This window comes from Thermocoleostomius sinensis A174, assembly GCF_026802175.1.
Taxonomy (GTDB): domain Bacteria; phylum Cyanobacteriota; class Cyanobacteriia; order Elainellales; family Elainellaceae; genus Thermocoleostomius; species Thermocoleostomius sinensis.
The window spans coordinates 460,274-517,944 of the sequence record NZ_CP113797.1; the positions used below are offsets into that span (position 1 = coordinate 460,274).

The 57,671-nt window shown below is 49.5% G+C and carries 57 protein-coding genes, 1 tRNA gene and 1 pseudogene; 30 read left to right on the forward strand and 29 right to left on the reverse strand.

Annotated features, from left to right (window positions below; all coding sequences use genetic code 11):
- Positions 1-390: 390 nt before the first annotated feature.
- Both OXH18_RS01925 and OXH18_RS01930 read left to right on the forward strand, forming a co-directional pair.
- On the forward strand, positions 391-648 hold the full coding sequence (locus OXH18_RS01925) for a hypothetical protein (RefSeq protein ID WP_268610737.1): 258 nt from the start codon (positions 391-393) through the stop codon (positions 646-648).
- A 90-nt stretch (positions 649-738) separates the two neighbouring features.
- Positions 739-921: pseudogene (locus OXH18_RS01930) on the forward strand (ATP-binding protein); the annotation flags it as partial.
- A gap of 776 nt (positions 922-1,697) precedes the next feature.
- Here OXH18_RS01930 and OXH18_RS01940 read toward each other — a convergent pair.
- A tRNA-Val gene (locus OXH18_RS01940) sits at positions 1,698-1,769 on the reverse strand.
- Between the two features lie 318 nt (positions 1,770-2,087).
- On the opposite strand from OXH18_RS01940, the gene OXH18_RS01945 reads away from it, so the two are divergent.
- Positions 2,088-2,477, forward strand: coding sequence for a hypothetical protein (locus OXH18_RS01945; RefSeq protein WP_268610738.1), 390 nt, complete (start codon positions 2,088-2,090; stop codon positions 2,475-2,477).
- Positions 2,478-2,633: 156 nt separating this feature from the next.
- Positions 2,634-3,323, forward strand: a complete 690-nt coding sequence (gene ispD, locus OXH18_RS01950; RefSeq protein ID WP_268610739.1) for a 2-C-methyl-D-erythritol 4-phosphate cytidylyltransferase — start codon at positions 2,634-2,636, stop codon at positions 3,321-3,323.
- Between the two features lie 26 nt (positions 3,324-3,349).
- Here ispD and OXH18_RS01955 read toward each other — a convergent pair whose 3' ends face one another.
- The 4 genes from OXH18_RS01955 to OXH18_RS01970 form a co-directional block, all read right to left on the reverse strand.
- Positions 3,350-3,796 (reverse strand): hypothetical protein, encoded by a 447-nt coding sequence (locus OXH18_RS01955; protein WP_268610740.1) that lies wholly within the window; start codon positions 3,794-3,796, stop codon positions 3,350-3,352.
- A gap of 105 nt (positions 3,797-3,901) precedes the next feature.
- Positions 3,902-5,134: an anhydro-N-acetylmuramic acid kinase gene (locus tag OXH18_RS01960; protein WP_268613114.1), complete on the reverse strand. Its 1,233-nt coding sequence runs from the start codon at positions 5,132-5,134 to the stop codon at positions 3,902-3,904.
- Between the two features lie 54 nt (positions 5,135-5,188).
- Positions 5,189-5,854 (reverse strand): potassium channel family protein, encoded by a 666-nt coding sequence (locus tag OXH18_RS01965; RefSeq protein WP_268613115.1) that lies wholly within the window; start codon positions 5,852-5,854, stop codon positions 5,189-5,191.
- Positions 5,855-6,053: 199 nt separating this feature from the next.
- A complete protein-coding gene (locus OXH18_RS01970; protein WP_268610741.1) occupies positions 6,054-7,388 on the reverse strand; it encodes a TrkH family potassium uptake protein in 1,335 nt (444 codons plus the stop codon).
- 81 nt (positions 7,389-7,469) lie between these two features.
- On the opposite strand from OXH18_RS01970, the gene OXH18_RS01975 reads away from it, so the two are divergent.
- Complete coding sequence (locus OXH18_RS01975; protein ID WP_268610742.1) at positions 7,470-8,351, forward strand: methyltransferase domain-containing protein; 882 nt, start codon at positions 7,470-7,472, stop codon at positions 8,349-8,351.
- Here the strand turns inward: OXH18_RS01975 and OXH18_RS01980 are convergent.
- Both OXH18_RS01980 and OXH18_RS01985 read right to left on the reverse strand, forming a co-directional pair.
- Entirely contained in the window at positions 8,343-9,953 is a 1,611-nt protein-coding gene (locus tag OXH18_RS01980; protein ID WP_268610743.1) for an Hsp70 family protein, read from the reverse strand. The genes OXH18_RS01975 and OXH18_RS01980 overlap by 9 nt on opposite strands.
- Positions 9,954-9,968: 15 nt before the next feature.
- Positions 9,969-11,042, reverse strand: a complete 1,074-nt coding sequence (locus OXH18_RS01985) for an EI24 domain-containing protein (protein WP_268610744.1) — start codon at positions 11,040-11,042, stop codon at positions 9,969-9,971.
- A 238-nt stretch (positions 11,043-11,280) separates the two neighbouring features.
- On the opposite strand from OXH18_RS01985, the gene OXH18_RS01990 reads away from it, so the two are divergent.
- Positions 11,281-12,330 carry a linear amide C-N hydrolase gene (locus tag OXH18_RS01990; RefSeq protein WP_268610745.1) on the forward strand — a complete coding sequence of 350 codons (1,050 nt, stop codon included), beginning with the start codon at positions 11,281-11,283 and terminating at the stop codon, positions 12,328-12,330.
- A 211-nt stretch (positions 12,331-12,541) separates the two neighbouring features.
- On the opposite strand, the gene OXH18_RS01995 is transcribed toward OXH18_RS01990, so the two are convergent.
- The 9 genes from OXH18_RS01995 to OXH18_RS02035 form a co-directional block, all read right to left on the reverse strand.
- Positions 12,542-13,522, reverse strand: a complete 981-nt coding sequence (locus OXH18_RS01995) for a carbohydrate kinase family protein (RefSeq protein WP_268610746.1) — start codon at positions 13,520-13,522, stop codon at positions 12,542-12,544.
- Complete coding sequence (locus tag OXH18_RS02000; RefSeq protein ID WP_268610747.1) at positions 13,519-13,857, reverse strand: DUF4168 domain-containing protein; 339 nt, start codon at positions 13,855-13,857, stop codon at positions 13,519-13,521. Before OXH18_RS02000 ends, OXH18_RS01995 begins: the two co-directional genes overlap by 4 nt.
- Positions 13,858-14,049: 192 nt before the next feature.
- Positions 14,050-14,865, reverse strand: coding sequence for an inositol monophosphatase family protein (locus tag OXH18_RS02005; protein WP_268610748.1), 816 nt, complete (start codon positions 14,863-14,865; stop codon positions 14,050-14,052).
- Between the two features lie 142 nt (positions 14,866-15,007).
- A complete protein-coding gene (locus tag OXH18_RS02010) occupies positions 15,008-15,913 on the reverse strand; it encodes a heme-dependent oxidative N-demethylase family protein (protein WP_268610749.1) in 906 nt (301 codons plus the stop codon).
- A gap of 44 nt (positions 15,914-15,957) precedes the next feature.
- Positions 15,958-18,486, reverse strand: coding sequence for a type I secretion system permease/ATPase (locus tag OXH18_RS02015; protein WP_268610750.1), 2,529 nt, complete (start codon positions 18,484-18,486; stop codon positions 15,958-15,960).
- Positions 18,483-19,244, reverse strand: a complete 762-nt coding sequence (locus OXH18_RS02020) for a peptidylprolyl isomerase (protein ID WP_268610751.1) — start codon at positions 19,242-19,244, stop codon at positions 18,483-18,485. Before OXH18_RS02020 ends, OXH18_RS02015 begins: the two co-directional genes overlap by 4 nt.
- Before the next feature lie 265 nt (positions 19,245-19,509).
- Positions 19,510-20,769, reverse strand: coding sequence for a competence/damage-inducible protein A (locus OXH18_RS02025; RefSeq protein WP_268610752.1), 1,260 nt, complete (start codon positions 20,767-20,769; stop codon positions 19,510-19,512).
- Between the two features lie 121 nt (positions 20,770-20,890).
- The gene (locus OXH18_RS02030; protein ID WP_268610753.1) at positions 20,891-21,940 is read right to left on the reverse strand and encodes a glycosyltransferase family 4 protein; all 1,050 of its coding nucleotides are present in this window, start codon (positions 21,938-21,940) and stop codon (positions 20,891-20,893) included.
- An 846-nt stretch (positions 21,941-22,786) separates the two neighbouring features.
- The gene (locus tag OXH18_RS02035) at positions 22,787-23,041 is read right to left on the reverse strand and encodes a hypothetical protein (protein ID WP_268610754.1); all 255 of its coding nucleotides are present in this window, start codon (positions 23,039-23,041) and stop codon (positions 22,787-22,789) included.
- Positions 23,042-23,242: 201 nt separating this feature from the next.
- Between OXH18_RS02035 and OXH18_RS02040 the strand changes: the two genes are divergently transcribed.
- A complete protein-coding gene (locus OXH18_RS02040) occupies positions 23,243-23,392 on the forward strand; it encodes a hypothetical protein (protein WP_268610755.1) in 150 nt (49 codons plus the stop codon).
- A 97-nt stretch (positions 23,393-23,489) separates the two neighbouring features.
- On the opposite strand, the gene hisF is transcribed toward OXH18_RS02040, so the two are convergent.
- On the reverse strand, positions 23,490-24,284 hold the full coding sequence (gene hisF / locus OXH18_RS02045) for an imidazole glycerol phosphate synthase subunit HisF (protein ID WP_268610756.1): 795 nt from the start codon (positions 24,282-24,284) through the stop codon (positions 23,490-23,492).
- A 34-nt stretch (positions 24,285-24,318) separates the two neighbouring features.
- Between hisF and OXH18_RS02050 the strand changes: the two genes are divergently transcribed.
- The 6 genes from OXH18_RS02050 to OXH18_RS02075 all read left to right on the forward strand — a co-directional run bounded on the left by OXH18_RS02050 (position 24,319) and on the right by OXH18_RS02075 (position 30,143).
- Complete coding sequence (locus OXH18_RS02050; RefSeq protein WP_268610757.1) at positions 24,319-24,504, forward strand: hypothetical protein; 186 nt, start codon at positions 24,319-24,321, stop codon at positions 24,502-24,504.
- A gap of 11 nt (positions 24,505-24,515) precedes the next feature.
- Positions 24,516-24,710 (forward strand): cytochrome b6f subunit PetP, encoded by a 195-nt coding sequence (gene petP, locus OXH18_RS02055; protein WP_268610758.1) that lies wholly within the window; start codon positions 24,516-24,518, stop codon positions 24,708-24,710.
- A 300-nt stretch (positions 24,711-25,010) separates the two neighbouring features.
- On the forward strand, positions 25,011-26,108 hold the full coding sequence (locus tag OXH18_RS02060; RefSeq protein WP_268610759.1) for a Get3/ArsA fold putative tail anchor-mediating ATPase NosAFP: 1,098 nt from the start codon (positions 25,011-25,013) through the stop codon (positions 26,106-26,108).
- An 88-nt stretch (positions 26,109-26,196) separates the two neighbouring features.
- A complete protein-coding gene (locus tag OXH18_RS02065; protein WP_268610760.1) occupies positions 26,197-27,786 on the forward strand; it encodes a M16 family metallopeptidase in 1,590 nt (529 codons plus the stop codon).
- 16 nt (positions 27,787-27,802) lie between these two features.
- Positions 27,803-29,323, forward strand: coding sequence for a M16 family metallopeptidase (locus OXH18_RS02070; RefSeq protein ID WP_268610761.1), 1,521 nt, complete (start codon positions 27,803-27,805; stop codon positions 29,321-29,323).
- A gap of 445 nt (positions 29,324-29,768) precedes the next feature.
- Positions 29,769-30,143: a group I truncated hemoglobin gene (locus tag OXH18_RS02075; RefSeq protein WP_268610762.1), complete on the forward strand. Its 375-nt coding sequence runs from the start codon at positions 29,769-29,771 to the stop codon at positions 30,141-30,143.
- Between the two features lie 172 nt (positions 30,144-30,315).
- Here the strand turns inward: OXH18_RS02075 and holB are convergent, their stop codons facing one another.
- Complete coding sequence (gene holB, locus OXH18_RS02080; RefSeq protein ID WP_268610763.1) at positions 30,316-31,302, reverse strand: DNA polymerase III subunit delta'; 987 nt, start codon at positions 31,300-31,302, stop codon at positions 30,316-30,318.
- 209 nt (positions 31,303-31,511) lie between these two features.
- On the opposite strand from holB, the gene OXH18_RS02085 reads away from it, so the two are divergent.
- The 4 genes from OXH18_RS02085 (at position 31,512) to OXH18_RS02100 (ending at position 33,839) form a co-directional block, all read left to right on the forward strand.
- Entirely contained in the window at positions 31,512-31,820 is a 309-nt protein-coding gene (locus tag OXH18_RS02085; protein ID WP_268610764.1) for an RNA recognition motif domain-containing protein, read from the forward strand.
- A gap of 110 nt (positions 31,821-31,930) precedes the next feature.
- Positions 31,931-32,722: an IS5 family transposase gene (locus tag OXH18_RS02090; RefSeq protein WP_268607476.1), complete on the forward strand. Its 792-nt coding sequence runs from the start codon at positions 31,931-31,933 to the stop codon at positions 32,720-32,722.
- 212 nt (positions 32,723-32,934) lie between these two features.
- A complete protein-coding gene (locus OXH18_RS02095; protein WP_268610765.1) occupies positions 32,935-33,243 on the forward strand; it encodes a pentapeptide repeat-containing protein in 309 nt (102 codons plus the stop codon).
- A 23-nt stretch (positions 33,244-33,266) separates the two neighbouring features.
- A complete protein-coding gene (locus tag OXH18_RS02100) occupies positions 33,267-33,839 on the forward strand; it encodes a hypothetical protein (protein WP_268610766.1) in 573 nt (190 codons plus the stop codon).
- Here the strand turns inward: OXH18_RS02100 and OXH18_RS02105 are convergent.
- Together OXH18_RS02105 and OXH18_RS02110 are read right to left on the reverse strand one after the other, a co-directional pair.
- Positions 33,831-34,811 (reverse strand): lysylphosphatidylglycerol synthase transmembrane domain-containing protein, encoded by a 981-nt coding sequence (locus OXH18_RS02105; protein ID WP_268610767.1) that lies wholly within the window; start codon positions 34,809-34,811, stop codon positions 33,831-33,833. The two genes, OXH18_RS02100 and OXH18_RS02105, sit on opposite strands and share 9 nt — an antisense overlap.
- A 106-nt stretch (positions 34,812-34,917) precedes the next feature.
- The gene (locus OXH18_RS02110) at positions 34,918-37,767 is read right to left on the reverse strand and encodes an adenylate/guanylate cyclase domain-containing protein (protein ID WP_268610768.1); all 2,850 of its coding nucleotides are present in this window, start codon (positions 37,765-37,767) and stop codon (positions 34,918-34,920) included.
- Between the two features lie 444 nt (positions 37,768-38,211).
- Here OXH18_RS02110 and sufU point away from each other — a divergent pair, with 444 nt between their 5' ends.
- The 4 genes from sufU to OXH18_RS02130 all read left to right on the forward strand — a co-directional run bounded on the left by sufU (position 38,212) and on the right by OXH18_RS02130 (position 41,621).
- Positions 38,212-38,685 carry a Fe-S cluster assembly sulfur transfer protein SufU gene (sufU, locus tag OXH18_RS02115; protein WP_268610769.1) on the forward strand — a complete coding sequence of 158 codons (474 nt, stop codon included), beginning with the start codon at positions 38,212-38,214 and terminating at the stop codon, positions 38,683-38,685.
- Positions 38,686-38,719: 34 nt separating this feature from the next.
- Positions 38,720-39,256, forward strand: coding sequence for a Ycf51 family protein (locus OXH18_RS02120; protein ID WP_268610770.1), 537 nt, complete (start codon positions 38,720-38,722; stop codon positions 39,254-39,256).
- A 63-nt stretch (positions 39,257-39,319) separates the two neighbouring features.
- Positions 39,320-40,186, forward strand: a complete 867-nt coding sequence (locus OXH18_RS02125; protein ID WP_268610771.1) for a DUF1350 family protein — start codon at positions 39,320-39,322, stop codon at positions 40,184-40,186.
- Between the two features lie 139 nt (positions 40,187-40,325).
- On the forward strand, positions 40,326-41,621 hold the full coding sequence (locus tag OXH18_RS02130; protein WP_268610772.1) for an FAD-dependent hydroxylase: 1,296 nt from the start codon (positions 40,326-40,328) through the stop codon (positions 41,619-41,621).
- A gap of 69 nt (positions 41,622-41,690) precedes the next feature.
- On the opposite strand, the gene OXH18_RS02135 is transcribed toward OXH18_RS02130, so the two are convergent.
- The 4 genes from OXH18_RS02135 to OXH18_RS02145 form a co-directional block, all read right to left on the reverse strand.
- A complete protein-coding gene (locus OXH18_RS02135) occupies positions 41,691-42,638 on the reverse strand; it encodes an isoaspartyl peptidase/L-asparaginase (RefSeq protein WP_268610773.1) in 948 nt (315 codons plus the stop codon).
- Positions 42,639-42,669: 31 nt separating this feature from the next.
- On the reverse strand, positions 42,670-42,858 hold the full coding sequence (locus tag OXH18_RS25250; protein WP_315874625.1) for a DUF2256 domain-containing protein: 189 nt from the start codon (positions 42,856-42,858) through the stop codon (positions 42,670-42,672).
- Between the two features lie 185 nt (positions 42,859-43,043).
- Positions 43,044-43,646 (reverse strand): late competence development ComFB family protein, encoded by a 603-nt coding sequence (locus tag OXH18_RS02140; RefSeq protein WP_268610774.1) that lies wholly within the window; start codon positions 43,644-43,646, stop codon positions 43,044-43,046.
- 388 nt (positions 43,647-44,034) lie between these two features.
- Positions 44,035-44,937 carry a cell division protein FtsX gene (locus tag OXH18_RS02145; RefSeq protein WP_268610775.1) on the reverse strand — a complete coding sequence of 301 codons (903 nt, stop codon included), beginning with the start codon at positions 44,935-44,937 and terminating at the stop codon, positions 44,035-44,037.
- 129 nt (positions 44,938-45,066) lie between these two features.
- On the opposite strand from OXH18_RS02145, the gene def reads away from it, so the two are divergent.
- From def to OXH18_RS02160, 3 genes are all read left to right on the forward strand, one after another.
- Positions 45,067-45,627 (forward strand): peptide deformylase, encoded by a 561-nt coding sequence (gene def / locus OXH18_RS02150; protein WP_268610776.1) that lies wholly within the window; start codon positions 45,067-45,069, stop codon positions 45,625-45,627.
- 67 nt (positions 45,628-45,694) lie between these two features.
- Complete coding sequence (locus tag OXH18_RS02155; protein ID WP_268610777.1) at positions 45,695-45,889, forward strand: hypothetical protein; 195 nt, start codon at positions 45,695-45,697, stop codon at positions 45,887-45,889.
- A gap of 60 nt (positions 45,890-45,949) precedes the next feature.
- Positions 45,950-47,359 carry a PrsW family glutamic-type intramembrane protease gene (locus tag OXH18_RS02160; RefSeq protein ID WP_268610778.1) on the forward strand — a complete coding sequence of 470 codons (1,410 nt, stop codon included), beginning with the start codon at positions 45,950-45,952 and terminating at the stop codon, positions 47,357-47,359.
- A 54-nt stretch (positions 47,360-47,413) separates the two neighbouring features.
- On the opposite strand, the gene OXH18_RS02165 is transcribed toward OXH18_RS02160, so the two are convergent.
- From OXH18_RS02165 to OXH18_RS02175, 3 genes are all read right to left on the reverse strand, one after another.
- The gene (locus tag OXH18_RS02165; protein ID WP_268610779.1) at positions 47,414-48,040 is read right to left on the reverse strand and encodes a hypothetical protein; all 627 of its coding nucleotides are present in this window, start codon (positions 48,038-48,040) and stop codon (positions 47,414-47,416) included.
- Between the two features lie 109 nt (positions 48,041-48,149).
- Positions 48,150-49,781 (reverse strand): CHAT domain-containing protein, encoded by a 1,632-nt coding sequence (locus tag OXH18_RS02170; RefSeq protein WP_268610780.1) that lies wholly within the window; start codon positions 49,779-49,781, stop codon positions 48,150-48,152.
- Positions 49,782-50,105: 324 nt separating this feature from the next.
- Positions 50,106-51,245, reverse strand: a complete 1,140-nt coding sequence (locus OXH18_RS02175) for an NAD(P)/FAD-dependent oxidoreductase (protein WP_268610781.1) — start codon at positions 51,243-51,245, stop codon at positions 50,106-50,108.
- A gap of 220 nt (positions 51,246-51,465) precedes the next feature.
- Here OXH18_RS02175 and OXH18_RS02180 point away from each other — a divergent pair, with 220 nt between their 5' ends.
- The 6 genes from OXH18_RS02180 (at position 51,466) to OXH18_RS02205 (ending at position 55,472) form a co-directional block, all read left to right on the forward strand.
- Positions 51,466-52,305, forward strand: coding sequence for a YaaW family protein (locus tag OXH18_RS02180; RefSeq protein ID WP_268610782.1), 840 nt, complete (start codon positions 51,466-51,468; stop codon positions 52,303-52,305).
- A gap of 41 nt (positions 52,306-52,346) precedes the next feature.
- Positions 52,347-52,892: a J domain-containing protein gene (locus tag OXH18_RS02185; RefSeq protein ID WP_268610783.1), complete on the forward strand. Its 546-nt coding sequence runs from the start codon at positions 52,347-52,349 to the stop codon at positions 52,890-52,892.
- A gap of 85 nt (positions 52,893-52,977) precedes the next feature.
- A complete protein-coding gene (locus tag OXH18_RS02190; RefSeq protein ID WP_268610784.1) occupies positions 52,978-53,250 on the forward strand; it encodes a DUF3143 domain-containing protein in 273 nt (90 codons plus the stop codon).
- Positions 53,251-53,268: 18 nt separating this feature from the next.
- Positions 53,269-53,631: a DUF952 domain-containing protein gene (locus tag OXH18_RS02195; protein WP_268610785.1), complete on the forward strand. Its 363-nt coding sequence runs from the start codon at positions 53,269-53,271 to the stop codon at positions 53,629-53,631.
- A gap of 70 nt (positions 53,632-53,701) precedes the next feature.
- Positions 53,702-54,991, forward strand: coding sequence for an ABC transporter substrate-binding protein (locus OXH18_RS02200; protein ID WP_268610786.1), 1,290 nt, complete (start codon positions 53,702-53,704; stop codon positions 54,989-54,991).
- Between the two features lie 226 nt (positions 54,992-55,217).
- Positions 55,218-55,472, forward strand: a complete 255-nt coding sequence (locus OXH18_RS02205) for a hypothetical protein (RefSeq protein ID WP_268610787.1) — start codon at positions 55,218-55,220, stop codon at positions 55,470-55,472.
- Positions 55,473-55,516: 44 nt separating this feature from the next.
- On the opposite strand, the gene codA is transcribed toward OXH18_RS02205, so the two are convergent.
- Positions 55,517-56,797, reverse strand: coding sequence for a cytosine deaminase (codA, locus tag OXH18_RS02210; protein ID WP_268610788.1), 1,281 nt, complete (start codon positions 56,795-56,797; stop codon positions 55,517-55,519).
- Positions 56,798-57,034: 237 nt separating this feature from the next.
- Entirely contained in the window at positions 57,035-57,481 is a 447-nt protein-coding gene (locus OXH18_RS02215) for a cupin domain-containing protein (RefSeq protein WP_268610789.1), read from the reverse strand.
- Positions 57,482-57,671: the final 190 nt, after the last annotated feature.

Sequence of the window (57,671 nt, forward strand, 5' to 3'; positions counted from 1 at the left end):
CTCCCAGTCCTGAGGCTGAGCTTACACCCTCTGCTTCAGTCCTGTCCCCCCATAATTCAAATGCAGCGGACGACTAAGAGCTATCGGTGCTGAGTTTGAAGCTATTTATCGCCGCTGATTTGAGTCGTTATGCCACCTGATCTTTCGCGTGGACAGAGCAGAGAACTTATTCGTCAGTTTTGAGGCTGGTAGCTAGCGCGACTGAAAGGATTAAACAAATTCGGTTATTTAATTCATCTTTAAAGTTGGAAAGCTAAACTCATACTAACTTCGTCAAAAACCAATGCTTGCCAAGACCTCTGTCATGCAAAAAATAGCGACTATCGTACAAATTCTTGCCCTTATCGCCCTGAGTGCTTTTTCAGGTGCTTGTTATTCGTTGCCTTTATAGTGGTTAGATTTTGGCGATCGGCAGAGTCAAGTATTTTTCTATCGTGGATGGCTGAACATTTTTTCCGCTTTCCCTTGCTTATTGATGTCGTTGCGGCTCATCATGCCTTGATCAGGCAAGCCCTGTCCGAATGGAACCAGGAACGGTTGTATCTGAGCCTGGACACAACTGTCGTATGGAATTGCTTTTGCCTTGTCTGGGTGGGTGTGGTGTATCGGGGCAGAACGGTTCCCATTGCTTGGCGAGTGGTGGCATAACCGAGCAGTACCGTCCGGTTGTGGACGATTCAGAGCATACTCAGGCAAGCCCAAAGCATCCTGCCTGATGCGGTCGCAATTGTCCTTTTATTCGACCTGCTTATCCTGGACGATCTGGGGTATGTCAAGAAGGATGAGGCAGAAACATCAGTGCTCTTTGAACTGATTGCTCACCGCTATGAGCGGCGGAGCCTTCTGATTACAGCCAACCAACCCTTCAGCCAGTGGGATGCGATCTTCTCCGACTCCATGATGCAGCTTGTATCAGCAGATTGGATAACTCAAAGTGGAGTTGGACTGGTTGAAAAAAAGCTGGGATTGTCCCTCGCCCATTAGCGATTGCTGGTAGATCCTAACCATCCCACTATCAGTCTGTCGCGCCAGTGCCAGTTGCTAGATTTAGCCCGTTCCAGTTGGTACTACAAACCGATTGAAGTCGATTCTTACGAGTTACATTTGATGAACCTGATTAGGGGTCTAAAATCCGGTAGGTTTGCCAGATTTGCTCAAACGCTTGCATACTTGGCGATTTGTCTGTTTCTAATAGCAAGATACTAATCAAAAAATGAACGAAGAGATTAGTATTTAAGCGGATAAAAATGCTTTGTCAAAAAGATGTGCGTAGTTAAATCACAGCGAGGGTTTGGACTGTCAGGGTTTCTATCGGCTCCTTGGCTAGAGGTGTTTAGAAAGACTAAGCGAATTCTTGCTCTGATCTATCTATTGGGTTCTTATTGACTCCTCAGCTATAACTTTGGCATCAACAATGGTGGATAGAAAGGCGCACTTCCTTCACACAACGAGGACTTAGCAAACTGCTTCTTTTTAAAGTTAAGCAAGAACTTATAAGTCCAAATCCTCAAAAGCCGATGTTTCAAGAATTATTCTCTGACAAGCGCTATAAAAAACTGGCTTTTTAGACTCAAAGTAGAAATCGTCTACAAGCAGTAGACTGAAACGCTTGAAAATTCGTCCTTCAAAATATTCTTTGACAAGAGCTATGAAAAACTGACAAATAGCTCTGGAATGTACAAGCTGACTTGAATATATGGGCGATACTGGATTCGAACCAGTGACCCCATCCGTGTGAAGGATGTGCGCTACCACTGTGCTAATCGCCCAGAGTATATTTCAGATTATGCAAGATTTGCTTTGTGTCAGTATCATCAAGTTGACTGTTACAAGCAACCGTACAACCTACAGTTTTTACAAGAAAAGTAGCCTGAAGGTTTCCTTAGTATAACTTGAAAAGATAGCAATCCATCACGATGTCTTCTAAACTCATAGACGTTTGGCTTTGACAGGACGGTTGCCTCAAGATGACGGCAGCTCAATAAGCAGACTTAGCCGATCGCTGTTGGGGTTGCCATGATCTTGCAGAGGTTGAGAAAGACCGCAGCATCTGAAACAATCAGGCCGAAACGATGAGGAGGAAAGCAATGGCAGATGTAAACGGCGTTTGGCTTGGAACCTATTGGCAAGAAGGAATTCCGACCCGATTTGAAGCAACACTTGTACAAGGTGGAAATGCCTTGAGTGGTCGCATTCTAGATGACAATTATTTAGGAGAGGCACAAATTGAAGGAGAAGTCGTTGGTCGCAGCATTCGCTTTACCAAACGGTATCTAACGACATCCCCTCATCAAGTCGCCTATACCGGAACGCTGGCTGAAACCGCTGATTATATGCAGGGACAATGGCGTATTGGTGTCCTCCATTCGGGAACTTGGGAAGCCCACCGCAGCAACGAAGACCTAACAGCCGATCTAAAGAATCGCTTAGAGCAGCAGATTCCTGTTGCCGCTGGTGAAGCAGTCCTACCCGGATAGAGAATCGGTTTAAGGATGAAGAATTAGGGCGGTTGCTGAACTGATCCATTTACTCGATCGGACTAGTCCCAATTTCCAATTCTCGATCGCCTGATCCCCTGAACACGGTACAGTTACCAAAGTTACCAATCATTTGATTGCAAGGAAGGAGATACAGTGTATTTATTGATCCCTGCGGCTGGCTCAGGACGACGGATGGGGGCGAAACGCAATAAATTACTGTTGCCATTGTTGGGGCAACCCGTGCTGGCGTGGACGTTGCTGGCAGCCAAACAGTCGCAGCAAATCGAGTGGATTGGCATTATTGGACAACCAGAAGACTGGCTCGACTTTAAGAACATCATTAGTCATCTAGAGTTGTCCGACAAAGTTCACTTGATTCAGGGCGGCTCAACTCGGCAAGAGTCAGTGTATCGGGGTTTACAAGGACTACCCACCACTGCTAATCGGGTGCTGATTCACGATGGGGCGAGATGCTTAGCAACGTCCGATCTGTTCGATCGCTGTGCAGAAGCGCTACAATGCTGTGCTGGGTTAATTGCGGCCGTTCCTGTCAAAGATACAATCAAAATCGTGAAGCCGGATAGCCAGATCATCGACCGCACACCCGATCGCAACCAACTGTGGGCGGCCCAAACTCCCCAAGGTTTTGCGGTGGAAACATTGCGCCAATGTCATGACGAAGGGCTGCGTCATGGCTGGGAAGTCACAGATGATGCTGCCCTATTTGAACAATGCGGACTGCCAGTGACAATTGTGGAAGGTGAAGAAACCAACCTGAAAGTTACCACTCCTGTAGATTTGGCGATCGCTGAGTTTATTTTGCGACAGCGAATCAGCCAATAAGCGGCGACCGTCGAACTAACATTCAGTTAGCTTGACAATCGTTCTATGGTGGCTTCCATCAAGCTCATAAGATGATGCCCCGCCATGAGGCTGCTGGAGAGGCAGTACCGATCTGCACTGAGTTGGTGTAGCGTTTCAAAGCCCGTGCGCCGCTGGCGATCGCTCAAGACCCAGTAGCGTTGCACAATCGACTCTGGGGCTACCCAACCTTCCCCTTCAACCCGCCCTAATAGACTATGCTGAAGCACAAACGTATATTGGCGATTGTCTGTATTTAGCCGTCCGCGATACTGCCATGAAATCTCTGCCCGATCGGACTGTGGGAAGATCAACTTGGTGATCATTGTGAACCAATCGTTACGGTTCCACGCTACCAAAATTTTACCTTTCACCGTGACAGGTAAGGCGTCTTGATCGAGCCAATTTCCTTGTAGCATCCATTTTCCCGGTTCCAACAAAAAGGTATGTGACACAATTTGAGTCCTTACTGTCCCATTCCGTCTTAGGCAGATTAGCAGTGAGATTGAAATCAGCGTGAAATCCTACCCCTGATCGTCTTAATCGTAATCGTCTATATCCTAGACAACTAGGTGAATTTCCCCTAAAAGAACAGCTTGGCTTGCGCCTGTAACCTCCGGAAGATTACCGGGAATTTGGTTCATGCGCCAATAGGCCAACACGGCAAACGCGATTGCTTCTTTATAGTCGGCATTTAGCCCCATTTCATCGGTGGTATAAACCGTAGCCGGATTTAGATTTGCCTGTAACCGTTGTTTGAGGTATTGATTGCGGCTACCGCCGCCACACACCAGCACTTGATCGGGCAGGTGGGGCAAAAACGATCGATAGCTGTGAGCAATGGACGCGGCCGTCAGTTCCGTTAATGTAGCCAGCACATCGGCATCACCGAGTCCGTAGCGGGCCGTGTCTTGTAGACAGCGATCGAGATAATTGGGTCCAAATAGCTCTCGTCCGGTCGATTTGGGCGGGCGTTGTTGAAAGTACTCTTGTTGTAGCCACTGGTGCACCAGTTCTAGACAAGGACTGCCTTGGGCAGCCCAAGCCCCATTATGATCGAACGATTGTTGCCCCCCCGACAACCGCTGTACCGCCAGATCGAGCAACGCATTGCCTGGACCTGTATCCCATCCTACAATTCCGGAATGAGATTGACCAGAGTGGCGCTTATCTAGAGCGAGATTGCGGGTAGGGTTGGCTTTTGCTGGCAGGTATGTCACATTGCCAATACCGCCAATATTTTGCACACAGCGATCATATTGTGGATGCCTCAGCAAACAAACATCGACTGGTGGGACGAGGGGTGCGCCGTGCCCACCGACGGCAATATCTGCTGCCCGAAAGTTACTGATTGTGGTGATACCTGTCAGGTGAGCAATTAAAGCTCCTCGCCCTAGTTGCAGGCTGTAGCCGAGGGAGAAAGGGAAGCGGGAAGCGGGAAACGGGGAATTTGGGGAGGGGTGGATGGGTTGAGGGGGACGATGATAGACGGTTTGACCATGCGACCCAATCAAGACAGCGGGCTGTTGATTTTGACCTAAACCTGACTGCACGGCAAGTGCAGCCTGAGCAAAAACAGTAGCGATCGCATCGTCCAGTTCTGCCAGTTCAACCATCGACAACGCTGCCCCATTGCACACGGCTAGAATTTGTGAGCGCAGTTCTGCTGGATAGGGGTAGGTGTTGGCAGCGATGAGGTCAACCACCAGATCATCGGTTGTCCCGGAGATATTGACCAAAACCGCATCAATTCCATCGACAGACGTACCGCTGATCAGCCCAATTACATTCATCACAAGAATTTTGCAAGAGATTGAAAATCTAGCCCTCTACCTTTTTTGTTTTCTCTATCCCACTGGTAGCTGATCAATGCATTTGTTTGCACCAATCACAACCATTAACCAACCCTTGTGTAGCCGAGTGACAGGGCTGGGGTTGATATCAAATCTGCCATCTCTGCCAACTGCCAGAATATTAATGCCATAGCGCTTGCGCAGATCCAAATCGACGATCGTTTTGCCATCAAATTCTGCTGGAATTGCAACTTCCACAATGCTGTGGTCTGGATCAATTTCAAAGCGATCGAGAACACTGGGTTTTGTTAGCGATCGGGCTAGCGCACAGCCCATTTCATATTCGGGAAAGATTACGTGATCGGCTCCCACTTTCTTTAAAAGTTTGCCATGTACATCGGTTGATGCTTTGGCAATCACATAGCGCACGCCGCCGTCCTTTAAGTTGAGAGTTGTAATAATGCTCTCCTGAATGTAGTTACCGATCGCCACAATTACCGTATCAAATTCAAACAGTCCAGCCTCCTTTAAGGCAGACGGTTCAGTCGAGTCTAGCTGAATCGCATGAGCCGCTGCTTGATCGGTGAGAATTTGCGCCACCCGCCGCTCGTCCGAGTCTACGCCCAAAACTTCATAACCCAAATGGTGCAACGTCATGCACACCGCTCGTCCAAATCGCCCCAGACCAATCACAGCAAACTGGCGGCTTTGCAACCGCATGCCTCGGAAGAAACTGAGCGAAGAAAGAGAAAGTAAATTCACGGCTATCAAACCATAGTGTTGAAAAAGCGGTCTGCGGCATTGATTCAATGCTGAGAAAAATCAGTGTGAGGCAGCCTGCTCTTCTAAAGTATCAAGAAACTAGCCCAACTCGGTTGATGCATTCATTCCTGTTAATGCCAAAAAATGTCATGAAATTTTAACCGATTAGCAAATTCTCTTCTGGGTAGTTAATGGCGGTTGGACTGGGATCACCCAAAATTGCCGACATCAGCAGCAGAATGCCAACTCGTCCTACATACATCGTGATAATTAGCACAAATTTGGCAAAGGTAGACACACTAGCAGTGATGCCGGTGGATAAGCCCACTGTGGCAAAGGCAGAGACAGCTTCAAAAAAGACGCGAATAAATTCAATATCAGGATCGCTGATGGCAATTAATGTTGTGGCAATGACAACGGTCATTCCCGAACCAAAGACGACCCCAATCGCCTTAAGAATCAAGGTCATGGGAATTTCACGCCGATAGGAAATCACTTCTTCTTTCCCGCGCAAGACCGCCTTGGTACAGTCGAACAAAATTCTGAGGGTGGTGGTTTTGATGCCGCCAGCAGTTCCTCCCGGACTGCCACCCACAAACATCAAGGCGATTGTAATAAACAGGCCCGCATCGCTCATCAGTCCATAGTCAATGGAATTGAACCCAGCTGTGCGTGGAGTTGCCGATAAAAACCAAGCCAGCAGCAACCGATCGCCCAAGTTGAAAGAACTGAAAGTACTTGGATTATCAAACTCCACTAGCAAGAAGGCGAACGTGCCACCCACCAAAAGGAACAACGTCGTGCTGGTGACAATTTTGAAGTTGAGGGGGAAAGAACTGTGGACGGGACGCTGTCTCAATCGATCGCGCAACCAGAAATACAGTTGCATATTGACTTGATAGCCAATGCCGCCAAAAATAAATAGGCCTGGAATAATTAGATTAATTGGAACGGATGTGGCGTAGCCAATTAAATTGTCTTGAAACAGAGAAAACCCGGCATTATTGAAGGCACTAATGCTATGGAACAGGGCGAGCCAAATTCCTGAACGAAGTCCATAGTCCGCCGCAAATATAGGAATCATCAAGAATGTGCCGGTTAGCTCAAAAATCAGTGTTACAGCAATAATTGACTGTACCAACTGCCCCACCCCAGACATGCCTGCTTGGTCAAGCGACTGTTGAATGGCGATTTTGTCTCGTAGTCCCAATTTCACGCCTAAAACCAACAGTAAAAACGTGGTAGCCGTCATGTAGCCCAATCCCCCCACCTGGATCAGAATCAGGATCACAAGCTGTCCAAACGGCGAGAAGTATGTGCCAGTATCAACCACAATTAGACCTGTAACACAAACAGCCGAGGTGGCCGTGAATAAAGCGGTGGTGAAGTTTCCCCAAGCGCCATCTGCTAGGGAAATGGGCAGCAAGAGTAGCAGGGTGCCAACGGTGATGACTGCTAAGAAACCTAAGCAAATCGTGCGAGCAACCGTCATGAATTCGTTTAACTTGATGAGGTTTAATGGACGAGAAGATGATAAAGAAATTTAAAGAGCCTGTTTCAAAGAAAATTGCTAATGACCTTAACTCTACAACAGCAAATCAGCCGCTTTTATGATGCTTCCTCTGAATTGTGGGAGCAAGTGTGGGGTGAGCACATGCATCATGGGTATTATGGTGCAACTGGAACCGATCGCAAAGAGCGGCGACAAGCCCAAATCGACCTAATTGAGGAATTGCTGACTTGGGCAGAGGTACAGCAAGCAACTGATATTCTGGATGTAGGCTGCGGCATCGGCGGCAGTTCGCTCTATTTAGCTGAAAAATTTCACGCTAGGGCAACGGGCATTACCTTGAGTCCGGTGCAGGCGAATCGAGCCAGGCAACGATCGCAAGCCGCTGGATTGGGCGATCGCACTACGTTTTTGGTGGCCGATGCCTTAAACATGCCCTTCGCCGATGCATCGTTTGATTTCGTTTGGTCATTAGAAAGTGGCGAACACATGCCTGACAAACGAAAATTCATGCAGGAGTGCTATCGCGTCTTGAAGCCAGGTGGTCGATTTTTGATGGCAACCTGGTGTCACCGCCCGGCAACTCCGCCCCACCACCCCACGCTCACCCAGGATGAACGGCAGCATCTGGAAACTATTTATCGGGTTTATTGTTTACCCTATGTGATTTCATTACCAGAGTACGAGGCGATCGCTCAAGATCTGGGACTGCAATCGATCCAAACGGCAGACTGGTCGGTCGCCGTAGCCCCGTTCTGGAATGTGGTAATCGATTCTGCTTTCACCCCCGCCGCGATCGTAGGGCTGCTGCGCTCTGGTTGGACAACCATTCAAGCTGCCCTTTCGCTAGGACTCATGAGCCGAGGCTATGAGCGGGGTCTAGTGAAATTTGGACTACTGACAGGGCAGAAGTCACCCCATGACGTCACTCCTCCCCTAACTTAACTGCACCACCGCCCGATCGTCTACCAACGTTTGGGCCGTCAGCAGATCCTCTACAGTGATTCGCAAAAAGCGATCTTCGTCGATACGGAATAGCACTCGAATTCGATCGCTGCCTGGATATCCAGGGGGAGACAGTTGAGCAATGGTACGGGCGTCTGGGCTGTCGTTCAGTGGTTTTACCGTAGACTTTCCTGCCGATAAGGTACGAGTCACCAGTCGATCGCCATCGAAATATACCTCGGTACTGGTGGTTGCTTCGCCCAGTTCCCCGATGACAAGCTCAATACTGGGCTGTTTTTCCATCGATGCCCCTAGCAACAATTCCACAGGTTGCAGCATGGGATAAGGTTGACCTTGCCGAATAATCGGATGCCAGCCGTGACAGTGGTTACGTCGGTCCCAAAAGCGAATGCCATAGCTGTGATAGAGAAAATCTTTCACTTCCATGCCTTGCCCCAGTTGCAGTGCCCCGTGTGCGATCGCCTCAAAGGGCGTTTGGGAACGAATTTTTTCCAGTGGAAAATACTGCTCAATCCAGGTCTGTACAGCGGGAAGCTGGGTTGTGCCGCCCACTAATAACACCGCGTCAATGGCTTCGGGGGTCAGCCCCTGTCGCTGAGCTTGCTGAAGCACTTGCGACATAGAGGCATTCAATCGATCGAAAAACTGATGATCTTGCAGAATTGCAGTTAACCGCTCGCGATCGAGGTGTAGTTCGTAGCTTTCAAAGGTTTCATCGTTGAAGTAGACTTCGGTGGCTTCTGATTGCTGCGACAGTTGAATTTTCAATCGTTCCACCAATCGCAAAGTCAGAGGGGTGATGGCAACGGCTTGGGTTTGCTGGAAGTAATCTGCCAGCCAATTATCGATATCCGCTCCTCCTAAATTCTGTCCGGCCTTGGCTATGACTTTGGCCAGCTTAGGGCGCTGGGCCGATTCTTCTAGCACCTTCTGTCCCCACTTCAGCAAAAATCCTAGTGGTTTGGCTTGAGCTTGATTAGCTTGAGATTGCCGATCGCCTTCTAGCCGCACCAGCGACAAATCCAGCGTGCCACCGCCAAAATCTACCACCAGTATTGTGCCCTGATTGTCTAGTCCATAGCCGAGGGCTGCCGCTGTAGGTTCATCTAATAACCTGACTTCGTTTACTTGCAACGACTTACAAAGTTGCGTTAGCCACAAGCGATACGCTTCAAAACTATCGACCGGAACGGTGAACACCAGAGCATCTACGTTTGGATCAGTCGATTGAAGTTGCTGAATCAACGTTTGCAAAAACCACTGACCCGCTTGCTCAAAGGTGACAGTTTGTCCATCCAGTTCGGGCATAAATCCTTGAATATCTGTGCCAATGCCGCGCTTAAAATTGCGAAAAAAGCGAGGGTTTGTGCCCAAATCCAATCCATGATCGCGAACAGCTTGCCCTACGATGACCTCTTGATGGGTGGCATCTTCTACATAGAGTAAGCTCGGAATTAACGGCGGATTATTGGACATCTGAAGCGATAGTCCTAGCAATGATATCGTTTCAGGCTGTTGCGTTACTGGGTTCCAGCGCCCAATAACCGTGTTACTGGTTCCAAAATCGATCGCGTACACCATACACAAGCTTTGACATTAACTGTTTATTGTCTCAGAAGGTTGGAACCAAGCGAGAACCCGATCGCAGAAAAATAGTGTTCCAGCCGCGACGCAGACGGGAATTGCCAGTAGGTTCACCAAGGGAATACTGACTAACCCTAGGCATACCAACCCAAACGAAGCACTGGCGGGTAGGCTGCGAAACACAACGCCCAACTTTTGGCGAAAGGAAGGACGCCGTCGCTCTACCGCTGCATCTAAAAAGTCTAGACATGTAATCATACTTGCTAGGGTAATGCCGCCGATCGTCGCCACTCCGGTTCCCGGGCCTAAAAATAACCCCAACAGTAAGATAGGAAGCCCAATGCCGATCGTCAGTCCCAGCTTTCTTAATTCATAAAAAACAGCCCGCCCAATTTCAACCGCTGGATTTACCTCAATTAGCACCATTTGTCCGGTTCGGAGCATTTCAATTTCCTCTGACAACTTGCCATACCAAGGTGCACCCAGTAACACACCGAATTGCAGAAAAATAAACCCGGTGACAAACAGCAACACCAAGGTTAATAGCCCCCGCAGTAGCCAGATGAACGCGGCAACTCCCCAATCGGGTAACGCCTTGAGCCAAAGAGGCAAGTGCACATTCCAAGTTGTCAACCAGTTTGGTAGAGAAATAGCCCAGTGTGGCCATTGAAACGGCCAGTGAGGTAGATTGGGCAACGACGGCACCCATGTTGGTAAATTAATATGCCAGTTGGAGGGAATGAACCATGATGGCAACGGTAGCGCGTCAGTCGGTATCGTGGGCAGGTCGATTGACGGCAACCGCGTAGCTGTATTGGAAAGATCTTGAGAAATTTCAGCTATCCAGATTGGCAGAACTGCTAAAAACCGATCGATCGCGTTCAACCCAACAATCAACAATCCGGCATATACTGTCATTCCCAGAATCAAGTTAATGAGAATGGGAATCAAGATATAGCGTCGCAATCGCGGGGTTTTCAGTAATAGCCACAGTGCCTGTAACGGATAGAGTGCTCCGACTATCAGACCGCCAGGGCCGCGCTCAAACAAAGTTAAGGAACGTTGAGGAACAGATGGCTGACTCATGGCGAATTGGCTCTCCTAAAGCGGTGCCAGAATTGAAAGGAGTTTCGCGAGTGTGTCTGCTGCACTTCACCGTCGCCGGACTTGCAGTCATCGAAAACCCAACAAATGAATTTATGTTTGGTTTTATTTTATCTAGTGTAGAAATTCAGGGGATGAGTAGGAGTATACTCTCTAAAACCTACAGGAATTGGCATTCTATAGAGTACTAATTCTACAGAGTCGATATATGAATACGCTGATGAAAAGGACTTTGGCGATCGTCGCCCTGGTCTTGTTGAAGCTTTCTGCATTCATCCCTACCGCAGAAGCTTGTACCAGAGTGCTCTATCGAGGGCCGAACAATACGGTTTTAACGGGACGAACGATGGACTTCTCGCTGGACATTCCTACGAATCTATGGATTTTTCCTAGAGGGATGCAACGCAACGGTGAAGTCGGGCCAAACTCGCTTGAATGGACTTCAAAGTACGGAAGCGTGATTGCCAGTTCTTGGGATATCGGAACTCCAGATGGGATGAACGAGAAGGGACTGGTTGCCAACTTACTGTGGCTGGTTCAGTCAGAGTATCCACCCTTTGATCCCAATGGCGATCGGCCCGGATTGACAATTGCTGCATGGGCGCAGTACGTGCTTGACAATTTCGCAACGGTAGCCGAAGCGGTTGAAGCCCTGGAACGAGAAGAGTTTGTGATTGTAACCGATTTCATTCCTGGGACTGACAAATTTACCACCGTACACCTCTCAATCTCAGACGCCACGGGCGATAGCGCCATCTTTGAATACATTGACGGTCGCTTGGTCATTCATCATGACCCTTCGTATACGGTGATGACCAACGATCCACCCTTTGAGCAGCAACTAGCCATTGATGACTACTGGCGAAATATTCCAGGAACGATGTTTCTGCCGGGTACAAATCGCGCTGCCGATCGGTTTGTTCGAGCTAGCTATTATCTTGATGTCATTCCCCAAACCGATGATCCTAGAATTGCCGCAGCCAGTGTATTTAGTGTCATTAGAAATACCTCCGTCCCCTACGGCATCTCCATAGAAGGGTTTCCAAACCTGGCTACGACTCAATGGAGGGTGGTTGCCGATCAAAAAAATCTGCTTTATTTTTTTGAGACGACTGTCACTCCCAACACTTTTTGGGTTGATCTGAAAAAAATTGACTTTAGCGAAAACAGCGGCTCCAGAGTGCTCAGACTTACCAATGGAGAAGTCTATGCAGGAGAGGTGTCTTCCGAATTTGTCAGTTCAGAGCCGTTTAAATTTCAGGGTCTCTGACGTGAGCGATCGTCCTTGCACCAAGAGAAATCAAGTTAAGCGCCGAGGATTGATCGGTATGAGAACTTGTCCCACCAAAACTAGGCAGGTTGTAATGCTGAAATTATGATCCTCGGCTATGTTTTATGTTTGCCGTCTTCAGAGGGACTAGAGGCATTTCCATCGATAATCTCCAGCCCTTACGGCTGACACTCATGGCAAAGCCAACTCCTTAACCCCCTAACCCCTGCTGCATTAAAAAGGCCTTGACTTCAGCCGCTGTAGGTTGAGCCGCGATTGCTCCAGGCTTTGTGGTTGTCAAGGCTCCAACAGCACTGGCATAAACAATCATCTGTTGAGCCGCTTCAGCATCCTTAAGGGCTGGAATCCCCTGTTGCAGTAGTTGATGCAACAACCCTGCCACAAAACTATCTCCTGCTCCGGTCGTATCTACTACAGCAACGGGAAAGGCGGCCACGCGACCGACCTGTCCACTGAGCGCATAGGTACAACCTTGTCCTCCGTCGGTTATGACGACCCCTTCCACATCGCCATGACGATCCGCGATCGCGCTAGGGTCAGCCGTATCGAACAACCACTCAGCCTCTTCCCGCGACAGTTTCAGGAAGTCTATCTCTTGAATAAAATCGCGAATGATTGGTTTCGCTATGTCTGGATCGGGCCAAAACATGGGTCGCCAGTTGACATCTACCACCAATTTTAGATAGTGACGATCGGCCAACTGAAGGGCATATTCCATCGCTTGGCGCGTTTCGGGATAGGCTAACCCCAACGTTCCCATCACTAGATAATCAGCATGGGCAAACAACTCTACTGGTAGCAAATCGGCTTGTAGATGGGTATCAGCAAACTCAGTTGTGTTTCTGCCCCCAAAGCCTGCAAATTGCCGCTCTCCCGTGGTCGATCGCAACACTTCAATTTGTCGCGTTGGGGCGCTATGACGCTGAATTCCTTCCCCTTCTACCCCTACTCTTTCCAATAAGTCAATCAGTTGTTCCCCAGCTTCGTCTTCGCCTACACAGCCAATGAACCCTGAGAACGTGCCCAATTTAGCCAGCGCACAAGCCACATTTGCAGGCGCACCACCCGGATAGCGCGTCCACGATGCTACCTGTTCCACCGATTGAGTGGGTTGATCTGCTAGGCAATCCCAGAGAATTTCACCTAAACAAAGCACCTGCGGATGGGTCATATTGCCTCTGCTGCCTCCTGCAATTGAGCGGCCACCCGCTCACCAAATTCTGGATCGATATTGGCTAAGCCCAAAAGCTGGAGATATTCTTGTAGGGTTAGCCCTTCTGTCTCAATCAGTTCCAGCGCTTCTGCCTGAATTTCTCGCTGCATTTGCAACGATTCCGATTCAGTTTCTGTGCTTTGCAAATCGCTTTCTCGTTGCTCAATTAACGCCACCACTTGTAAATAAGCATGCACAAACTGATTAATTTTTTCAGACGAGATTGCGTTTGCATCCAAACCCGATCGACTCGGGGCGATCGTTTCTGGCATGGGAGAAGCGTCAGTTTCCATCAAAGTCACTGCAACCGATGTCCCCATGCCCACCCCAAGCCATAGAACCAGGCTTAGACTAAGCAGAACAACACCTCTTAACCCAGCCTCCAGCCAGGAGTGTAGGCACCTAACTAACTGAGAACATAACCACTGAGGACGTAACCAGGGTATAGTTCGAACGTAAGGATCATTCATAGGCACATTATTGAATTAAATTGATTCTCCCAAAAACTGAACCCAAGGAAGAAACATTGAGACAAATTCAGGACGGTTAACAACTAACGTAGGATACGATCGCTGCCGGTAATTTTGTCCGGGTTGCAGTGGAAAGATGGCAGCCCGATCCAGCGCATACCACGTTGCCCCGGCGGCTTGCACGATCGCCCACACCGCCGCAATGTCCCAAATTTTGGGCGTGGCTTCCACACCACCTAACGCCGCCCCCGCCGCAATGGTCAGCAGATTATAGCTGGCACTGCCTAACATGCGAATTTTGCAAGGAAACGGTTTAGGGTTACACAAAACACCCGTGCTGCGAGCACATAAATTAAACAATTGATTGCCAGACGGCTCGGCGGAACTAGCGTGAATGGGTTGATGATTCAAAAAAGCACCCGTAGGGCCAGTCAACCCAGAGTCACCATACCAAAATCCATGAAACGAATGCTGCAAGGGTGGTACGGCAACATGACCAAAAACAGGTGTGCCCTGATATAACAAACCGATCGAAATGCCCCATAACGGAATGCCGCGCGCAAAGTTGGTTGTACCATCGATCGGGTCAATAATCCAGCACCACTCGGTAGCTGGGAAAATATGCTCCACTTCTTCACTTAAAACACCGTGTTCGGGAAAGGTCTGAAGAATGGCTTCTCGAATGGTGCGATCGGCCCATTTGTCCGATTGGGTCACTAATGTACCATCAGACTTGGTGGTGGCTTGCGCTTGCCCAAAATCATGCAAAAGCTGTTTCCCCACGCGATCGGTAATCTCTTCGGCAACGCCCAACATCTTGTCCCAATTCATGTAGGTTCATTTGCTTACTCACTGCTTCCTCAGCATACGTTTAAATCACAAGTAGCAGCGCAGATAGAACCCGAAATTGGTCTAAATCTAACAACATTCGAGGGTTGTGTGGAGCGAGGATTGATAATCGAGCAAACGGGGTTTAATGAGCTATCATGGCGACAATGCGACGAAGATAGGGCATCAACACAGGCTGAATGGCTGAGAAGTTTTTGTAATGCTGCATGGCGGCTGGCATTTGTTGCAGGGCTGTTAGCAGTGCTTGGGCCAAGGTGGGCTGTTGCTCGACGATTGTCATGGGATAGAGATAGGTACGAATGGTAAACAGAATGGTGTCAGCGATCGCAAATCGTCGCAGCGTTTGTCGTTCTACTCGAATCCACAGTTGCGTCCCGGCATTTTCAACGGTCAGCGAGGGAACAGGCGCAGGCGTTGCAGTAGATGGGCGGATTAAGCATAATTCTGGCGTATTGACAATGCTCCAGTTGAGCCGATAACACGGCGCATCAATCCGCAGGCGATCAAACACCCGATCCACTGAGCAGGCAAGGCGATCGGCATAGCCGGGGACGGGGTGATGAATGTGGGTCAAGGGATGTCCCAGTTTCTCGGATAAACTCCAGTAAGCAGGAAAACACACAGAGCCAGCCGTTAGCACATACCCCACTGGACCCGGCTGCATCAAGCATAAATCTTCTTGAACCAGTCGTCCGGCTAAATCTAGGGGGCGATCGGCAAAGGCATCAATCTCCCACACCTGCCCGGTCACAAAATTATAGATGCGATTGCCCTGTCGCTGAAAATGAGTAGGAAACTGCTGTGGTAAATAGTTCAGCAATTCCTCTAAGACAGCGTGTTGCCCGGCGTGGCTCTGCGGCAAACTAGCAACCACATCGGCGTAATGATGTTGCAACAGCGTGGTTTTGCGATCGAGATATTCCTTGAACTCTTGATCAATTTCTATCCAATCGCATAATTCCAGAGGCTTCAATCCCATTTTTAGCCGCCAAGGGGCTGTGGCAAATGGTAAATAGATCCGTTTTTGCATTGCCGTTGCTGGCCATCGATGAAGGAACTTGGGTTTCCTGGTCCCTAAACGGCTGCTTGCTGTCGTTGATACAGCGAATAATACAAGCCCTTTTCTTGAAGCAATCGATCGTGTGTTCCCCGTTCCACAATCATGCCCTTTTCCATCGTCAAGATCAAATCGGCTCGTTTTAAGGGAGCAAAGCGGTGGGCAATCAAAAACAGAGTGCGATTTTGCGAAACGCGCTTCAGGTTTTCCAAAACCTGCTGTTCGGTTTCAGCATCGAGGCTGCTGGTGGCTTCGTCCAAAATCAGAATCGGTGCCTCTGACAGGAACAACCGCGCTAGGGTAATCCGCTGTCGTTGACCACCCGATAGAGACGTGCCACGTTCGCCCACATTGGTCTCATAGCCATACGGCAGATCGCAAATGAAATCATGGGCCACGGCCAGGCGTGCCGCTTCTACGACTTGTTCGGCTGATACATCGGGATTGCCCAGCGTGATGTTTTCTAGAATCGTGCCATTAAACAAGAAATCTTCTTGCAGCACCACCGCAATTTGCGGCCGTAGCGAGGCCAAATCGGCGCTTTTGACATCAAAACCGTCAATCAAGATCCGTCCCGATTCGACTGGATACAAGCGCTGAATTAGTTTAGAGAGCGTGCTTTTGCCAGAACCGCTGCGCCCAACAATGCCGACAAACATACCGGGTTCCACATCAAATGAAATGCCACGCAAAATTGGCTCTTGCTCGTCGTTGTACCGGAAGAAGACCCGATCGAAGGAAACCTGTCCTCGCAAAGGCGGCAAGGTTAAGCCCGTGCCCGGTTCGGCTTCTGGAGCGGTGTTGAGAATATCGCCAATGCGATCGACCGCCAGCAGCACTTCCTGCAAGGTTTGCCACAGTTGAATCAGCCGCAGCAGCGGCCCTGTGACGCGACCTGACAGCATCTGGAATGCCACTAATTGTCCGATCGTCAGTTCTTGTTTAATCACCAACTGGGCCCCCACCCAGAGAATCAGCAGGGCCGAAAAGCTGGTGAGAAAATCGCCAATGTGATTACTAATATTGGCGGTAGTCGTGGCACGAAATCCGGTGCGGACAAAGCGAGCATACAGCCCTTCCCAGCGATCGCGGGTGGGTTTTTCGGCGGCATGTGCCTTGACTGAGTGAATGCCGGTTACGGTTTCCACCAAAAATGACTGGCTATCGGCGCTGCGGTTGAAGGTTTCGTTGAGCCAGTTGCGCAAGATCGGCGTTGAAACCAACGTCAGGACGGCAAACAGAGGAATCACCGCCAGCGCTACCCCCGTCAGCTTCAGGTTGTAGTACGCCATCATACCCAAGTACACCACCGAGAAGATGCTGTCGAGCACCACCGTCAGCGCTGTGCTAGTCAGGAATTGGCGAATTTCTTCTAGCTCCTGCACCCGGGCCACCGTATCGCCTACCCGTCGCGCTTCAAAGTAGGATAAGGGCAAGCGCAGCAAATGGCGAAATAGTTGCGCCGACAGTGCCATATCCAGCCGATTGGTTGTATGGGTGAAGATGAACATGCGTAACATGCCCAAGATCGCCTCAAACACCGCCGTGCCTAACAGAGCGATCGCCATCACGTCCAGGGTAGCCAAGCTGTTGTTGACCATCACCTTATCGATGATCACCTGAGTGATCACGGGAGTAGCTAATCCCAGCAGTTGCAGCGTAAACGACGCCAGCAGCACTTCTATTAACAGTGTGCGGAACTTCCACACCGCTGGCAGGAACCAACTGAGGTTGAACCGTTCCTGTTTGCCGATCAGTTCCACTTGCCATAGCTGCCCGTCCCACGATTCTTGCACCAGCGATCGCGGCATACTTTCGCAGGTTTGAGCGAGATTCATGGGGTCGCCAATAATTAGCCGATCGCCGCGCACACCATAGGCCACCACCCAATGCCCGTCTTGTTGCCACTGAAGCACTGCCGGGAAAGTAATGCGCTGCAAATCCTGCCAGTTACCGATCAGCAAGCGTCGCAGTTGCAAACCCAGTTTTTCACCTGCATTGATCAAATCTTTCGGGCGCTGTCCCCGTAGTTGTCGTTGCACCCATTCCAACTGGGCTGGCGCTTCCAGATATTGCGCTACCATGGTGAGACTAGCAGCGGCCGTGTTCAAGCCTGCTACTAAGGGATAGCTGGAGACAGGTTGCGGAGCCGTCGAAAAATTCGGCTGATAGCGCGATCGCACCGATGCCCAGAACTGCTGAATTTCTGCTGAGTGGTAAGCCGCCCAAGCTTCTGCACTCCATGCCAACACTGTGACTTTCTTACTAGCAGCCCGGGCTTTCCAGCGATCGCTTAACTCCAGCCTATCCCCAAACCAGTCGCCTTGTTCCAGCACAATCGGTTTGCCGTCGTCAGGTACAAGCCGCACCTTGCCAGCTACAATCAAGAACTGGCCATTGGCTGATTCAGTAGACCAAATAATTTCGCCCAGCGTATAGGTTTGAGCGTTAGCCTGATTTTTCAGTTGCACTTGCTGATTGGCATTCAGCCAGCCCAGCGGCGGTTGATCCCAGTCCACCTGAACGAGTTGATCGTTGGTAATCATGCCCCTATTTGTAGCTTGATGGGTAACGATTGCATTTTTTCAGCGAGCCACTGTTCAAAGAGTTCATCTTGTAAGCCCTGCTGAAGCTGTGGCTGATCGAGCGAGGCCGGCAGCACGTCTTCTACTCGAAATAGCCCCCAGCGATCTTCCAGATGGAGTGGGCCCACCACATCACCCGGTTTTGCCAAATCAGCCGCCGATCGTAGCATATCTGGCATTGTGCCTCGGCTAACGGGGCCCACCATGCCGTTCATGATTCTATCGTCAGTAATAGAATACTCGCGGGCTAGCTGTTCAAACGATGCTCCCTCTTGGAGTTGGCTGTACAACTCGTCAGCAAGTTCCTTATCTGTGACGATAATTCGAGACAGTACCACCCGATCGAGAAAAACTTTGCGTTCAATAAAATATTCTTGTAGTTTCGACTCTGTCACGACTTCTTTGAGTCGCTTAAACTTAAAACTTAGTGAGATTTGGTTATGGAATGCTTCATAGGTTAAGGCATTTTCAGTCAACCACTCTTGAAACGCGTCAGAATCGGTCAACTGATTTTGTAAGCGAAAATCAACGATCGCCTGCTCAATGACCGCCGGATTTACCTCTAAATCGCTTCGTGACTGTAATGCACGCTCAATGACGAACTGCCGCACGATATCCCCAATAAACGCATCCAGCTTGCGACTAGCTTGCAAATAGTTCAGCACTTGCCCAATGGAAATGGGCTGTTCGTCAATTGTCAGAAAAGTTTCGGAGGACATGTATCACACTTGGACTTCAGCAACCCCATTATGCCCAAACTCTAGAGGGCAACGTGCAATCTTAATCCGTTAGGTTAAGTAAGATTACGCGATGCTGCTGCGATCATGAAGCGATCGTGAAGACAATGATCCTTAAACTAAACGAGATCTTTTGGACTACTTCTCCCTCTTCCTCCCTCTTCTTGCCCAAGCGACGGGATTGACGGTATTACACGGTTACAAGTTCAGGCGTGGTTGTCCTAGAAGATTGATGAAGATTGATAGACTAGAGTAATTGTCGCCGCAGCAAATCCAAGGCACTACAGGCACTTAACCACCGCACCCAATCGCGGCCGCGAAAGCTTCCAAACTGAAACCGAACCGCTTTAGCTGATTGATTTGATTCTGCCACACCAATATAGACCAAGCCCACAGGTTTAGTCTCTGTGCCGCCATCCGGTCCAGCAATGCCAGTAATGCTCAATCCCCACGTTGTACCTAGTCGATCGCGCACACCCACCGCCATCTGACAAGCAACGTCCTCGCTGACAGCTCCCTGTTGCACCAAGGTGTCTGGCTTAACACCCAATAAATTTACTTTGACCTGATTGTCGTAGGCAATGACGCCGCCTTTGAAATAGATGGAACTGCCCGCAATAGTGGTGAGCAAATGCCCCAAACCGCCCCCTGTACAAGATTCAGCCACCGCCACAGTTTGCTGTTTGGACATCAGCAGTTTCCCCACAACTGATGCCAGCGAATCGTCATCCACTCCAAAACAATCGGCTCCAGCGATCGCTTGAATTTGTTGCACCACTGGATCGATCGTGGCAAGGGCAGTGGCTTCGTTGGGTGCTTTAGTCGAAACGCGCAGTCTGACTTCACCATTACCGGCGTAAGGGGCCACAGTCGGGTTGGTCAATTGCAGCAACGGCGCTACTTTCTCGGCTAAGGTAGATTCGGCCACGCCCCAAAACCTCAGCGTGCGACTGTAAATAATCTCCTGTCCCCATCCCTGGCTCATCAAATAGGGAACCGCTGTCTGTCGCCACATTGCCTTCATTTCACTGGGCACACCTGGAAAAGTCAGAATCGTCAATCCGGCACGAGGACTCCAAATCATCCCCGGTGCACTACCTGTTGGATTCGGCAAAATCTCTGCCCCTTGGGGCAACAGTGCTTGTTTACGATTGCTGGGAACCATCACCCGCCCCCGCTGCGCAAACTTGCGCGCCATATCTTCCAAAACTTCTGGACGCTCGACAAGTGGCACATTGAACAATTCTGCTAACGTTTCGGTGGTCAAATCGTCTGGTGTGGGCCCTAATCCCCCAGTGAAAATCAACAAGCGCGATCGCTCGCAAGCAATGGCTACCGCTTTCTGAATTCGTAGTGGATTATCACCCACTACTGTTTGGTAATAGTGCGGAATGCCAAGCTGGGCCAACTCCTGTGCCAAAAACTGAGCATTAGTATTGAGAATTTCCCCAAGCAGGAGCTCTGTCCCGATCGAAATCACTTCAGCGCTGCGGTTGTCTTCAGTCATGACGGAGGGGGAAAGAAAAAGAATGTAAGATGGGAAAGGGAAAGATCAAAACACTTCTAATCTAACCTCCACCTGGAAATTCTCAACTCCCAATCCCTAATTCCCAACTTCCAATTCCTACCTACTGTTGCCGAGCGTGTTGTCGAACCTTCCAGCCCGTATAACTCAGCAGCACCGTAGCGGCAATCGCGTAGGTAAAGCCACTTGGAATGCCAGAAAAAGCCAGCGCCAGGGTTCCCACCCATAAGGTTAAGGTGTAAATGAATAAGACGGTTAACCGTTGTGATAGTCCAGCTTTCAGCAAGCGGTGATGTAGGTGGCGTTTATCAGCAATAAAGGGAGAACGTCCGTTACGAATGCGATCGAAAATGACCGCTGACATGTCTAGAATGGGTACTGCCAGAATCAAATAAGGCAGTAGAACCGCCACCGTTGTCACACTTTTTACCAACCCAACTACGCCGACGCCGGCCAAGGTAAACCCCATGAAATAGGCTCCGCCATCGCCCATAAAAATCTGGGCCGGATTGAAGTTGTAGCGCAGAAATCCTAGAGCACTCCCCGCTAGGGCAGCAGCAATTAACGCCGCGGCTGGCTGGTTCATAAACAAACACACCACCAGCATCACAACCGCCGCAATTCCAGAAACACCCGCCGCCAAGCCATCTAAGCCGTCAATCCAGTTAATGGCATTTACCATCCCAACGAGCCAAGTAACAGTGAGCGGCAAGCTGATCCATACGGGTAACAGTACTAGACCCACAAACGGAACCGTGAGAAACTCAATCTGTACCCCTACCTGCCAAGCACAACAAGCCACTGCCACCTGTAAAAATAGCCGGAGATGCGGAGAGAGGCTAAAGAGATCATCGGCTAGCCCAATTAAGAAAAACGCTAAACCACCGATCGTCACACCCCAAATCTCGTACTCTTTATCGGGGGGAAGCACCCCAAAGCCGCCAGTCCACCAAATACATAGCAGCGCAATCAACGTACCCAAAAAAATAGAAACACCGCCCAAGCGCACCATTGGACGACTGTGAATTTTACGCCCACCAGGAGCATCAAAAAAACCTTTTTTTAATCCGATTTTTCTGACCAACGGTGTGGTCAAGAGGACGACCACCGCAGAAATCAGGAATGCAGCAACGTGATAGAACTGAGGGGGCATCTGAAGTCAATGGGTACAGCGACAATGGATACAGAAAAAATGAATTGATGAGCCAGACCAATGCGAGATAGGCAACACAGCTAAAGCCTACATTGAACTCTACCCTAAAACTAGAAAGATCAAGCAGAGCTTTTGCGATCGTTGTCAACTCAGGTCAGATTGAATGAATGATCTTGAACAGCATCATCAGGCAAAGCAGAGGGACTGAGATATGACCTGAATCACTCCTGACCAACCTTTGCCCGAAAGTAGTTTTAACACAACATTCCAAGGATGTATGCATTAATTTTTTGATGCTACAAATTGCACCTAACATTAGAACCTGGCTCAGTAATCACTCAGGTTTTAAAGGGTGCATCTCACTTTCGTATCTGTGTGGTTGTAACAGCCCTCATCCCCCTGCCCCTTCTCCCGAGGTTAAGAGAAGGGAAGTCAGAGAAAAATGACTCGGCTCAAATTAAAACCAATTCTTCCAGATCAAAGTCTCTCGCCCGGACTTGGGAGAGGAATGATTTAAGGTGAGGGCTTACACAACTGATGCACTTGATTCTAAGTAACTATTACGCTTCTCTCTCGACCACTTACAACCTTAAACAGGACACTTTGACGAACTGTTGCAAAACTAATTGCAAAACTAATTGCAAAAATGAATCGCCCGACCGATCGACCGAGCGATTTGCATCCAAAATGCTTCATCGTCATTGAGACACTAAGAGATGGCCGCTAGCCTAAAAATCACTAGGCAAAAAGTGCTAATTATCGAAATGTCGCAGGTAAAAGAATACCAAGAAAAATGATTCACTGCAAAATGGCTACGTTGGTTGACTAGCTGATTGAACCATTTGCTTAATTAGACATTGGGCGGGACGGAAAATCTGAAGGCACTTCAACAATCTCCTCAATCCAAACACCATCTAACGCTGCCCATTCAGTTGGACTGGGGATCTGATCAGAGAGATAGGCTCGTTGCGCCATCTCGGTCATGTAGCCGACATAGTGCCCCATCAGAAAATAGACTGCTACCAGTGCCGCTGCTGCCGATGAAACCAGAAATCCTGCTAGCATCAGCGAGAACTCTCGATGTTGAACAGCTTCCTGCATCAGATGCAGGGCCCATGCAACAAGACCAATGACTATGATCAGAATAAAGAACATTTTTAAATTGGTTTTTACGATTCGTAATGTTTACATATATTAACAGCTTCTCAGAATTCTGTCTGTAGGTTGATGTACCCACGGATAGACACAAACGAGTGCGAGAGGCATATTGTTGAAGAATTGCTTGAAACCCTTCAACTTAAGATGACAGCGATATTGACTGCTGCTGCCATTATTGCTCTATATCTAGAAATCTTTAACAACTCGATCGCTGCCTATAGTGTGTACGAAGAATGCAAAAAATTACAACGTCGTCTCATTGAAATTTCTTATCTGCGAGTTAATTGTGCCTAACTGTGCAATACAGGAGTATGTAGTGCAATTTAAACGTAAATCGTCACACACGACTCACAAAACTCCAGATCAATCGAGCAAGCAACGCTTCCTTGAACTAGGGCTGTTCAATCCAATCTGCACGATTCATCCGAACTGGAACTTGGTGTTCGAGCAAATAATCCTTAATTTGCGCAACAGTTAGCTGCCCATAGTGCAACAGCGAAGCTAGCAGCGCAGCCTCGGCTTTGCCCTCGGTCAACGCTTGATAAATGTGATGACAGTTGCCTGCTCCGCCCGAAGCAATCACTGGAATTTGCACATGTTCAGCGATCGTCCGAGTTAGATCTAAGTCATACCCTGCCTGTGTACCGTCAGCATCCATGCTTGTCACCAGCAATTCACCTGCACCGCGTTGTTCAACGTCTTTGGCCCAGGCAATCGCATCTATCCCCGTATTGTCTCGTCCACCTCGCACATACACATCCCAGCCAGGGTTTGTGGGGTCAGTCCGCCGCCGTGCATCAATGGCGATGACAATACATTGATTGCCAAACCGATCGCTGGCTCGATTGACCAATTCTGGATCGCGCACTGCCGCAGAATTGAGGCTCACCTTATCAGCCCCGGCTCGCAGTAATTGTTTGATCGTGTCCAATGACTGAATACCACCACCCACTGTCAGCGGAATGAATACCTGTTCAGCCGTGCGGTACACCACATCAATAATAATGTTGCGGTCTTCGTGGGTTGCTGTGATATCCAGAAATACAAGTTCGTCGGCTCCGGCATCGTTATATACCTGAGCTAGCTCGACCGGATCGCCCGCATCTCGCAAATCTACAAAATTAACGCCTTTGACAACACGACCCGACTTGACATCTAAACAAGGCAAAATGCGCTTCGCTAACATGACGACTGATGATGATTAGGTACTACTGAATCAGGTGAATTACAAATCAATTGCATTAGGACGGTTTTCAGATTACCCCAGTTTTTTCACTTTCTCAGTGTTCTTTTGGGAAATTCCCAAACGTCTGCTTAGAAATCTCAAAAACTCGATCGATCGATTGCGTAATCGCGTGCAATACACTGATACACTGTTGGGTGGTTTGTCCGTGGTTTGTCCATAGTTGGAGTGGTGATGGAAATAGGTCAAAAAGTTCGAGTGCGGCGTTTACGCGATCGCACTTCACAGGAAGTTGTTAAACGCCTGGGTAAAACAGGAATCATTCGAGAATTTAGAGTGGTCGATGGCAGTGGTCTAGGCATTGTCGTGAAGTTTGATGATAATTTCACGACCTGGTTTTTTGAGGATGAATTGGAAGTAATCGGTTAAAACCGATCCGATCGGGTGGGAAATCCCTCCTAACCATCCACGGCTAGCCGTATGAACAATGAAAAGGGGCATGAGCTAGGCGACGTGATGGAGTATGGAGTTGACTGAAGTGTTGACCCTTGTGGCGCTAATTCGGATGAGCCATGATGGTTAACTTAGTAAGCTCACTCGCCTTTAGATGAGCAAGGCAAGAGCTTGAGCAGTTACTCCATACCCAGCCTTTACATATAAGTTGATAGTTGCATCGCACTTGGTTTGAGCCTGTTCATACTGTTGACGTTTGGGGTAGAAGATCTAGAGATGGCACGAATTCTGACGTTTTTGGGGAAAGGCGGCACTGGTCGCACAACGGTGGCAATTGCGGCAGCTAAGCAATGTGCAGCCCAAGGCAATCGGGTGTTATTTGCCGGACAAGATCCTAGCCCTGCCCTCAGCTTGCTAGTGGGCGTGCCTCTCAGTGCCGAACCACAATCGATCGCGACCAATCTAGATGCAGTGCAACTTCAAAGCACAGTGCTGCTGGAACGTGCTTGGGAAGAGCTGAAGCAGCAGGAAGCCAAGTATTTGCGCACACCCATCTTAAAGAGCGTCTACGGCCAAGAGCTAAGTATTTTACCCGGCATGGATACGGCCCTTGCCCTCAATGCCATTCGCGAGTATGACAGCGGCGATCGCTATGACGTGATTGTGTATGACGGCAACGGCGACCAAGCCACCCTGCGGATGTTGGGAATGCCCGAAACCCTAAGCTGGTATTTCCGTCGCTTTCGCCAAGTGTTTCTTGATTCTGATCTAGGCAAGACAATTTCACCCTTTATTCAACCGATTTCTGCGGCGGTGCTCAATGTTAATTGGTCGGGTGATATTTTTTCGCAGCCTGCCGCCAATCAAGCCAGCACGATTGTTGACCAAGGCAAAGCCGCTCTGGCTGACCCCAATCGGGTTGCGGCCTATCTGGTGACAACGGCTGATGCGGGAGCGATCGCCACCGCCAAATACCTATGGGGCAGTGCACAACAGGTGGGCCTTACGGTCGGTGGTGTGTTGTTGAACCAGTCCGAAACTACGGAAGGGATGCGATCGGACTTTGCGCCGCTGTCAATTAACACCATTCCAACTCGCAGTGGCGACGAGTGGCAGCCGTTGATGCAGGCAATGCCCGATTTTACCAAAGCGGCACAAGCACCCAAGCCAATTACCATTAACGTTGCCGAACGAAAGGTCTCGCTGTTTTTACCCAGCTTCGATAAAAAACAGGTGAAATTAACCCAATCTGGACCAGAAGTAACCGTGGAAGCAGGGGATCAACGACGCAATATTGCATTACCGCCAGAACTGCGGGGAAAACAAGTAACAGGGGCCAAATTTCAAGACAATTACCTGATCATTTCGTTTTGACACCCAAATCTAAAATTCAAATGAACAATTCTGCCTCATTTGGCCGAAAAATCTTTATGCTGGATGGGTATTGCGTATAGCAGTTTCCATGCAACTCGATCGATTTTCTTTTTCAAGCCTGTTTCGATGGCAGCGTTGGCTTGCTGTGCTATTGGCGGTGGTTCTAGTTTGGAGCGGCATTCCAGCGGTGGCAATCGCTCAAACCCGACCACAACCCAGCATTCAACCCTACTTAGATGGCGTTGCCGATCGCATCACCGAATTCACCCTCAAAAATGGCATGAAGTTTATTGTCATGGAGCGACACCAAGCCCCTGTGGTGTCCTTTATGACCTATGTGAATGTGGGAGCAGCAGAAGAAGAACCTGGAAAAACCGGAGCCGCGCACTTCCTGGAGCACTTAGCCTTTAAGGGAACCACTCGCATTGGCACAACCAACTATGAAGCGGAACGGCCCTTACTCGATCGCCTCGATGAACTATTTGAGCAAATTCAGACTGCTAAAGCCGCTGGACAAACCGAGACAGTGGCAACGCTTCAGCAAGAGTTTGATCAGGTTCAAATTGAAGCAGCCAAGTATGTCAAGCAAAACGAATATGGTCAAATTGTCGAGCAATCCGGGGGTGTGGGACTTAATGCCACCACTTCAGCCGATGCGACGCGCTATTTCTACAGTTTTCCGGCCAATAAGCTAGAACTGTGGATGTCACTAGAGTCGGAACGCTTTTTAGAACCAGTGTTTCGCGAGTTTTACGAAGAAAAAGACGTAATTTTGGAAGAACGCCGCACTCGCACCGACAATTCACCGATCGGCAAAATGATCGAGGTCTTTCTGGAAACGGCGTTAGAAGGCCATCCCTATGGGCGTCCGGTGATTGGTTACGAAGAAGACATCCGCAACTTAACCCGGCAAGACATTCAAGATTTGTTTGACGCCCACTATACCCCCGATAATATTGTGGTTGCTGTGGTGGGAGATGTGCAGCCGAATCGAGTGAAACAGCTAGCTGAAGCGTATTTCGGGCGTTATCAAGCCCGCGATCGATCGCCTGCTCTCGACGTGCCGATGCTGCAACAGAATGCTCCTAAGGAAGTGACGCTAGAGTTTCCTTCGGAACCTTGGTATTTTGAAGGGTATTTGCGTCCAGGAATCGACAGTCCCGACAATGCCATTTATGATGTTATCTCCAGTTTGCTGGTGGGGGGACGCACCTCGCGGCTATATCGATCGCTGGTGGAACAGAAGCAAATTGCCCTCAACGTTGATTTCATTAGCAACTTTCCCGGTAATCGCTTCTCGAATGTGGTGTTGATGTATGCGCTGTCGGCTCCAGGACACACCCTGGACGAAATTGCCGATGCCTTTGCGGCTGAAATTGAACTCCTGAAGCGCGAACCTGTTTCAGCTCAGGAACTCGATCGGGTGAAAACGCAAACGCGGGCGGGTGTGCTGAAAGCATTGGCATCAAACCAGGGCATGGCAAGTTTGCTGGCAGAGTATGAAGCCAAAACCGGCAGTTGGCGCAATTTATTTGATGACCTAAAAACGGTGGAAGCCATCACCGCTCAGGACGTGCAGCGCGTGGCCCAAGACCTATTCCAGCCCACCAAGCTAACGATCGGTAAGCTCATTACCGCCAACACCTCACCTGTTAGTACCCCAACCCCCAATCCCTAATCCCTAACTCCGAATTATGCAAAGGTCAATTAGAAGTCAGCACTGGCTTCGCTACGGATTCATCACCCTCATAATCACGCTCGCGATTGGGCTAGGTCGATCGCCTGCCTTGGCTGTGACACCACGCCACTATACCGAGCTACAGTTACCGCCTGCCCCAGAAGTAACCCTGCCCGACTATACTCGCTATGAGTTAGACAACGGCATGAAAGTGTACTTGCTGGAAGATCATGAATTGCCGCTGGTTTACGGCTCAGCCATGATTTATACAGGCAGTCGATTGGAACCTGGCGAAGAAGCCGGACTGGCCAGTATCACAGGCGATGTCATGCGCAGCGGCGGCACGCAAGCCCATCCTCCTGATGTGCTGAATCAACTGCTGGAACAGCGAGCCGCTTCTGTGGAGACCAGCATTGATATCACCGCAGGCAGTGCCAGCTTCAGCGCCTTAACCGAAGATACTGAAGACGTGATGGGACTCTTTGCCGAGGTGTTGCGGCAACCTGCTTTTCCGCAAGATCGAATTGATCTGGCGAAAAACCAGTGGCGTGGATCGATCGCCCGTCGCAACGACAATCCTCAAAACATTGCCGATCGTGAGTTCCAAAAGCTAATTTACGGAGCCGACAGCCCCTACGCTCGCACGGTGGAGTATACGACGCTCGACAACATTTCGCGGGACGATGTGGTGAGTTTCTATCAACAATCGTTTCAGCCGCAAAACATCTTGCTGGGCATTGTGGGTGATTTCGACACTAACGCTATGAAGTCGTTGATTGAAGCTGAGTTTGGCGATTGGCGTTCTAGTGCCTATACAACTCCTCGACCAAACTTCAACCCACCGACGCAACTCATTTCTGCTCGTTCTGTGAATTCTGAAATTACTCAAGCGAAACAAGGGGGTATATTTTTTGTTGATCAACCACAACTCACCCAAAGCAGTGTGCAAATTGGTCACTTGGGCGGAAAATTCAATAGCCCGGACTATCCAGCCCTCTCGGTAATGAACGAAGTGATGAATGGATTAGGGGGACGGTTAGTGAATGAAGTGCGATCGCGCCAGGGCTTGGCCTACTCGGTGTATGCCTATTGGTCACCTCGGTTTGACTATGAAGGCATGTTTGTGGGAGGCGGACAAACGCGATCGGAAACGACCGTTCCATTCATTAAATCAACCCTGGCAGAAATTGAACAAATTCGCACTGCGCCTGTTACTGATGCTGAATTGGCCCGCGCCAAAGATTCGGTCTTAAATGCGTTCATTTTTAACTTCCAAACACCATCACAAATTTTGTCACGCATTATGCGCTATGACTATTATGGCTATCCTCAAGACTTTATCTTTCAGTATCAAAAACAAGTAGAAGCTACCACGATCGACGATGTGCAACGGGCGGCTCAAGCTAACTTAAACCCGGACAAGATTGTGACATTAGTGGTAGGCAGTGCTGCTGCTATCAACCCACCGTTGAGTAGCCTGACGCCCGATGCGCAAGTAACGCAAATTGATGTGACGATTCCACAAATGGGCGGCTAGGTCCTAATCCTGATTGGGGAACGCATAAGACAGCTTAAATCAATGGTCTGGACACGTGTATCCCGAATCGCCCTCATTCCCTAGCCCCTTCTCCCTTTTTGGGCGACGGGGAGCCAAATCAATGTCCCTTCTCAATGTAGTAGAGGAATTGAGGATGAGGGCTAAAACTGACAGCCTGGCGGGGGGTTCAGCATTTTACTGAAAACGGTCAAGATTTGATTGCGATCGTCGTAAATGTGCGAATTTTATCGTTTAGTCAAGGTTTTTTGTCTATTTAGGCAACTCAGGATATGATTACGGCTAGACAGACAGACAAAGCCCGAACATAGCATCGTCATCTCACGTTACCTCTACTAATCTAAAGGCTCCAAATGACTAACTGGAGCTTTTAGAGAAGATTTTGGAATGATTTGATACTCTTTGCAGCACATTCAAGGAGCCTGGTATGAGTACGTTATTTGACAAATTGGGCGGCAGTGCAGGGGTTGAGCTAGCGGTTGATAAGTTTTACGATCGCGTATTGAGTGACGATCGCATCAAACATTTTTTTGATGGAGTAGACATGAAGCGCCAACGGGCCCATCAACGTGCTTTTCTCACTTATGCCTTTGGAGGTGCGTCTCATTACAACGGTCGCCATTTGCGAGAAGCCCACCAACAGTTGGTGAAAGAAAGAGGATTGAGCCGCGAACATTTTAATGCAGTGGCCGAAGATTTAATTGCCACCCTTCAAGAGATGGGTGTTTCTCAAGACTTGATTGATGAAGTGGCAGCAGTGGTAGCAGCCCCGCAAAATCAGCAGGATGTTCTCAATCAATGAGAAAATGATTGATTATTTAGAATTGGTGAGAGCATTTCGCTAGTGGGTGAGAAGTCAGATTCAAGCCTAAGAAGATGATAACGGGGCGATCGTCAGCAGATCACTCTAACCAAGAGCCTGTGCCTGTGCAGAAATATGTATCACTTTCATCAACAGCACCTGATTCACAGTGCTAGCCTTGCTCTCGCATCTTTCCCAACATTACTTCCCACACCAAACGCGGTTGCACAAACTGAAGCAACTGCCGTCGAGCGGTTTCCAACTGCTGCAAACGGTTCGATCGCCCCTGCTGATGCCAATAGTGATGCTGAAGATAATCCAAAAGCCACAATTGGGTTTCAACATCTAGCGTTTGCGTAATTTGTCGGGCTAGATCTAAACTCTCTCGTAGCGAGGTGGGTTGATGAGTGGCTGCCGATAACAGGTCTGAAGGAATCGTCTGAAGCTGCTGCCAGTGGGCGATTGCTGCTCCGGGGCTACCTTGGGCCAGGGCAATAATATCGGAGCGTTGTAGAATCTCAGCATGGTTTGTGTGATTCAGCACTTGTCGCATGGCGACAGCATCGAGGCGCTGAAATGGAATGCGTTGACAACGGGACACTAGCGTTGGCAGCAGAGCATCGGCGCTGGGCGCTATCAAAATCAAGGTGGCGCGTCCGGGTTCTTCCAAGGTTTTCAAAAGACCGTTGGCGGCAGCTTCTGCCATCGTTTCTGCTTGTTCCACCACCACCACCGATCGAGGAGCTTCCAACGGCGGACGACTGAGAAACCGGGCGATGTCTCGAATTTGCTCTAGGCGAATCTCTGGGGGCGATCGGCGTTTTACTCCTAGTGCGGCTGCTTCAGCCGCAGAAATACGTTTGCCCTGATGGAGATACGTTGGTTCTACCCATAAGAGGTCGGGATGATTGCCTTGCTGAATGCGCCGGCAAAGTGGGGTTGGAGGGTCGGAAGTCGAGAGTCGGGAAGGAGGGGTGAGGAGCCGTTGAGCAAAGCAACGGGCTGCCACACTGCGTCCAATGCCGGATGCTCCGGTAAATAGATAGGCTGGGGCAATGCGATTTTGAGCGATCGCACGAGTTAAGAGTTCAACCGCCTGCGGCTGCCCAATTAAGTCATTAAATAAGTGCTCAAATAAGTGTTCGAGAGGCGAAGACATAGCAAGGACGATATCTCAAATGCCACTGTAATTGGGTGTTCAACCGAATACCAGCTAATTCTTCATACTGAAATTGCTGAATAGGTGATTTCATTTCTTGATTGCCTATGCTAGGCTAAACACTAGGATTATTTTCGGTTGTTGAATGCATTATATTAGGCGTTTCTCCGAATCTAACTCTCTACACCCTCTGATTTCGGAGACTTTTCATGTCGATTTACATTGGTAACTTGTCCTACGAGGTCACTCAGGAAGATCTCTCCCAGGTTTTTGCAGAATATGGCACGGTTAAACGAGTGCAATTGCCGACCGATCGCGAAACTGGTCGGATGCGAGGCTTTGCCTTCGTAGAGATGGAAACTGAGTCTGAGGAAGAATCAGCCATTGAAGCTTTGGATGGCGCAGAATGGATGGGGCGCGATCTCAAGGTCAACAAGGCCAGACCCCGCGAAGAGCGTCGCCCATCAGGTGGCAATAGCTGGGGCGGCAACAACCGAGGCGGATCTCGTCGCTACTAAGCTTTGTCGCTAAGTCTTTAAGAGGGTGTTTGAGAAGCCAGGAAGGTCGTAAAAAAGCTCACTCAGTGTAGGCTGCGAATAGCAAATATCTACAGCCCTGAGTGAGTCAGATGAGTAAAGCATATCCCAGTAACCTAACCCGCGCCCAATATGAGGTTTTGAGTGAATTAATTCCAGCAGCAAAGCCAGGTGGTCGTCCTCGCAGCGTTGACCTGTGGGAGGTGCTCAATGCCATGCTCTATGTTCTGGTTGAAGGCTGTCGTTGGCGTTCTTTACCTGGTGATTTCCCAGCCTGGCAGACGGTGTACACGTACTTCCGCAACTGGCGATTGGACGGCACCTGGATTTCCATTCATGACCAGTTGCACCAGTGGGTTCGCATCGATGCGCAACGCTATCCTAGTCCATCAGAAGCGATCATCGATAGCCAAAGCATCAAGAGTGCAGCAGGAGTTCATCAACAAGTTGGCTTTGATGGAGGCAAGCTGATTACAGGACGCAAACGATTTTTAACGGTGGATACGTTAGGACTGGTTTTGCGGGTGTTTGTGAGTGCGGCAAACCTGGGGGAACGCGAAGGGGGCAAACGTGTCCTCAAACGAGTCAAACGGATGAAGAAAAAGGTTTCACGCTTAATCACCATTTGGGTAGACGGCGGGTTCGATGGCGCCCCTTTTCTGATGTGGGTGATGGATGTTTGTCGTTGGATTGTGCAAGTTGTACTGCGACCTGAGCAAACCAAAGGCTTTAGCTTGCTCAAAAAGAGGTGGGTGGTAGAACGAACTTTTGGTTGGCTAATGGGATGCAGACGGTTGGTCAGAGACTATGAATTATTACCAGAGACATCAGAAACCTTGATCTACCTTGCCATGATTCGGATTATGGTGAGGCGGTTGGCATAAATTTGACACCTCAAATCTTTTCAAACACCCTCTAAGTCTGCAATCTAGGAGGGTGGACAAAGGTCTACCCTTTTTTATTGATGTTTTATTGATGTGCTTTTACGAAGGACGCGCTTGGGTGAAACCGATCGTCATTCGTATGGCTTCTGGTGTATTGGTTCTGGCAAGCCTCAATAGCCCATTCAACCATCTTTTCCCAAACTACTTCCCCCATGAATACCAAAGAGTTTTTGAGCCGCTATCTTGCAGGACAACGAGACTTCAGGAACCTGAATTTGATTGCCGTTAACCTACGAAATGTCAATTTAAGCGGTGTCAATTTAAGCGGTGCCAACTTAACAAAAGCGAATCTAACCCGCACCAATCTCAGCCGTGCCAATTTAACCAATGCCACACTGACCGGGGCAAATTTAACCGAAACCAATTTGGTGTACGCCAACTTAACCGATGCCACGTTACACGATGTAGATTTAAGTCAGGCTGATATACGGGGGGCAATTTTACACAATACAGTTCGATAATCACTTTTTCAGGAGGTTTTGCCATGACTCCCGCTGCCATTCGTCTGGTTTCTCAGCTTAGGCAAACATTTTACACTGAGTTTGCCGCTGCCATGCATTTTCCAGTCAATATCACCAGTGGCAATTCCTATGCGAGTAATTCAGCAACAGCTTCCTGGATTGATGCCCAACAACAGTTGAACTATGTCTATGTCTATGCCCACACTGCGCCCGATGCCCTTGTACCCGATCGCCCCCTTGTTCTGCGAGTATCGCTCAACAAAGGGGCTGGAATTGGGGTACTGTCGAAGCGCGGCAAAGGATGTCGGGGATTTAATCAAACTTGGTCGTTTGAACTCACAGTCCTACCCGAGGAAGTGCTAGATTTTTTACCCTGGATCATTAGTTTGATTCAATCCTATGATCATCATGCGGCTTCCATTGTGCCGGAACCCCCACATCCATTGGATTTTCAATTATCTGAGTCATTGCTGTTTCACCATGCCCAAACGCATCAAGCTAGTCGTTGCTTGGCTAAGCCTGTTCCTGCCTTGGAAAGCTATGCCCCTTGTCGTGCCGCAGGGGTTGGCTATGAGTCAGGGCCAGATCTAGGCTAATGGCTTAGAGCGTTTTGCAAGGTTGAGATATTTTTGCAGAAATGGCAACCCGCCGATCGCTGGCAGGAAATAGCGTGAGGTGCACAATACTCCCAAAGCGGCCCCAGTGGCCGCATCGAAATAGGGCTGATAGAACAAAATCAAGGCGGCATCGCGAGTGCCAACCCCCGCGAAGGTAAGTGGCAGTAACCCTGCCAAAATGGCTAAGGGCGACAGCGCCAAATTCGTCAAAAATGGGGTGTAGGCATTCAGAGCCAAAATGAAAAACCAAATCTGCAACAAGTGCAGAAACCAAATAAAAATAGATGTGAGAGCAAGTTTCAACAGGTGTTGCTTATCTCGCCAGAAATAATCGTGCATTTCTTGCCAGGCAAAACTCATTTTCCCTAACTTAGCTCGCAACTTTTTGGGTGAAACGGATTGAACTAAGGCAAAGAACGATCGGGCAAATTTGGGGAAGCAAAGAATAGCTAACCCTAGCAGTAAACCAACCGTGACACCGAACGTCATGCCCCAAAACAACACATCTTTCTGTGGATACAGCAGTAACCCAAATACACACCACAGCAGCAGCGACAGCATATCGCAGGTTTTCTCGAACACCACCAGCGATAACGCTAAAGAGCCGGTAAGATGTCCCCGATCCTGCATGAAATAGGCTTTAGCAATATCGCCCATTTTGGAGGGCAACACCATATTGAGGCTGCTGGCAGCAAGGATAAGTTTATTGGCTTCGGCGAAGGCTAGGGAAGCTGGGGGTTGGGGCGGATGGGAAGCTGGGGAAGAATTGGGCATGAGTTGCTGTAAGCGCCACGCGGTGAGCATGGTGATGGGAATGACCATGCCAAGGCTGATTGCCATCCACAACCGATCGCAGTTGCGCAACACTTGAATGAGTCCATCAAAGTCGATTTTCCAATAGATAAACAGGAGAATGATCAGGCTAACCAGAATGGAGATCAAGCGTTTCATGTCGATCGAAGATGGAAGTCAGAATAGGGCGATCGTATCATTCGCTTTGCCCCTTCAAACGTTGATGGCTCGACAAGCCCCCGTGGCTGTGTCGCATTTGCTTCCGTTACTTTTCTTTCATCGTCCACACCCCGTCGTCCCAGTGAGTATCAATCAGGTCAAGGTGGCTGAGCCAATAGCCACAACGGTTGACGTGTAGAACTGCCGCCTGATCATGAGCATTGATCTCTTCCAAGATTGTGCCGAATGCAGTTTGGGCTTTGGTGAACCGGCGATTGAGATAGTGGTCTCGTCCTATGTGATATAGCTCGATCGATCGCTTCTGAGCATCAGTGAGGGGTTCAGATTGCAGCCCCACGAGTTCGTAAATGCTGACGGGTTGCAGCTTGCCTTTAACGCGAATGCAGTCCAATTCGCGGGCCCAAATGCGATCGCGGCAACTATTGTAGGTACTTTGGCTAATAACAATATCGGTGCCGTAGTGTTTGCTAGCTCCTTCTAAGCGCGATCCCAAATTGACACCATCCCCGATTGCCGTAAACTCCATGCGTTTGCTGGAACCAATGTTGCCACTGATGACACTATCCGAGTTGATGCCGACTCCAATCTTGATGCGGCGATGGGACGGACGCTGTTGGTTGAAACTAGCCAAGCGATGGCGCATTTCGATCGCCGTTTGTACCGCCATCCAAGCGTGTTCCTCGAGTTCCAGTGGCGATCCAAACACTGCCATAATCGCATCGCCGATGTATTTATCCAAGGTGCCTTTGTAGGCAAAGACAGCATCTACCATCGTTTCAAAGTATTCGTTGAGCATGGCTACCACCTCTTCGGCTTCCATGCTTTCCGTCAGCGTTGTATAGCTGCGAATGTCTGAAAACAGGACTGATACTTCTTTGCGATCGCCCCCTAGTTTAGCATCGCCGCTGTTGAGCAACTGTTCAGCCAACTCTTGGGTCATGTAGCGATACATGGTGCTTTTCAGGCGCTTTTCATCGCTGATATCATCCATCACCACCAGCGCTCCGGATATCTGCTGCTCATCGTTGGCATCGGCAATGGTGTTAATCGATAAGTTAATGCTATGCTGTTCTCCATTAAAAGCTTGCAGCGTCTGATCGGGGTAGTATTGCTGACGATTGCGATCGTCCTGCGCTCGCAACGCCATTTCAAACCAGCGGGGAAAATCGCCCTTCTCTAGTTGAATCAATTCAACCACCGCTTTGCCTTCGATCACATCCCTTGCATCTAGTCCTAAAAGTTCCCTAGCGCTTTCGTTCGCGGCAATGATTTTTCCATCTTTATCGGTGGAAATGACACCATTGGACAGCGATCGCAAAATATCGCGCTGCATCTGCTCTTGCTGCTTTACGGTGGCAAACAGTTTAGCGTTTTGCAGGGCAACACCAGCTTGAATGTTGAAGGCTTTCATGAATTCCAAGTCAGCGCGGTTGAAGCTGGCTCGCCAACAGTCGGGCGCTTCTGGGTAGGTTTCGGGATTGTAGGGCAGATGATCGCCTTGCTTCTTTTTGTTAATTAGTTGAGTGACAGCAATTAGCTCTTTATCAGCATTAAAGATGGGCATACACAACATGCTGCATGTGCGGTAGCCCGTTTTTTTGTCAGTTTCCTTAGCCGTATCGGAATTAGGATGATTGTAGAGGTCAAACGGAATCAGCAGCGGTTGCTCGGATTGTACCACCTGTCCGGCAAAGCCTGCTTCCATTGGAATGCGAATTTCTTGCAATGTGCCGTTGATGGGCAATTTTGTCCAAAGCTGATGCCGATCGCGATCCACCAACCACAGGGTACTGCGATCGGCCTGCATCAGTTCTTTGGCTTCGTCCATCACCATTTTCAGAGTTTCCTCTAGGTCGAGGCTGCTCTGGCTCAGAGCTTTCGTGGCTTTCATCAGAGCCGAGGCGGCCCGCTGCTGTTGTGTAGCTTGATAGAACGATCGCGATGATTCCAAAATGAGCCGAATTGAAGGCGCAAAATCCCAAAAAAGCTGTTCATCTGTTGCTGTAAAGCCTTGTAAATCGATTTTTTGCTCTAGGGGTGCATGGGGATCATGGTTTGGTTTGAGTTTGTTAATTAACTGCACCACCGCCACAAGCTTGTTGTCTTCGGCTCCGGTTTCACCCCGCTTCTCGCTCAATAGCGGCATGGTCAGCATCGTATAGGTGCGGTAGTGATTCTTCTTATCGAGTTCCTGCGCAGCTTTCGATCGCGGATCGGCATAGAAATCATAGGGAATATTGACGGCTTGTTTGGTGGTAGCCACTGCACCCGCAATGCCGACGTTTTTTGGAACCCGCAGTTCCAAATTATTGCCGCGTTCGTCTTTAGCCACGATCGACCAAAGCTCATCTTTTTCTTCATCTAAAATAAATATTGTGGTGCGATCGGCATTGAGAAGTTCGCCCGTTTTCAGGGTGATCGATCGCAGCATTTCATCCAAAATGGCATCAAATTTCTGTGAACTCAGAGCATCATCCAGCATGGACAGCGTCTGGTTCACCACCTCTAGCTTACCTTCTACCGAGGTGACGACTTGCTTGAACGTATCCTGTTTGAGAGGGGCGAGAAACGAGGAAAACGAGCCTTTTGCAGTGGTCAACGCACTCGAAGTAGCAGGAGAGTCACTAGTCTCTGTGGAGTTGAGATGGACAGCACCATTGTCTAACCGTGCTGGTTCCGCCTGATTCAACCCACTCTCATCTAACGTAGATATCGCCGGGGCAACCCCTGAATTATTCGCATGAACCGTCACATCAATCACCTGACCTGTTATAGATGCAATACCTGCTTTGATGCGCTGGATGGTCATTCCCATGACAGGCTCATGGTTGGCACTGTGGCTGATACTGTTGTCGCTGATACTGTTGTCAATGTCAGCCGCTAGAGTTCTAGCCAAATCCTGAGAAAAAGGAGATGAAGAGGGAACAGCGTTCATAGATGCGTAAACTCAGCGAGCCTCCAGGCTAATATAACTTCAAGTTCGGGGTTCACCACTAGCGCAGAAACCAGAGACAAGAAATACCCAGCCTGCTAGCCAAGATCAAACTTCATAAATGCAGCCATCCGACCTTAACTATACCTGGTTATCTCTAACCTCATAAGCAGTAGCCCATACAAAAGCGAAAGGACACCTTCATAATGCCCATTGTTGTGAGGAGAGTAGCAGGGGAAAGACTAAAGTAAGGTAGGAAAGAGAGCACTTCGTAAGGGCAGCCTTCACCCTCAATTCCTCTTCCACAGCAGGAGAAGGGGCCAGGGGATGAGGACGGAGACGGCAATCTCAAGACGAAAGTGGGATGCACTCAGCAATCTTCACCACGGCACTCAAGCAAGCTGATAGGATCGACATGGAGAGTGAAAATGGATCACTTTATAAGTCATGCCGCTGGATAACTTACGCGATCTCTATCAACAGGTGATTTTGGAACGTTATAAAAAGCCTCGCAATCGAGGCAAAACCGATCCGATCGACCGTTACCAAAAGGGACACAATCCGTCTTGCGGCGATACGATCGAACTAACACTGAGGCTGAACCTGGAAGCAGATCGAATAGAGGAAGCCAAGTTTGAAGGCGAAGGCTGTGCGATCGCCATGGCTTCGGCAGATTTAATGGCCGATGCGCTCAAAGGCCGCACCAAACAGGAAGCCTTGGAAATGGTGCAGAAATTTCAAGCCATGATGCGGGGGGAAGCCGAATTTCCGCAAGAGTTTCGTAAACTCAATGTCATGCAAGGCGTAGCCCAGTTTCCTGTCCGGATTAAATGTGCCAATCTTTCTTGGCATACGCTCAAAGCGGCTCTTGAGCAAGAAACGACCAGCCCTCAACCCGCTGGTTTTGTCAGTAATGAGTAAACGAACTATTTTTTCGCGTTTAGCTTTTTCCTCTATGCTAACTACCGCTGATTTTTCCACCTACGCCCAATGGGCTGGAATTGCTACGTTGGCTTTCGGTGCACTATCCGGGCTGGCATTTTTGTTGAAATGGGGGATTCGGTTTCGCCTGGTTGGTGTCACCGGATTCATGGCTGTGCTCACCGTTGGTTTATTTTCGCTAGGGCTTGTCCCATTCACGCGGACTGTGATTCCAGGGGCTGTCCGCTTCTCTACTGTATTCGACTCAGGGGCCGCCCAAGCCGTCATCGTCGTGCCGCCAACAATTACCGAATCAGAATTAACAGCAACCTTGCAGCAAGCTGCCAGCGATCTCTTCTCAATGGGACGACTGGGGCGCGGAGAAGATCAGCTCACGATTCGTGCCCGCACAGTGCTGCACCCTGAGCCAGGCGTATCTCAGCCCTTATTGTTAGGACAAATTAAACGATCGCTCTCGGTTCGAGAGGATGAAAACATGGCGATCGAACTATTTCCAGAGAATTTGGCAAAATTGCCCGTTTCACCTGCTGGAACTCCTGCTAAGCTCTGAATTCAATTCATTGAATCGCTAGGATAAATAAGTACATCCGCAGGGCATCATGCAGGCAATTCTATGGAGTGGCAGGAAATTTACGGCAATTGGGTATTAGTACCTCCGCGCCCAACCGCAATCGTCCATTTTCTGGGAGGGGCGTTTGTGGCCACGGCCCCCCAAATCACCTATCGGAGTTTATTGGAATTCTTGGCTAGTCAAGGCTATGCGGTGGTGGCAACGCCGTTCTTAAATACCTTGGATCATACAACGATCGCCCAGCGGGTGATGCGGTTGTCAAATCTGGCGTTGGACTATGTACAGGAAACCATGCTTCGTAGCCGCGCTTTACCTATCTATGGAATTGGTCACAGTATGGGCTGTAAGCTGCATTTACTGATTGGCAGCCTGTTTCCCCAAGAACGAGCCGGAAATATTCTGATTTCATTCAATAATTATCCTGCTCGTCGATCGATTCCAATGTTGGAACAAGTATCGCAATTTTCAAAATTCACCTCCGAATTTGCCACTCAATTTGCTTCTCAATTTGGTTCTCAGTTTCCATCCCAGTTCATTCCACAGATGGTGGCTCCTAACTTTGATGTAGAGTTCACCCCGTCGCCTGAAGAAACCTATGACTTGATTACAAAGAACTATCAAGTTCAGCGTAATTTATTAATCAAATTCACCAATGACGATATTGATCAAACTAAGTCGCTGAGCGAAGTGATGGAGCAACGCTTTCCCACGCTAACGGCGGTCAAAATTCTGAAAGGCAATCATTTGACGCCGTTGGGACAGGATGTAAATTGGCAAACGGGAACCGAGTTTTCGCCCCTCGATGCGATCGGGCAATTTGTAAAACAGGGCGTCTATCGCGATTTGAATGAATTGAAGCAGGCAGTATTGCTGTGGCTTGATCCGCTGTCAGCGTTGAAAAAACCGTGATAGTCGAGGCGTACGCCTGGTGGCCCTAACGCTTTATGCCTTGATAGGATTCATCGATCGCGGCACAATACAAAGTAGAACGACCTAGTTTAATAATTTAGTCTAATAATTTAGTCTGCTACTTTCGCCTTAGACCTCAATGGTATCATCCGTCCAGCACTCATCCCTGACTCCTTCCCCACCCGCTCGTTCACTTTCCCAGTTTTCCCAACCCCCAACGCCCAATTCCTCATCCCTCGACTACGATGTCACGATTGTCGGTGCTGGCATTGTTGGTCTCACTCTTGCTTGTGCCCTCCAGAACTCTGGGTTACGGGTTGCTCTAATTGAAGCGAACTCCCGCGACGCTGGGCTACAGCAGCGCCGAGCCTATGCTATTACGCTGTTATCGGGGCAAATTTTTCAGGGACTGGGCGTTTGGTCAGAGATTTTGCCAAAGATCACAACCTTTCAGCAAATTCGTCTAGCTGATGCTGATTGTCCGATGGTTGTCAACTTGCAGCCGCAGGACGTGGGAACAGAGGAGTTGGGCTATGTGGGAGAACACCGAGTGCTGGTGGCTGCCCTGCTGAAGGCGCTAGCGAATGCTGAGAATGTCACATGGCTCTGTCCGGCTAAGTTGATTGATGCTAGCTACGGAGAGAATGCTACCTTGACTGTTTCGATCGCTGGAGAACAGCAACAGATCAAAACGAACTTGCTGGTTGCGGCCGATGGTTCTCGCTCTCCCATTCGCGAGGCGGCTGGCATTCGTACTCAGGGCTGGCAGTATTGGCAATCCTGCGTCACGGTGGTGTTACACCCAGAAAAATCTCACCAAAACATTGCTCGCGAGCACTTCTGGCCCAGCGGACCCTTTGCCACTCTACCGCTGCCTAACAACCGCTGCCAAATTGTGCTGACGGCTCCTCATGCGGAGGCCCAGCATTGGTTAGAGGTAGAGGAAGCTGAATTTTTAGCAGAACTCGATCGCCGCTATCAAGGGCAGCTAGGAAAGCTGGAATTAGAGGGGCCGCGGCGGCTGTTCCCGGTTAAGTTAATGCAAAGCGATCGATACGTCCATCCCCGCTTGGCCTTAGTGGGGGATGCAGCCCATTGTTGCCATCCAGTCGGAGGGCAAGGCTTAAATCAAGGCATTCGCGATGCGGCAGCATTGGCAGAGGTGCTGATAACGGCTCATCAACAAGGTGAAGACTTAGGCAGCGAACGGGTGCTGCGCCGTTATGAACGCTGGCGTAAGCTAGAAAACTTGACAATTCTGGGCTTCACAGACTTTCTCGATCGGTTTTTTTCCAATCAATGGTGGCCGATCGTCGCTATACGCCGATCCGGATTGTGGATTATGGGGCGGCTGTGGCCTCTAAGATTTTTATCCCTGAAGCTGATGACCGGCTTGAGCGGTCGTACACCAGCATTAGCTAAGCGCTCAAGCTAGGCAAGCTAGGAATGTTCACGAGGATTCCCTTAAGGTCAGGGCTGTGAACATTTCTTTTACAACTGGGTTTCAAATTATTCCAGCAACTTCCATATGGTGGCTCATATCCAGGGTATCGCCCATCCTTTCGCCATCATGATATGCCGCTAGCAGGACTTCACTGGTTTTGCCCCAAGCGATCGCCCCCGATGCATCAATACCGATCGCACCAAAATCGCGGTGACGCTGATAGGCTTCTTTAAAAGATTTCTCAAACGCCGCTTGCAGCGACATGCCATCGGTTACTCGTACCACAATCCGAGCCGCCAAGCACTCATCAATAATGTCTTCTCCAATCCCCGTGCAGCTAATGGCTGCCTGAGTCGTGGCATAATTTCCGGCTGGCATGGCCGAATCGCTGACTCGGCCAATGCGCTCAAACCCTTTGCCCCCAGTGGAGGTGCCAGCGGCGAGGCGACCTTCCGCATCCAGTACCACCACCCCGATCGTCCCCCGTCCAGCCTCTGCAACTAATTCCTGCTCTGCCACTACGCCTGCCATTTCTCTAGAAAAGTTGCCACGCCGCTCTTGAATCCATTCCTGTAACCGCAATTCTGTCAGCGGATCATAAGTGGGAACTTGCAGTTCGCGCAGCAGTTCCAACGAGCCATAGTCAGAAAGGATGCGATCGTGAGAGCTTTGCAAAAACTCAGCCAGGTCGATCGGATTTTTGGTGCGCGAGATATTAATCACCCCACTAAAGCGCTGCAATGTACCATCCATGAGCGCTGCGCTCATGCGAATTTGACCATCCGACTGTAATACCGAGCCAGTCCCGGCATTAAACCGTGAATCATCTTCTAACAGTTGACATCCACGCACAACGGCTGTTTTGGCATCGGCTCCCGCTTGCAGCAAAGCATACACTTCTTCAATTACATACCGCAGCGATCGACGTACCGCCTCTTCTCCCCCTTTACCCTTGAGGGAACTCCCGGCACCGCCGTGAATAATCAGTTTTGGTTGAATTTGACCCATTGAGACCCTTAAAACAATTCACTTGAGACATTCATTCTGGCTTATTATCCCCACGATTGGAGGACTTTGCCTCGGATCGATGACGACGACACCGCTCTGAGCAATACTTCACATCATCCCAACAATCTTCCCATTTTTTACGCCATGTAAAGGGACGCTGACAAACAGGACAAATTTTAGTGGGCAAATTGGATTTAGTGTATTTACGTCCGGGAGCCATTCAAGATTCTCTTAAATCATCACGCTTTGACTGTAGCGAAGTTTGGGGAATTGAGCGATGAGAAAGGAGTAAGGTTGTGTAGCGGAGAAACAATCCAACTTGATAAAAAATATGAAGTTAACCCCTCGCACCTTCGTCGAAGGGAGTCGAAACCTGGCACAGTGCATTAATTACTGGGGACAGCCTTAATGAGAATGGTAGAGTGGATCATCCCAGCCAAATGATTCCTCAACACCCGCCTCAACGCTCGATCGATCCGCCGGAGACGAGGAGATTGTCGGTGATGTCGTGGCGTCGATCGGGTAATGCGTTGCAAACGGTGTTTCTTCCTTGCCTGCATCGGGAGTTAAGCGCCCTGCCCGCCGCCCATCCCACGCCGCCCCTCGGCGAGTCGCCTGCCTCAACGCCTGCTCGACCATGCTGGGTAAATTCTCCCATTCCAACGTATCGTTTTTCAGTAATAACCGCAGTTGATGTAACACATCGCGTAGACCGGTGACAGCTTGGGCTTGGAGGGGACTAGAATTGCGTAATGGATCGCGACTGACCGCAGCTAGAGCACGCTGTACAGCTTGACTGATCTGGCTTTTGTAGCGATCGTTTCCCCGCTTTAGCTGATATTCTAGCCCTTGCTCACTAGTTGCATAGAGCGCCGGCAGTTGATTCAGTGCATATGCGGTTAGTTCAACTTCTTTGACATAGGAGGCAAGGCGGGGTGGAAGTAATTTAAATTGCCGCGCCACCTCTTCTTCAACCAGCAGTTCCATGACGTTCTTGTAAATTTCCATAGCTGTTTCCCCGTCTGCGCTTCAACTTGGTTATAGCGAACTTGGTTATAGCGTTAACAATACGGCGCTCTAAATTCAGTATAAACACGAGTGCTCAGTATTAATTTAAACTTTGTGACAAGGATGAAACCTGAGGGACGGGGAGTGAGGAGATGGGGGAGATGGGACGCTGTTTCGATCGCTTTCTCACCTTCCTCACCGCATCCATCCTTTTCTCATCCCCTGCCACTTCAACAGTTACTACTGAGACAAATCAAGTGCTGAGTGAATTTCTGGTAAAACCGTATTCGCTTTCCCCGTAGTATTCCCGATCATGCCCTGAAACTCTCGAAGCGATCGAGTTTTTCTAGCAATTTTGGTGATTTCTGGTGCTTAATTAAAAAATTCTTCAGCGCAAAGCAAAGCGCCGCACCGCTAGTAAACTACCCAATAGTCCAACTGATCCGCCCAGTCCCAACAGTGCCAAAGGCAGTAGGATCGTTTCACGCGGTGTTAGTTGCATGCCGCTGGTTAAAAATTGAATGAATTCAGGCTGCTGCAACAGCAATTCTTCGAGAAAATGCTGAACCGCACGAATCAATCCCCAGGAAATCAACGCACCAATTAGTCCCAGCGTTAACCCTTGCAGAATAAAAGGTAGATAAATCCAGGCTGACGTAGCTCCTACAAGTTGCATTACTTCGATTTCGCGCCGACGTGCCATCACAATTAGCCGAATTGTAGTGGTGATCACAGCGATCGCGGTCAGGCTCAAAATGCCAGTGATTACTAAACTCAGCCAATTTAAGCCTTGGTTAAGCTGAGCGATGCGCTGTACGGCTTCATCCACATATTGCACAGCGTCAACGCCCTGTAATTGTTTGAGCTTCTCCGCTAGGACGGGTACGGCCTCAGGAGAATTAGCTTTAACCTTTAGCTCGTCTACTAAAGGGTTGCCATTCAGTTGCTCGGTTGCACCTTTGATATCTGACAAGCCCATTTCTCGCGTTAAGGTATTCCACGCTTCTTCTTTCGTTACCGGCGTCACTTCGATTGCGTCTGGTAGGGCTTGCACAAACGGCTGCAAATCCTTGGATTGGACACCTGTCTCTAGATACACCGAAACCTCTAGCTGGCTGCCAAATTGGTTCAATAGCTTGTCAAGTTGCCAAGAGGCTTGCAAACTTATACCAAACAAAAATAGCAGCACCGTCACGGTACTCACCGCTGCCCAATTCATCCAGCCGCCTCGCTTCAACCCGACGAGCGCCTCTCGCAGCAGATAATCGATTTTAGTCAACAGCCGTAGCACTGGGTCTTCTCCTTCCTACTCAGCTTTTCTGCCTACTCTTTCTGCCTACTCATAGACGAGCACAATTAACTATCATGGAATTAAGGAAATTTGCTTCAGCATTCACGCTAGTTTGCCACAGACGAAATTATGACAGCCCAAATTTTAGTTGAGAAGAAAAAATTAAAGAATCCTCCGTTACAGTTGCACTACTTGGGCGATCGCGTCTTACGCCAGCCTGCTAAACGCATTTCCAAGGTTGATGACGACATTCGCAAACTAGCCAAGCAGATGCTGCAAACGATGTATAGCGAGGATGGCATTGGGTTGGCGGCTCCTCAAGTGGGGGTCCACAAGCAGCTTATTGTAGTGGATACTGACCCCGATGATGCAACTACACCTGCATTGGTTTTAATTAACCCAGTGATCACCAAGTTTGGTCAGGACATGTGTGTGGTCCAAGAAGGGTGTTTGAGCATCCCTAAAGTCTATCTCGATGTCACCCGTCCTGAAACGATTGAAGTGTCATACAAGGACGAAAATGGTCGCCCTCAAAAACGCACGGCAACAGGGCTACTTTCTCGTGTAATTCAGCACGAAATTGACCACCTCAACGGTGTTATGTTTGTCGATCGGGTTGATAACACGCTGGCTATGAACCAAGAATTGGTCAAGTATGGCTTTGCCGTAGATAGCGTTAAACCTATCTAGCTTTGGACTGGTTGAATTTTCCATACTTCCAGGTTCAGTTGAGTGTATAGAAATTGAGGTAGCTTTTGTGACTCCAAAGAGTGGCGTATTGTTAGGAGGGTCTTGTGTTACCGCGATCGCTGCGGTCGGCTCGATTTTTGAGCTATCGTCTGGTCATCCTCAACTCGGAGGGGTGGTGACGGGTATAATTTTAACGCTGGCGATTCCGTTGACTGTGATTTTATTCTATGCGGCTGTTCAAGATGCGAGGGCGAATCAGTAAAGCGTCAACCTGTCGTTATCTAGGTTTTTGGTTCCTTTTTTCATTACGGCATCCTCAACGATGACCGGATCAAGCCCCCGATTTGCCGTCCTACGTTTAGTTCCTCCACCCGGTGGAGCAGCCCTCTCGCTTGAGTTTTACCCGCTAATGCCGTCCACGGCCGTATTAATCGGTCGTGATCCCCGCTGTCAAATTATTCTAGACTCACAATTTTATACGGGTGTATCGCGGCAACATGCTCAGGTCGCCCCGTCATCTACTTCACCGTCAGGGTGGCAAGTTTGTGATCTCAACAGTGCTAACGGCACCTATGTCAACGATCGCCGCATCTACGGGTGTCATGCCTTGCAATGGGGGGATTGCATCACCCTGGCGCAAGAGGGACCACGATTTATTTTTGAGGTGCAGTCGATCGATGCGGTCGCGTTGTCACCCGATGGGGATACCGTTCCAGAGCAAGCGAATTTACCCAGTCCCGCTGTTCTTTCGGGCATTCAACCACCTCACCCCAACCCAGGAACAGTTGCTCAGTCCGATGCTGTCACGTTCAGCCAACTGTTTCCTATCATTTCTACCGGTCGGGATCTGAAGCGCAAAGCTTATCTCGTTCCCGGCATGATTACGGTAGTGTTCGTGGTGCTGATGTTTGTCACCAATGGATCGCCTCAATGGTTCAATCCGCTGCTGGCTGCCTATATTGCCGGAGGAGCCTACTATTTTGTCTATCAGCTTTGCGGCAAACGCAAACCTTGGTGGGTATTGATAAGTTCGGCGCTGATGACAGCATTTTTGTTGCTGAGTCCAGTGTTGCTGATGTTTATTTTTGTGTTTCGAGGAATTCTACCGGGCACAATTCCCGATGATCCAGCAACTGTAGGGCTTGGCGTGTTTTTCATCAATATGTTCTTCGGCGCAGGGCTGATGGAGGAGCTGCTCAAGGCGGTGCCAGTGCTGCTGGCTTATTACATTGGGCGAAAAGTGCGATCGTCTCCCCTGCGTGAACAGATTGGCGTTTGGGAACCGCTGGACGGCATTTTGTTAGGAACCGCTTCGGCAGTTGGATTTACGCTGCTGGAAACCTTGGGGCAGTATGTCCCGTCTGTTATTAGCGATGTGACGCTACAAGCTGGACCAGAAGCTGGGCAGTTGGGGCAATTATTGGGGTTGCAACTGTTAATCCCCCGGATTCTTGGCTCTATTTCTGGACATATGGCCTACAGCGGCTACTTCGGCTATTTCATTGGGTTGAGTGTCTTAAAGCCATCAAAGCGGTGGCAGATTTTGGGAATCGGCTACTTGACCGCAGCAATTCTCCACACTTTGTGGAATACAACCGGAGCCATTAACATTTTGGTACTAGCGGCCGTGGGAATGATTTCCTATGCGTTCCTGGCCGCCGCTATCCTTAAAGCGAGGGCTTTATCTCCAACCCGACGAGAGAACTTTGCGACGCGCTTAGACGTGCGCTAGACAATGCTCTCTGGAAAAAACTAGCAAGGAAAGCAGGCTACTGTTACCTGCTTTCTATGACAGATCAGTCGCGTCAGATGTGACATGGGCGAGGGCATAGCGAGCAATGGCCAAGCTGAGGCGAGCCTGTTCCACTTCTGAAAGGTTTTCCCACGCTACAGTGCGAATCTCGTCGATCGTTGATTCCATTGTGCTGGGTTCTGGGGCACGCATCGCAAACGCCAGTGGACGGGCGAATACTTGCAGATCGTCTTCACCCCAAGTCGGCAAACAACCCTGAACGCACTGCACCAACTGCTCGGCCAGCGTCAAGTTTTTCACAGCCACTTGCTGAGCCTGCTGAGCAATATGGGTTAGTAGTTGCTTAGGAGCACGAGCAGCAAAGCGCTGATGCAGGAAGCTACTTAAGGCATCGAGACTGACAACCGGAGTTGGGGTGGTCAAGGTAGACCAAAGCTCGTCGAACCGCTGAGACAATTGGTGCCCTTGCTGCTCTAACTCATCAATTGACCAGCCCACTGCCAACATCTCTTGCTCCAAGGCGGAAAAATAAGCCTCGGCTTCAGGCTCGATCGGATTGAAGGGATACACAACAGGTTCTTCCAAAATAAATTGCAGCAACTCTAATTCAGCCTGAGCTTGAAAGGGAGGAACAAGAGAGTGATTGGGGTGGTTAGTCATTGATACTTCTCCTCGAAACGAAGTGAACTTAACCTCATTGCTTGACATTCATAGCTACAACTGCATTCCAGCCAGTTCCGTAATTGGCTATTGTCTCTTTTTAAATTTCTCAGTTTTGATGTTGAGCATTTGCGCCTTCCACTACAAACTCTAGAGCTTGACTGCGCAAATCTCCAAATTTTAACTGAGTTTGCGAGACGATCGGCACTTCTTGTCGATGCACTCGAAACCAGCCCTCGCGCCCCAACACCCAAGTTCCATAGCGGGAGACATCGCGCAATAGATAGGTTGATTCGCTGCCGCCGTTCGGCGAGGTATCGCGGTAGAAAATTTCAGCATGATCCCGTGACACTTCCGGGCGTTGCAACACCACGTCATTGCGTTCGCCTCGTCCTACGCGCAAAACCCCACCCCGTACTGGCCAAACCCGGGGTGGCGTTGTCAACGAGCGCAGGTAAGCCGGGGGATTGCGCCCCAACCAACTGACCGACGGATCGGGAATTTCGGTTACACCTTCCGCTAACGGTCGCAGCAGTTCGCCGTTGAATTCCGGGTGCATATAGAGTACAGGCAATGTCCAAGCGGGTTGATTGAAGCGATAGAGGGTCAAAAGCTGCTGGCGAGCAATGGCTACGGCTTCGTCGATCGGCGAGCGTTGGGCCAAGGCTTGAGCCAAGGCCTGAATAAAGCTGACGGCTTCATGATTGGCAATGCGATCGCGCATTCCCAGCACCGCTGGCACACCATGATGGATCAACACCTCAGCTAGGCTGCTGCGGGGAATAGCCTGCGAGCCTTGATGATCGGACTGGGCGCCCCAACAGGCGTTGAATACTGCCAGTTTCACCTGACAGCGCACCAACACCTGTGCTAATTCAGTACCATTAATGCGGGCATCGGGGCACAAGTAGAGCAACCCTCCATCGGCGGCCGGTACACCGTGCCCTTCGTAAATCAAGACATTATAATTTCCACGTTCCAACGACGCAATTAATTCAGCGGGAGTGGGCTGAACTAAGGTCGTAACATGGCAGGGAGCTAGCATTCCAGTATAGCGCGGATCGCCCTCGGCCGCTTGTTCCAGTAGTCTCGCCAATGCGGCAGCCTCGCCTTCTAAATTGAGGCTACCTGATCCCACCAGCGATCGACTCGAGTCGGTTTCTGAGTCTTCGCCCAGCACCAGCAAAATATTCAACGCTTGTTCAGAGCGCAGATGGGGTAGACGATCGACATCACTGGTAGTACGACTGAACAGAATTTGCTGCTTATTCAGCGATACGGCCTGTTTTGCATATTTGGATTGCATGATCTCCCAAGGCAGATCAATCAGTTCCGGATCGCGAATTTCTAGCCGCAGCCGTAACGGTCGCGATTGCCCGATAGCAATTCCCTGACTTTGGTTAAAGCTTGTCAAAATTGGACCATCAAACAACCACTGCCAGAGATTGACTCCCAAGTGCTGCATGACGCGCCCCGTATAGTTTTTCGGTTGCCCGTCTGCTTCGGTTTCTTCCAGTGGCAAGGACGGAGAAATACTGGGCATTTCGGACAGGCGATGGGGAGCAAAGAAACTTTGCCAAAGGTGCCATGCCTGCGTCAGTGATTCCGTCCACATACAATCGTGGTGAACATAGCCCCCCGCATAGGGAGCTTGCAACACCCAAATCGCGTAGTGTTGCGGCTCAATGGTTTTGAGGCGATCGATAGCCAGACTTAGGCAAGGAGTATCAGACGGAGGCATTTATATCTTTACAAAGAGTCTAAACACACCAGCTTGCACTGATTGGGTTCATTCATATCAGTCTATCCGGTAAGCGGTGTGGGAAGTAAGGCAAAACCGAAAGGAGAGCCAGAGATAGTAGCAATTAACGGAGGACTAGGGCGTTACGGATAGTTCAAACCAGCCAAGTAGCGAGTTGCGCTGTTTTTTCTAAACCAGCGTTAATTAACATTACAAACTACTGCCATCAACAAATCAGGCTGTGAAGTGAGCACTGCCCACTTTGCGGAAACCTATTGATTGGGTTGAGGTTTGTGGAGAAACATAAGTGAGGGAATCCTTGAGTTAGGAAGTCAGTGAACGATCGATCGTCGTTAACATATTTGCAAACAGTTGACTCGTATTTATTGTGGCACTTTCCTTAGCAGAACTTGTTGCGTTAGGAGAGGAAGTTTCTAAATAGTGAACAGCCTGAGCCGCACAGGACATGCCCGATTGCAACGCCGCTTCTAGGTTTGCACCACCGCACCAATCCCCCCCACAAATTAAAGGCAGCGGTGCATCAGTGTGTAATAGCGGTTGAGAATAGGGGTGCGTCACAAAGGCATAGCGCCAGCGATGTATCTGTAGATCGGTGGGAACTGCTTGCCATGACAGAATCTCAGCCGCCCGCCCTAGCATCTGTTGCCCCACCGATCGCAAATCTGATGATTCCAGATGTGTATGAGCAAATGCCGCTGTGCTTTGCAAGATGACAGTCGTTTGCTGAGGCTGACGTTGTTTGCGGCTGTCAATTGCAATCCAAGCCAACTCTGCATCTTCCGAACATTCAATCGCAGGATAGAGCCAGTTCGTGTTGTCAGTATCAGCAGTAGCAAAGGTGGCGATCGTGGTCATACAAGGAGCAAACATCACCGATCGCAAGGCTGCAATGAAATCAGGGGGTAATTCCTGTGTCGCCAACGGTGCCAGCAACGCCAGGGCTTGGGGAGCCGGAATTGTCACTACCACTACTTTGGCAGGCGGTAGGGCTGGAGATGCTGACAGATTGGAGTTGAGGGATAGTTGCCAAGTGCGATCGGGCATGGGGGTGATGGCGGTAACGCGCTGATGGCGACAAATCGCAAGAGACTGTCCTAAGAATTTAGCCACCGAAGTCAACCCATCACGAGCGGCATAACGCGGGTGGTCGTCTTCTGAAGGAACCAGATTCCCGGCTGGTGTCAGAGCATAGATTCGCTCTGTCCATACATGTAGCAACCCTAGTGCTTCCAGAGTTTGAATGAGCGATCGGGTCAGTTCGCCTTGCTCTTCGAGACAACGCACCCCATGATCGGCATGAGTTTGTGCCAACCGGCGAGTAGCCAAGCGACCGCCCAAACCCCGCGATTTTTCCACCACTAGCACGTTATAGCCCCACTGCTGCAACTGTTGGGCACAGGTTAAGCCTGCCACTCCTGCCCCAATCACGATCACATCGATCATGGTTCCATTTCCTAATTTGCTAAGCGAATAGATTTGCGCAAAAACTCAACCCTAGATGATTTCACATTCTGTAGAATATTGAACAGCAGGACACAGGTTCAACGCTGCAAACTCTATTTTTTGGTCAGAATTTTATGTAGCCAGATTGATTCTGCCCAGCTTTGACTCAGCGCTGTTGAAATGGTAAAAGTCTAACCTTGTAGCGGTGGAGGCACACACATTGGACGAACTAAGAGCCGTCTTGGAACTGGCAACGGATGAGGAGTTACGACTGTTAACCGAGATTCTGTTCCGCCGCAAATTTAATCCGCTGGACTATGTTTGCACACCCGAACCTCTAAGTATTCAAAGTCAAGATCGCCAAACTTGGATTGACTCTCTGGAAGAGCGGTTTCGCTTTTTGGCGGCTGATGGAGTGACCGTGCTGTGCGGTAAAACCAATCAGGTCAGCTATCGACAAATTTTGCTGCGGGTTTGCCGCTATCTCAAAATCCCTTACAATCAAGCGCTGACCACGGCTGAAATTGAAGCTGAAATTTTCCTGCATTTGCTCGATCGAGCGTGGCGACGGTTACCTGCGTCGGAACAACAGACCTTGACGGGCGAGTTGCAGCGGGCCTTGTCCGAGTCGGAGTTGACCAGTCATTTGCCTGTGTCTCGCTCGAGTGACCCGGTGGGACTGTTGCTGAAGGGTGGCAGTGCCTTGGCGGTTACGTCGGTGGTGCGACCGCTGATTTTGCAGTTATTGTCGCGTCAGTTTGCCATGCACGCAGCCAAGTACCAAATCACGAAGCAAGCGTTGCAAGGAGGGGCGACGATCGCCACACAAATTCAAGGACGCACCTTGCTGCACACTACCTATCGCAGTATGTCTCTTAGTGCGGCTCGGTATGGCGCCGTGCGTAGTTTATTTGCGGTGGTGGGACCGGCAATGTGGGCTTGGTTTCTTGCCGATCTAGGCTGGCGAGCGATCGCCACCAACTATGGGCGCGTCATTCCGGTGATTTTCACCTTGGCGCAAATTCGCTTAACTCGTGCCGAGTGTTTTGGCCCGGCTTGAGAAAGATAAGAAAAGGAGATTTCACGCTGATTGGAGGTCGCATGTCAGAGGCAAAACCCGCTCCGACATTTTACGATCTGCTGAATTTACATCCGTCTGCTTCGCCGCAGGAGATCCGCCGATCGTACCGAGAGTTAAGCAAGCTCTACCATCCCGATACGACCGAGTTGCCCACCGCCGTAGCCACGGTGAAATTCCAACAATTAAATGAAGCCTATGCTACCCTCAGCAGTCCCGAGCGCCGCTTTGCCTATGACCTCAAGATTGGCTATTCTCGGGTGTCAGTGATACAACCTCGGTTAGATCTGAATCGCCCGGTATCAGAGTCGCGCAAGTATCGTTCAACGGCCTACCTTGATCCCACCGATCGCCCCCTCTCCCCCGGAGAACTGTTTGCCCTGTTGATGATTGGGGTAGCGTTTTTGGCTTGTGTGGCACTGGTGATTTTCCTGAGCATCACCGGAGATGCCTCTGCGTTTGAGCCACTTCAGTCACCTCAAGATGCCATTATGTATAACTTCTCACCACCATCTACCGAGTTAGAGCTTACGCCTTCAGTTCTTGCCAAGCCAGTGCGTACCAAGTAGGTCCTCGTCAGTCCTCTCAACGCGCTCTGCGAAACTTGCGTAAAATAGGTAAAGCAACTGTTACTTTTCTTTATTCTCTCTTTGCATGACACTTCCTCCGGCTGATACCCCGTTGTACAATCATCCCCTGCCCGACATTGAACAGTGGTTGACTTTGAAGGGCTGTCAGCAAGACAAGGGCAATTTGCATCATTGGCACATTCAACAGTCAGACTGGGAAGCCGATCTGTGGCTAGAGATAGACTCGCTGACAGTGCGTTATCTCAAAGCAGGCGAGGGTGGGCAAGACATTCAGCGATCGTTTAAATATTCCCTCAGTCGTCAAGATTTAGAAAACGTGATTTTCTCAGGCCCCTAAAACTTGTCTTCGGTATCGATGCAGTCAGTCTTTCACATCACACCACAGCAAGCATGGAACGTCGCACAGGCACAAGGGCTATATCGCTGTGAGTCGCTAGACACAGAAGGGTTTATTCATTGCTCTACCCAATTGCAGGTGATACGGGTTGCTAACGCGTTCTATCGCGGACAAACAGGGCTAGTGTTGCTGCAAATTGATGCCGATCGTCTGCAAGCAGACTTGCGATACGACCCGATCGAAACGGGCGAAGCCTTTCCCCATCTTTACGGACCACTGAACCTAGAGGCTGTGGTACAGGTGCATCCCTTTGAACCAGAAGCAGATGGCTCCTTTGAACTACCAGACACTTTAAAGCGCAACGTTAATGGGCAGCCTTAACAGGCAAAATTAGAAAGAATTAGAAAGCGATTGCTTGCTGGTAGCTGTGTTGACTGCCCTTGGAATGACTATGACATTTACCGTGCGATCGATTTTTCGGTTCCTGCTTGTGATGTTGTTGAGTCTCGGACTCCTCACAGGGTGTCAACCCACCTCGCCTGTCTCTGATGGGGTGATTCACTTGACGCTTTGGCACGGCGTGAACCCACCACCGAACCGAGATGTATTGCAACGTTTGGTCGATCAATTCAATCAAACCCATCCCACCATTCAAGTTGAGTCGCTGTATGTGGGGCAAAGCGACCAACAAATGCCCAAACTCCTTGCCAGTGTGGTAGGCAATGTACCACCTCATATGCTTTGGAATGCGCCGACACTTACTGGACAGTTGGTAGAGCTAGATGCCCTGCGAGTGCTGGATGACTGGCTAGCAGAGAGTCCACTTCGCGCAGAAATCGATCCAGCCCTGCTGGAAACAATGATTTGGGAAGGTCACGTTTGGTCAATTCCTTTTGATGTCAATAACGTTGGGATTTTCTATCGCCCCAGTTTATTTGCAGCGGCTGGCATTACCGAGTTACCCCAAACCTGGGGAGCGTTCCGGCAAGTAGCTCGCCAACTGACTCGTCCTGAAGTAAATCAACATGGCATTCAGCTTCCTTTGGGGAAAGGCGAGTGGGCGGTGTTCACTTGGCTACCGTTTATGTGGAGCGGTGGGGGAGAGTTGCTGACTCCAACCGATGAGGTGACGGTGTTGAATTCTGGCGCGATCGCTGCTCTACAACTGTGGCGCGATTTGCTTGACGATGGCTCTGCGATTCTGTCCCCACCCGAACGGGGCTATGAACTCGACAAATTTTTAGAAGGGCAAGTGGCCATGCAAATCACGGGGCCATGGACACTGGGGCAACTGCAAGCAACAGGCAAGGATTTTGCGGTGATGCCAATCCCGACTGGTATCCGACCGGCAACGAGCATCGGCGGCGAGAATTTATTCATCTTCAAAACTACACCAGAGGAAGAACGGGCCGCTTGGACATTCGCTGAATATGTCCTTAGTGAAGCCTTTCAAACCGAATGGGCGATCGGCACTGGCTATTTACCCGTTAACTTGAAATCCCGAGAAAACCCCGCTTACCTGGACTTCATTGCCCAACAGCCTGCCCTCAACGTATTTCTTCAGCAAGCACCCTACGGGCGATCGCGTCCCATTATTCCCGGCTATAACCGCATTTCCGAAAACCTAGGGCGATCGATTGAAGCTACCCTGTTGAACAAAAGCACTCCTGAAGATGCCCTTACCACGGCCCAATCACGAGTGGACTTGGCGATCGGACGAGAAAGAAGGATGCGGGAATAAGGAATAGGGAGAATGTAGGGTAGGTCTGTAGGGTAGGTCTTGCTGGGCGCTGCCAGCATTTATCACGGGTACATGATACTGCTTTAAACCATCTCTGCGACAGATGAGCCGCTCGTAAGGGCGATTCGCGATTCGCCCTTACCCGATCTGCCACATTCTCAATTTAAATTGGTATTAGTTTTAGTTGGGAAGTTGCCAGCCGATGACGCCTGAGGAAATCCGAGACTTGTTTGAGCAAACTGATCGTCGTATCGATAGAATTGCCCAGTTGCAGGAGTCCAACGCCCGGGCGATCGAGTCCAATAGTGCAGCGATTGCTCAGCTACGAGAAGATACGCGAGTGTCGTTTGAGCGAACTATGACTGCGCTTCAAGTTGTAGCTCAAGCGGCGCAACGCAACACCGAATCGATCGATCGACTAGAGCAACTCATCGAAATCCTAGTCCGGCGTGATCTGGAAAACGGAAATGGCGCAGGGTAGATTCTTCTCCATTCGGCGTAAGTATCTTGCCGCCTCCCTAACCCCTACTCCCCAACCCCCACTCCCCCCTTCCACTGCGGTTTTGCCGGTTCGGTCGCTACTAATAGCTTGCCCTGCGAGATTACATACCGCACGAGCGATCGGTGGCGGATGGCTTCATACTTACTGTCGGCATCCAGCACAATCAAATTCGCGGGTTTGCCCACCTCAACACCATACTGATCTTCAATGTGCAAAGTTTTTGCGGCGTTCCATGTCACCATGTTATAACAGGCGTCAATTTCACTTGTACCCGTCATTTGGCAAACATGTACTGCCATATTGGCCACGTCTAGCATATTGCCAGTCCCCAGCGAGTACCAGGGATCTTGTACACAGTCGTGCCCCAGGCTAACATTCTGTCCTTGTTGCCATAGCTCCTTCACACGAGTGACACCGCGCCGTTTTGGATAGGTATCGGTTCGCCCTTGTAGCGTAATGTTAATTAGGGGATTGGCAATGAAATTTAGAGCGGTACGCTGCAAAAATCCCATCAGCTTAAAGGCATAGGCATTGTTGTAAGAGCCAAACGCAGTTGTGTGGCTAGCGGTGACTCGCGATCCCAAGCCCGATCGCACTGCACAGGCACAGACCACTTCTAAGAAGCGAGATTGATCATCATCGATCTCATCACAGTGAATATCAATTAACCGATTGTATTGTTTTGCCCACTCAAAAATGCGGTGAATCGATCGCACACCATCCTCGCGGGTTAACTCATAGTGAGGAATGCCGCCAATCGCATCCACACCCAATTTGAGTGCTTCTTCCATTAACGCTTCGTTTTCTGGCCTACTATAAATGCCATCTTGGGGAAAGGCTACCACTTGCAGCGTGATCCAATCTTTTACCTGCTCCCGAACCTCCAATAAGCCCTTGAGCGCTATTAAATTCTTTTCACTGACATCGGCATGACTACGCACAAACAGTACTCCCTGCGTGGCTTGCTGTTGCAAGGTGGCAATGGCCCGCTGCTTCACATCCTCGATCGTCAAAGTTTGTTTCCGATCGCGCCAAATCTCAATCCCTTCAAATAGGGTGCCGCTTTGGTTCCAACGAGGCTCTCCGGCCGTCAGTGCCGAATCTAAGTGAATATGCGACTCTACAAACGGCGGACTCACCACCTGCCCTTGCAAATCCAACTCTAACTGGGCAGACTGTTCAATTTCAGGAGCGATCGCAGCAATTTTGCCATTTGCAATTGCAATATCTACCTCTGTAGGGGCTTCGGTTGGGTGCAAGAGCTTGCCATGCCGCAACAAAATCTCATAGAACGGAGAAGACATAGACCGGTTGCTAGTAAAGTCTAGCTACCAGCATACCTTCCGCCTGTAGAATCACCAAGCGAACTTAAAAAGAATGCTCGGATGGTAGTCAGGATGATATTTGCATCTTACCGATAACGTGACAACGAGCAAAATCTATTTCATCCCAGCACTCCGCAATTTTTCCATCCTGTTTCTTATGAAATTTTTGTTGTTCTCCTACTCTGTCATTGAATTACCCTAAGTCAAATAAGAAAACTATGTTCCCGATGGTTCAACCGCTTGAATACCATGCTTCTCAAGAATTTCAGGCATTTTAGCTAGATGGTTGGGTAACTCTCTAATTTTCTCTGACATTTCGATGAAAAACTCATCAATTTTACCTCCAACTGCCCATGCAAGAAACTTGACAACTTGATCAGAATTATTTTTATAGCCGTGGGGTGTTCCAGCGGGCACGTGCACAAAGTCACCAGGCTCGATCGTCAACTCTCCGCCATCCAAATACATAATCATTGAGCCTTCTAGCATATAGTAGCTTTCCTCTTCCTTGGTATGAGTATGTGGAGGAACAAAACTATTTGGAGGAACATCGACAGTCACAACTGTCATACTATTGAGAGACTGGGCAGATTTTAATTTGATACATACCCTATCACTTAAAACTTGTAGGCTTTGACCTTCTTCGTGTTTCAACACCGTCATCTTTCCGTTCCTCACTGGATCTAACACATAGATATACGTATAACCATTTCAATTGGATCTCGGGTTCAAAAGTAGTAACCACTCCAGCCGTATAACAACTGATATGAGTTGCTTCAAGCTGAAACCTCAACGACGCTGGGCTTGAGCCATAGTGAAAAACAGCTTATGGTCATTGCTGCAACTCGTTCTC

Coding starts and splice junctions, on each gene's coding strand:
- OXH18_RS01945 (WP_268610738.1), top strand. CDS start 2,088: ATGGCAGATGTAAACGGCGTTTGGCTTGGAACCTATTGGCAAGAAGGA.
- OXH18_RS01960 (WP_268613114.1), bottom strand. CDS start 5,134: ATGAATGTAATTGGGCTGATCAGCGGTACGTCTGTCGATGGAATTGAT.
- OXH18_RS01965 (WP_268613115.1), bottom strand. CDS start 5,854: ATGCGGTTGCAAAGCCGCCAGTTTGCTGTGATTGGTCTGGGGCGATTT.
- OXH18_RS01970 (WP_268610741.1), bottom strand. CDS start 7,388: ATGACGGTTGCTCGCACGATTTGCTTAGGTTTCTTAGCAGTCATCACC.
- OXH18_RS01975 (WP_268610742.1), top strand. CDS start 7,470: ATGACCTTAACTCTACAACAGCAAATCAGCCGCTTTTATGATGCTTCC.
- OXH18_RS01980 (WP_268610743.1), bottom strand. CDS start 9,953: ATGGTGTACGCGATCGATTTTGGAACCAGTAACACGGTTATTGGGCGC.
- OXH18_RS01985 (WP_268610744.1), bottom strand. CDS start 11,042: ATGAGTCAGCCATCTGTTCCTCAACGTTCCTTAACTTTGTTTGAGCGC.
- OXH18_RS01990 (WP_268610745.1), top strand. CDS start 11,281: ATGAAAAGGACTTTGGCGATCGTCGCCCTGGTCTTGTTGAAGCTTTCT.
- OXH18_RS01995 (WP_268610746.1), bottom strand. CDS start 13,522: ATGACCCATCCGCAGGTGCTTTGTTTAGGTGAAATTCTCTGGGATTGC.
- OXH18_RS02000 (WP_268610747.1), bottom strand. CDS start 13,857: ATGGAAACTGACGCTTCTCCCATGCCAGAAACGATCGCCCCGAGTCGA.
- OXH18_RS02005 (WP_268610748.1), bottom strand. CDS start 14,865: ATGAATTGGGACAAGATGTTGGGCGTTGCCGAAGAGATTACCGATCGC.
- OXH18_RS02010 (WP_268610749.1), bottom strand. CDS start 15,913: ATGCAAAAACGGATCTATTTACCATTTGCCACAGCCCCTTGGCGGCTA.
- OXH18_RS02015 (WP_268610750.1), bottom strand. CDS start 18,486: ATGATTACCAACGATCAACTCGTTCAGGTGGACTGGGATCAACCGCCG.
- OXH18_RS02020 (WP_268610751.1), bottom strand. CDS start 19,244: ATGTCCTCCGAAACTTTTCTGACAATTGACGAACAGCCCATTTCCATT.
- OXH18_RS02025 (WP_268610752.1), bottom strand. CDS start 20,769: ATGACTGAAGACAACCGCAGCGCTGAAGTGATTTCGATCGGGACAGAG.
- OXH18_RS02030 (WP_268610753.1), bottom strand. CDS start 21,940: ATGCCCCCTCAGTTCTATCACGTTGCTGCATTCCTGATTTCTGCGGTG.
- OXH18_RS02035 (WP_268610754.1), bottom strand. CDS start 23,041: ATGCAGGAAGCTGTTCAACATCGAGAGTTCTCGCTGATGCTAGCAGGA.
- OXH18_RS02040 (WP_268610755.1), top strand. CDS start 23,243: ATGACAGCGATATTGACTGCTGCTGCCATTATTGCTCTATATCTAGAA.
- hisF (WP_268610756.1), bottom strand. CDS start 24,284: ATGTTAGCGAAGCGCATTTTGCCTTGTTTAGATGTCAAGTCGGGTCGT.
- petP (WP_268610758.1), top strand. CDS start 24,516: ATGGAAATAGGTCAAAAAGTTCGAGTGCGGCGTTTACGCGATCGCACT.
- OXH18_RS02060 (WP_268610759.1), top strand. CDS start 25,011: ATGGCACGAATTCTGACGTTTTTGGGGAAAGGCGGCACTGGTCGCACA.
- OXH18_RS02065 (WP_268610760.1), top strand. CDS start 26,197: ATGCAACTCGATCGATTTTCTTTTTCAAGCCTGTTTCGATGGCAGCGT.
- OXH18_RS02070 (WP_268610761.1), top strand. CDS start 27,803: ATGCAAAGGTCAATTAGAAGTCAGCACTGGCTTCGCTACGGATTCATC.
- OXH18_RS02075 (WP_268610762.1), top strand. CDS start 29,769: ATGAGTACGTTATTTGACAAATTGGGCGGCAGTGCAGGGGTTGAGCTA.
- holB (WP_268610763.1), bottom strand. CDS start 31,302: ATGTCTTCGCCTCTCGAACACTTATTTGAGCACTTATTTAATGACTTA.
- OXH18_RS02085 (WP_268610764.1), top strand. CDS start 31,512: ATGTCGATTTACATTGGTAACTTGTCCTACGAGGTCACTCAGGAAGAT.
- OXH18_RS02090 (WP_268607476.1), top strand. CDS start 31,931: ATGAGTAAAGCATATCCCAGTAACCTAACCCGCGCCCAATATGAGGTT.
- OXH18_RS02095 (WP_268610765.1), top strand. CDS start 32,935: ATGAATACCAAAGAGTTTTTGAGCCGCTATCTTGCAGGACAACGAGAC.
- OXH18_RS02100 (WP_268610766.1), top strand. CDS start 33,267: ATGACTCCCGCTGCCATTCGTCTGGTTTCTCAGCTTAGGCAAACATTT.
- OXH18_RS02105 (WP_268610767.1), bottom strand. CDS start 34,811: ATGAAACGCTTGATCTCCATTCTGGTTAGCCTGATCATTCTCCTGTTT.
- OXH18_RS02110 (WP_268610768.1), bottom strand. CDS start 37,767: ATGAACGCTGTTCCCTCTTCATCTCCTTTTTCTCAGGATTTGGCTAGA.
- sufU (WP_268610769.1), top strand. CDS start 38,212: ATGCCGCTGGATAACTTACGCGATCTCTATCAACAGGTGATTTTGGAA.
- OXH18_RS02120 (WP_268610770.1), top strand. CDS start 38,720: ATGCTAACTACCGCTGATTTTTCCACCTACGCCCAATGGGCTGGAATT.
- OXH18_RS02125 (WP_268610771.1), top strand. CDS start 39,320: ATGGAGTGGCAGGAAATTTACGGCAATTGGGTATTAGTACCTCCGCGC.
- OXH18_RS02130 (WP_268610772.1), top strand. CDS start 40,326: ATGGTATCATCCGTCCAGCACTCATCCCTGACTCCTTCCCCACCCGCT.
- OXH18_RS02135 (WP_268610773.1), bottom strand. CDS start 42,638: ATGGGTCAAATTCAACCAAAACTGATTATTCACGGCGGTGCCGGGAGT.
- OXH18_RS25250 (WP_315874625.1), bottom strand. CDS start 42,858: ATGGCTCCCGGACGTAAATACACTAAATCCAATTTGCCCACTAAAATT.
- OXH18_RS02140 (WP_268610774.1), bottom strand. CDS start 43,646: ATGGAAATTTACAAGAACGTCATGGAACTGCTGGTTGAAGAAGAGGTG.
- def (WP_268610776.1), top strand. CDS start 45,067: ATGACAGCCCAAATTTTAGTTGAGAAGAAAAAATTAAAGAATCCTCCG.
- OXH18_RS02160 (WP_268610778.1), top strand. CDS start 45,950: ATGACCGGATCAAGCCCCCGATTTGCCGTCCTACGTTTAGTTCCTCCA.
- OXH18_RS02165 (WP_268610779.1), bottom strand. CDS start 48,040: ATGACTAACCACCCCAATCACTCTCTTGTTCCTCCCTTTCAAGCTCAG.
- OXH18_RS02170 (WP_268610780.1), bottom strand. CDS start 49,781: ATGCCTCCGTCTGATACTCCTTGCCTAAGTCTGGCTATCGATCGCCTC.
- OXH18_RS02175 (WP_268610781.1), bottom strand. CDS start 51,245: ATGATCGATGTGATCGTGATTGGGGCAGGAGTGGCAGGCTTAACCTGT.
- OXH18_RS02185 (WP_268610783.1), top strand. CDS start 52,347: ATGTCAGAGGCAAAACCCGCTCCGACATTTTACGATCTGCTGAATTTA.
- OXH18_RS02190 (WP_268610784.1), top strand. CDS start 52,978: ATGACACTTCCTCCGGCTGATACCCCGTTGTACAATCATCCCCTGCCC.
- OXH18_RS02195 (WP_268610785.1), top strand. CDS start 53,269: ATGCAGTCAGTCTTTCACATCACACCACAGCAAGCATGGAACGTCGCA.
- OXH18_RS02200 (WP_268610786.1), top strand. CDS start 53,702: ATGACATTTACCGTGCGATCGATTTTTCGGTTCCTGCTTGTGATGTTG.
- codA (WP_268610788.1), bottom strand. CDS start 56,797: ATGTCTTCTCCGTTCTATGAGATTTTGTTGCGGCATGGCAAGCTCTTG.
- OXH18_RS02215 (WP_268610789.1), bottom strand. CDS start 57,481: ATGACGGTGTTGAAACACGAAGAAGGTCAAAGCCTACAAGTTTTAAGT.